We start from the raw sequence: 57,671 nt of genomic DNA, 5'->3' as shown, positions 1-57,671 counted from the left end.
AGGTCGGAACCGCGCACCATGTCGCCACCGGCGAAGATTTTCGGATTGCTGGTCTGGTGCTTGTACTGACCTTGCTCAGGCGCAACAACGCGGCCCTGGCTGTCGGTCTGGATCTCGAACTGTTCGAACCACGGCGCCGGGCTCGGGCGGAAACCGAAGGCGATGACCACGGCATCAGCCGGGATGATCTCTTCGGAACCCGGGATCGGCTCTGGGCTGCGACGGCCACGGGCGTCCGGTTCGCCGAGACGGGTCTCGACCACTTTCACGCCTTCAACCTTGTCTTCGCCGACGATGGCGATCGGCTGGCGGTTGTAGAGGAATTTCACGCCTTCTTCCTTGGCGTTCTTCACCTCTTTGCGCGAGCCGGGCATGTTCGCTTCGTCACGACGATAAGCGCAGGTCACCGACTTGGCGCCCTGACGGATCGACGTGCGGTTGCAGTCCATCGCCGTGTCGCCGCCGCCGAGCACCACAACCTTCTTGCCTTTCATGTCGACGAAATCTTCCGGCGACTTTTCAAAGCCCAGGTTGCGATTGACGTTGGCGATCAGGAAGTCCAGCGCGTCATACACGCCCGGCAGATCCTCACCGGCAAAACCGCCCTTCATGTAGGTGTAGGTGCCCATGCCCATGAACACCGCATCGTATTCGGCGAGCAGTTGTTCCATGGTCACGTCTTTGCCGACTTCGGTATTCAGACGGAACTCGATGCCCATGCCGGTGAAGACTTCGCGACGATTGCTCAGCACGGTCTTTTCCAGCTTGAACTCGGGGATGCCGAAGGTCAGCAGACCGCCGATTTCCGGGTTCTTGTCGAACACCACAGGGGTCACGCCGCCGCGTACCAGCACGTCGGCACAACCCAGACCCGCCGGGCCCGCGCCGATGATGGCGACACGTTTGCCGGTCGGTTTGACCTTGGACATGTCCGGGCGCCAGCCCATGGCGAACGCGGTGTCGGTGATGTACTTCTCGACCGAACCGATGGTCACCGCGCCGAAACCGTCGTTAAGGGTGCAGGCACCCTCGCACAGACGATCCTGCGGGCACACCCGGCCGCAGACTTCCGGCAAGGTGTTGGTCTGGTGCGACAGTTCGGCGGCCTGGAGGATGTTGCCCTCGGCCACCAGCTTCAACCAGTTGGGAATGAAGTTGTGCACCGGGCACTTCCATTCGCAATACGGGTTGCCGCAACCCAGGCAGCGGTGGGCCTGATCGGCCGACTGCTGGGGTTTGAACGGTTCGTAGATCTCGACGAACTCTTTCTTGCGTTGACGCAACAGTTTCTTCTTCGGATCTTTGCGCCCGACATCGATGAACTGGAAGTCGTTGTTCAGACGTTCAGCCATTGTTAAAACCTCATCAAACTCTTCAGGCGCATATCACTGCGGGTTGGCACGAGTGCTGGAAAGCAACGATTTCAGGTTGGCAGCCTTCGGCTTGACCAGCCAGAAACGGCGCAAGTAGTCATCGAGGTTCTCGGCGAGTTCACGACCCCACTCGCTGTCGGTTTCGGCGACGTACTCGTTCAGCACGTTTTGCAGGTGGCTGCGATAAGCCTCCATCGCTTCGCCGCTGATCCGCTGGATTTCCACCAGTTCGTGGTTGACCCGGTCAACGAAGGTGTTGTCCTGGTCGAGCACGTAGGCGAAACCACCGGTCATGCCAGAGCCGAAGTTGTAACCGGTCTTGCCCAGAACGCAGACAAAACCACCGGTCATGTACTCACAGCAGTGATCGCCAGTGCCTTCCACAACCGTGTGGGCACCGGAGTTGCGCACGGCGAAACGCTCGCCTGCGGTGCCGGCGGCGAACAACTTGCCGCCGGTCGCGCCATACAGGCAGGTGTTGCCGATGATGGCGCTTTCCTGAGTTTTGTAAACGCTGCCCTTCGGCGGCACGATGGTCAGCTTGCCACCGGTCATGCCTTTGCCGACGTAGTCGTTGGCGTCACCTTCCAGGTACATGTTCAGACCGCCGGCGTTCCACACACCGAAGCTCTGACCGGCAGTGCCTTTGAAGCGGAAGGTGATCGGCGCTTTCGCCATGCCCTGGTTGCCGTGCTTGCGGGCGATTTCGCCGGAGATCCGCGCGCCGATCGAACGGTCGCAGTTGCAGATATCCAGATCGAACTCGGCGCCGCTCATGTCGTTGATCGCCGACGACGCCATCTCGACCATTTTCTCGGCCAGCAGGCCCTGGTCGAACGGCGGGTTGCGCTCAACGCCGCAGAACTGTGGCTTGTCTGCCGGAATGTGATCGCTGCCCAACAGCGGCGTCAGATCCAGATGGTTTTGCTTGGCGGTCTGGCCTTCGAGGATTTCCAGCAGATCGGTGCGACCGATCAACTCTTCGAGGGAGCGTACGCCGAGCTTGGCCAGCCACTCACGGGTTTCCTCGGCGACGTAGGTGAAGAAATTCACCACCATGTCGACGGTACCGATGTAGTGATCCTTGCGCAGCTTCTCGTTCTGAGTCGCGACGCCGGTGGCGCAGTTGTTCAGGTGGCAGATGCGCAGGTATTTGCAGCCCAGCGCGATCATCGGCGCAGTACCGAAGCCGAAGCTTTCGGCGCCGAGGATCGCTGCCTTGATCACGTCGAGGCCGGTTTTCAGGCCACCGTCGGTCTGCACCCGGACTTTGCCGCGCAGGTCGTTGCCGCGCAGGGTCTGGTGGGTTTCGGCGAGACCGAGTTCCCACGGAGCGCCTGCGTATTTGATCGAGGTCAGCGGCGAAGCACCGGTGCCACCGTCGTAGCCGGAGATGGTGATCAAGTCCGCATAGGCCTTGGCCACACCGGCGGCGATGGTGCCGACGCCTGCTTCGGCTACCAATTTGACCGAAACCAGTGCTTTCGGGTTGACCTGCTTCAGGTCAAAAATCAGCTGCGACAAGTCTTCGATCGAATAGATGTCGTGGTGCGGCGGCGGCGAAATCAGGGTCACGCCCGGCACTGCGTAACGCAGCTTGGCGATCAAACCGTTCACTTTACCGCCCGGCAGTTGCCCGCCCTCGCCCGGCTTGGCGCCTTGCGCGACCTTGATCTGCAGCACTTCAGCGTTGACCAGGTATTCCGGGGTTACCCCGAAACGGCCAGTCGCGACTTGCTTGATTTTCGAGCTCTTGATGGTGCCGTAACGCGCCGGATCTTCACCACCTTCGCCGGAGTTGGAACGCGCACCGAGACGGTTCATGGCTTCGGCCAGGGCTTCGTGAGCTTCCGGCGACAAGGCGCCCAGCGAGATACCAGCGGAGTCGAAGCGCTTGAGCACCGATTCCAGCGGCTCGATTTCACTGATGTCCAGCGGCTTGTCGAGGGTCTTGACCTTGAACAGGTCGCGGATCATCGACACCGGACGGTTGTCCACCAGCGAGGTGTATTCCTTGAACTTGGCGTAGTCGCCCTGCTGCACGGCGGCCTGCAGGGTGTTGACCACGTCCGGGTTGTACGCGTGATATTCGCCACCGTGGACGAACTTCAGCAGACCGCCCTGCTGGATCGGCTTGCGCGGACTCCAGGCTTCGGTGGCCAGCGCTTTCTGCTCGGCTTCGATGTCGACGAAACGCGCACCCTTGATGCGGCTCGGCACGCCACGGAAGCTCAGGTCGCACACTTCTTCGGACAGGCCGATGGCTTCGAACAACTGCGCACCGCGGTACGAAGCGATGGTCGAGATGCCCATTTTCGACAAGATCTTCAGCAGACCTTTGGTGATGCCTTTGCGGTAGTTCTTGAACACCTCGTAGAGGTCGCCCAGCACTTCACCGGTACGGATCAGGTCGCCCAGCACCTCGTAGGCCAGGAACGGATACACCGCCGAGGCGCCGAAGCCGATCAGCACCGCGAAGTGATGCGGGTCACGGGCAGTCGCGGTTTCAACGAGGATGTTGGAATCGCAACGCAGGCCTTTTTCGGTCAGACGATGGTGCACGGCACCGGTCGCCAAGGATGCGTGGATCGGCAGTTTGCCCGGGGCAATATGGCGGTCGCTCAGAACGATCTGGGTCCGCCCGCCGCGCACGGCTTCTTCAGCCTGATCGGCGACATTGCGGATCGCTGCTTCGAGGCCGACGCTTTCGTCGTAGTTGAGGTCGATGATCTGCCGCTCGAAACCCGGGCGGTCGAGGTTCATCAGCGAGCGCCACTTGGCCGGGGAAATGACCGGCGAGCTGAGAATCACGCGCGAGGCGTGTTCCGGCGACTCCTGGAAGATGTTGCGCTCGGCACCGAGGCAGATTTCCAGCGACATCACGATCGCTTCACGCAGCGGGTCGATCGGCGGGTTGGTGACCTGCGCGAACTGCTGGCGGAAGTAGTCGTACGGCGTGCGCACACGCTGCGAGAGCACGGCCATCGGCGTGTCATCGCCCATCGAGCCAACGGCTTCGTAGCCTTGTTCGCCGAGCGGACGCAGGACCTGATCGCGCTCTTCGAACGTGACCTGATACATCTTCATGTATTGCTTGAGCTGATCAACGTCGTAAAACGCCGAACCGTGATCGTTGTCTTCCATGGTCGCCTGAATGCGCAGGGCATTCTTGCGCAGCCATTGCTTGTACGGATGACGGGACTTCAGACGGTTGTCGATCGCATCGGTGTCGAGGATCTGCCCGGTTTCGGTGTCCACGGCAAAGATCTGGCCAGGGCCGACACGGCCCTTGGCAATCACGTCTTCAGGCTTGTAATCCCACACGCCGATTTCCGAGGCGAGGGTGATGAAACCGTTGGTGGTGGTGACCCAGCGTGCCGGACGCAGACCGTTACGGTCGAGCAGGCACACCGCGTAGCGACCGTCGGTCATTACTACACCAGCTGGGCCGTCCCACGGCTCCATGTGCATCGAGTTGTACTCGTAGAACGCACGCAGATCCGGGTCCATGGTTTCGACGTTCTGCCACGCAGGTGGAATGATCATCCGCACACCACGGAACAGGTCGATGCCACCGGTGACCATCAGCTCGAGCATGTTGTCCATGCTCGAGGAGTCGGAACCGACACGGTTGACCAGCGGGCCGAGTTCTTCCAGATCCATCAGATCGTTGGTGAACTTGGTCCGACGGGCCTGCGCCCAGTTACGGTTACCGGTAATGGTGTTGATCTCGCCGTTGTGGGCGAGGAAGCGGAATGGCTGGGCCAGCGGCCATTTCGGCAGGGTGTTGGTGGAGAAGCGCTGGTGGAAAACGCAAATCGCGGTTTGCAGGCGCTCGTCACTCAGGTCCGGATAGAACGCGGCCAGGTCGGCCGGCATCATCAGGCCTTTATAGATGATGGTCTTGTGCGAAAAGCTGCAGATGTAGTGGTCGGAGTCGACCGCGTTGGCCACCGACGAACGACGACGCGCACTGAACAGCTTCACGGCCATGTCCTGATCGCTCAGGCCTTCGCCGCCGATGTACACCTGCTCGATTTGCGGCAGACGCTCAAGGGCCAAGCGGCCGAGGACGCTGGTGTCGATCGGCACTTTGCGCCAGCCGATCAGTTGCAGGCCTTCAGCGAGGATCTCGCGGTTCATGTTCTCGCGAGCGGCTTCGGCCTTGGCCGGATCCTGGTTGAAGAAGACCATGCCCACCGCGTATTGCTTGGGCAGCTCGACGCTGAAGGTTTCCTGGGCAATGGCGCGCAGGAACGCATCAGGTTTTTGAATCAGCAGACCGCAACCGTCACCGGTCTTGCCGTCGGCATTAATCCCACCGCGGTGGGTCATGCAGGTCAGGGCCTCAATGGCCGTTTGCAAAAGGGTATGACTGGGCTCGCCCTGCATATGGGCTATCAGGCCGAAACCGCAGTTATCCTTGAATTCATCTGGTTGGTACAGACCTGCTTTCATAGACACTTTCTCACCAGGCTGCCTCTTTTCGAGGCAAATTTCTTTTCAATTCAACCACTTGCATCCTGCGCCGAACGTACGCCGGCTTCGCGGGGGCAAAAGGGTGGTCATTGTACACAGCGACACAGAGGCTCACAAATTTGACGACGAAATGTCGCAAATTCATGTCGCATTTGTGAAAGGTTTAAAGCGATCTGCTGTGCTAGTCAAAACTTTTTTAATTTTGACCGCAACGACTCAAAGACTACTGTGACGCAGACACCACAAGGCACGCGACCTGGAAGGAAGCGCGCACTCGTAGAAATTTTGAGGTGCTTGGAGAGGCGGCCTGGGTAAGGCCGCCGAATCTTCAGCGAGTTGTTGCCAGTTCCTGTTGGACGCTGGCGACAGTGCGAGGCCAAGGTTTACCAGCCTGAACCTTCGCTGGCAAGGCCTTGATGGCAGAAACGGCTGCATCACGATTGGCGAAGTTGCCGTAGGTGATCACGTAAAGCGGTTTGCCGTTGAGGACCTTCTTGAAATAACGGTACTCGCCGCCCTGCTCTTTGACGAAGTTTTGCGCTGCCGCTTCAGAGCTGGTGCCGAGGATCTGCACCACGTAATTGCCGGTCGGCTGACCGGCATACCAGCTGCCACCGGCGGCTTTGGCGACGGTCACAGGCTTCTCGGCCGGTTTCGTAGCGGCGACGGGCTTGGCCGGCGCTGGAGCCGGTTTCGTCGCTGGCGCTGCCGGAGCAGGCTTGGCGGTGGCGACTTGTGTTGGCGCAGGAGTCGGTTTGGCCGCCGGAACTGGCACCGGTGTCGGCGCAGGACCTGCGGGAACACCTGCCGGTGGCGCCGAAGTGGTCACGGTTGGCGGTGTGGCGCTGGAGCCTTCCAGAGGCACACCGTCGTCGCCTTCGGTAATACCGCCAGCGGCTTCAGCCAGCGGGCCGCGCATGACCGGCTGGGAGTTACCGACCAGCGGCAACGGCATCGGTTGCGTATTGCCGGCGAACTCGACGTTCGGTGCGCCGCCATTGGCACCCTGCCCCAATGGCAACTGTGCCTGTTCATTGGCAGGAGCGCCGGTGGTTGGCGCCTTATTGCGACCCGGCATCAACCAGGCGGCGGCGACCGCGACCACAACGACGGCGGAAATCGCCAATACGTGTTTCTTCGGCATGTTGAACCCCATACTTGGACGCTTGACCGCTGAGCGGCTGGCAATCATGACTTCGATCAGAGCATCGCGAGCGACCTGGTTGATGTTGCCCGGCCAACCCTCGGCACTTTCGTGAATATCAGAGATCTGATCTGCGCTGAAAAGTTCGACACCCCGGCCGGCCCCTTCGAGCCGTTGGTCGAGATATTCGCGCGTTTCTTCTTCGGTGTAAGGCTGCAGTTCGATGACGTGAAAACGCTCTTCCTCAAGGTGCAAAGCCTCGAGCTGAGCGATCAGCGACGATTCACCGAACAGGAACACATGCGGGCGACCTTCCGGTGCGCCGGCACCCAGCGCCATCAGCGCTTCGAGAGCGGACTCGTCGAGCTGCTCAGCGTCGTCCACCAACAGATAGACTTCCTGGCCGGTCAGTGCGAGTTGCACCACTTGATCCAGAATCGCGCCAACTTCGGCCTGAGCGACGTTCAGCGCCTGCGCCACCTGGCGCAACACACCGGCAGCATCACCGGCGCCACGGGCGGAAACCACCACGCTCTGCACCGACTGCTTGTTGGTGCTGGCGACCAGCGCCTGACGCAGCAACGTCTTGCCGCTGCCTTGCGGGCCGGTGACCACCAGCAGCAACTGGCTGTAACGCGCCAGATGATGCAGTTGACCCAGCACCGGTTTGCGCTGAGCCGGGAAGAACTTGAAGCCCGGCACGCGTGGCGCGAACGGGTCGTGACTTAACTGGAAATGGCCGAGGAACGCCTCGTCGGCATGCAAACTAGTCATTGGAATCTTTTCAACCTTTAAGCTGAGCCAGGGCGCGGTAATCCGCTCCCAGCGTGGCCTGTAGAACCTCTTTCGGATAATCGTCGGTCACTACCGCTTCGCCCATCCGGCGCAGCAGCACCAGGCGCAGACGACCGTCGATCACTTTTTTGTCGATTGCCATGTGTTGAAGAAAATCGGCTTCGGTCATTTCAGTCGGCGGCACCACTGGCAAGCCGGCGCGCTGGAACAGACGAATACCGCGATCACGCTCCTCGTCACTGATCCAGCCCAGACGCGCGGACATCTCCAGCGCCATCACGGTGCCAGCCGCGACCGCTTCCCCGTGCAACCAGACACCATAGCCCATGTGGGTTTCGATGGCGTGGCCGAAAGTGTGGCCGAGGTTGAGCGTGGCACGTACGCCGGTTTCTTTCTCATCGGCGCCAACCACCGCAGCCTTGGCCGCGCAAGAGCGCTCGATCGCGTAAGTCAGGGCTTTCTGGTCCAGCGCGCGCAGGGCATCGACGTTTTCTTCGAGCCAGGTCAGGAACGGCTCGTCGCAGATCAGCCCGTACTTGATGACTTCGGCCAGACCGGCAGACAGCTCGCGCTCTGGCAGGGTTTTCAGGGACGCCGTATCGATCAGCACCACGTTCGGCTGGTAGAACGCGCCAACCATGTTCTTGCCTAGTGGATGGTTGATACCGGTCTTGCCGCCCACCGAAGAATCGACCTGGGACAGCAATGTCGTCGGAATTTGGATGAAGTCGACGCCGCGCTGGTAACAGGCAGCGGCAAAACCGGCCATGTCACCGATCACACCGCCGCCAAGAGCGATCACGGTGGTACGGCGGTCATGACGGGCAGTCAGCAGACCGTCGAAGATCAATTGCAGGGTTTCCCAGTTCTTGAAGGCTTCGCCGTCCGGCAACACCACGGAGATCACCGAGAACTGCGCCAGGCTGCGGGTCAGACGTTCAAGATAGAGCGGCGCAACGGTCTCGTTGGAGATGATTGCCACCTGCCGCCCATGGATATGCGGAGCCAGCAGCTCGGGCTGATCCAACAAACCTTCGCCAATATGAATCGGGTAGCTGCGCTCGCCTAGATCGACCTTGAGTGTCTGCATGTGTCCCCACAGTGAAGATGGAAGCAGGCGTCCTGCCCTGAATTATTGGTTATCTGCGGCCTATAGCGGGTATGACGCCGCTTGCACGCCATCCGCCACAACCTCGGCGGACTGTGACAGGACGCCGAGGATAGCGCATTTCGAGCGCTGCTTTAACGGGGAGGAAGCTGCGCCAGACGATCGAGAATGTCGAGCACCACCATACGTGGCGGCCGCTCGTCGGTTTCCACCACCAGATCGGCAATTTCCCGATAAAGCGGATCGCGGATCGCCAGCAGGTCACGCAGGGTTTTTTCCGGATTGGCAGTACGCAGCAACGGCCGGTTGCGATCGCGCGACGTGCGGCCGACCTGCTGCTCCACAGAGGCGTGCAGATACACCACTCGCCCACCCTCATGCAGGGCCTTGCGATTGGCATCGCGCATGACTGCGCCACCGCCGGTCGCCAACACCACGCCATCGAACGCGCACAGCTCGGCGATCATCGCCTGCTCACGGTCACGAAAGCCGGGTTCGCCTTCCTTGTCGAAGATCCACGGGATATTGGCGCCCGTGCGCAATTCAATTTCCTTGTCGGAATCTTTGAACGGCAGGCGCAGCTCTTTGGCCAGTAACCGGCCGATGGTGCTTTTGCCAGCACCCATCGGTCCTACAAGAATCAAATTTCGCACAGAATCAACGACTCACAGCAATCGCCTGGTTATTCATGATACGTGGTGTGAGAAATACCAGCAGCTCGGATTTTTTCTCCGATACCACATCACGCCGGAAAAGGCGGCCAAGATACGGCACATCGCCAAGAAATGGCACCTTATCTACGACCTTGCTTTGAGTATTTGAGAAAACACCGCCAATCACGATGGTTTCGCCGTCATTGACTAGTACCTTGGCGTTGACCTCGTTTTTCTTGATCGGCGGCACATCCTGCACTTTGTTCAGGTAATCCGGTTCGTCCTTGGTGACCTTGACCTCCATGATGATGCGGTTGTCCGGGGTGATCTGCGGGGTGACTTCCAGCGACAGCGAGGCCTCCTTGAACGACACCGACGTCGCGCCGCTGGAGCTGGCTTCCTGATACGGAATCTCGGTGCCTTTGAGGATTTTTGCGGTTTCCTTGTCGGAGGTGACAACCTTCGGCTGCGAGACGATTTCGCCGTTGCCGGTCTTCTCCATGGCAGTCAGCTCAAGATCAAGCAGGACGTTGTCGGTAATGAAGGCAATGCCGATCCCCGATGTATTACCCACAGTGCCCATGTCGACGAACGGCGAATTGGTGCTGGTACTGCCCGGCGTACCAATGGTGGTCGATGAACCGTTGACCCCGGAAGCGTTCCAGTTGCCCTTGTTCTGGATCGAGCCGCCCCAGCGCACGCCCAGACTTTTGTCGTAATCGACGTTGGCCTCGACAATCCGTGCTTCGATCATCACCTGACGCACCGGAATATCCAGTTGCGCCACGATCCGCCGCAGTTCGTCGAGGCGATCCTGAGTCTGGTAGGCAATGATGTTGTTGGTGCGCTCATCAACGGTAATCGAACCGCGCTCATCGATTTTCGCCTCGGCACTGGTCACCGACTGGAACAGCTTGGCGATGTCCGCGGCTTTAGCGTAGTTCACCTGTAGCAGCTCGCGGCGCAACGGCGCCAGTTCGGCGATCTGCTTCTGCGACTCCAGTTCCTGACGCTCGCGGGCAGCGATTTCATCGGCCGGCGCCACCAGCAGCACATTGCCGATCTTGCGCTTATCCAGGCCTTTGGTTTTCAACACCAGATCCAGGGCCTGATCCCACGGCACATTTTGCAGACGCAAGGTGATGCCACCCTGCACCGTGTCGCTGGCAACCAAATTGAGGTTGGTGAAGTCGGCGATCAGTTGCAGCACCGAGCGCACATCAATGTCCTGGAAGTTCAGCGAGAGCTTTTCGCCGACGTACGCCTGACGGTCAGCGTTGCGTTTTTGCAGGTCATCGACGGTCATCGGGCGGATGCTGACGGTCAGTTTGTTGTCAGTCTGGAAGGTGGAGTACTCGTAGGTGCCACTGGGTTCAACCGTAATAACTGTCCGATCAGCGGTTACTCCGGCATTGACGAACTGCACCGGGGTGGCGAAATCCTTGACGTCGAGGCGTACCCGCAACTTGTCCGGCAACTGCGTGCGCGCGAAGCTGAGGATGATCTTGCCGTCATGTTCCTGGATATCCGGGGCGATGGTCGGATCGGACAGGTCGATAACCACATTGCCTTCCCCCGCCGTACCACGCTGGAAGTCCACACCGCGAATCGTCCGGCTTTTCGGCACAAATGCCTTGGCGGGTGCGGCCGCTTTAGCCGTAGTGCGGGGCGCAACGGCTGCAGGGCGCGACGCAGCTGCTGGTGCGCCCTGACCGACCACCACGAACAGGTTATTGCCTTCGACCCGCGTGGTGTAAGGCGCCAATTGCGTCAGGCTGACAATCAGCCGCGTACGCTCCTTGGCCTCAACCACAGTGGCGGTGCGCGCATTGCCACTGCCCAGATCGAGGTTCTTGCTGGCCAACTGACTGGCGACACCGGGCAGGTCCAGGGCAATCCGCGCCGGCGATTCGGTGGTGTAGCCCTTGGGTTGTGGCGGCGGGCCGTCGAACGACAACTTCAGCTCGACGCGATCACCCGGCAACGCCGCCACGTCGAGCGTCTTCAGATTGGCCGCGAGTACCATCGGTGACATCAGCGCTATCCATAGCGAAAAACCGAGGGTGGAGAAAATCCTGTTCATTGTTCGACTTCCACTATGAGTGCTCTTTCAAAGGAATGGTGCGCGGACGCTCCAGCCAGGCGCCTTCGCCGTCGGGCACGATTTCGACGACATCGACCTGGGTAGCGCTGATGGCGACGATGCGACCGTCATTGCGCCCCAGGTAATCGCCGACCTTCAACCGATGCACGCCGCCAGCGCCGCGCAGCAACGCAAAGGAGCCGGAAGCATTGGCAATCGTGCCGACCATCTCGAACTGCTCGATGTTGAAACCTTCGAGGTATTGCTTGACCCGATTGGGATCGGGCTTGACGTTGCGTGAGCCATGTTTCTGCCCGGCCAGATCAACCCGCACCTGGCGCGAGAACGGACTGCGCAGGTTGGCCGCGCTGTAAGTGAATGTTGGGTAAGACCGGAATGTCGGGGTTGGTTCAATCTTGCCTGCCGGGCGCAGGCGTACTTCATTCAAGTAGGCATCAAGATCGCTGAAGTCATTGCTGCCACCACAACCGTTCAACGCGAGCAGCGTCATCGACAAAGCGATGTAACGAGTCGGGCTCATTTCTGCAGCCCCTTATCGTTATACCGGTAGGTCTTGGCAAGGATGCTCATGCGCAGCTTCGGCCCGCCCTCTTTATCGGCAGGAGCGAGTTCGAAATCGTGCAAGGTGACAATGCGTGGCAGCCCGGCCACGCCACTGACGAAGGTCGCAAGGTCGTGATAGGCACCGGTGACGGTGATCTGGATCGGCAGCTCGATGTAAAACTGCTGGGTGACCTCCGGCAGCAGTTTGATCTCTTCGAACTCCAGGCCGCTGCCCAGCCCCGTGCGGGTGATGTCTTCGAGCAGGCCCGGCACTTCGGTGTCACTGGGCAATTGGCGCAACAGCACGCCAAAGGTGTTTTCCATCGCCTTCATTTGTTGGGTGTACAACTCAAGGTTGGCCGAAAGACGTGCCTTGCTGGCGAACTGCTCCTTGAGCGTGGCTTCTTCCTCGCGCTTGGCTTCGAGTTGGTTTTCCAGGTCACTGATGAAAAAGTTATAACCGAGCGCCAGGACCAACACCATCAACAGCGCCCCGGCGATGGCTTTCACTGCTGCCGGCCATGAGCCGATGTTGCTGGTATCGAGGTCGTTGAAATCGATGTCGCGCAGACTTTCCAGCCATTCGGACGGCTTCATTGCTCGTCCTCCACGGTGCGGGGCTGGGTCTGCCGTACGGTCAACTCAAACGTGTTGGCCTGATCCACCTGGCCCGCCGTCGTCGCCTTCACCTCGTTGAGACTGGGCGCGTCGAACCAGTCGGAAGCATCCAGATTGCGCATCAATTCGGAGACCCGGTTGTTCGATTCGGCTGCACCGCTGATCGACAGGGTTTTGCCAACCATCTTCACGTCGGTGAAATACACACCGTCCGGCAGCGTGCGCGCCAGTTGATCGAAGATTCGCCCACTGATCTGCCGGTTGCCCTGCAAGTCCTGGATGATGCGCATGCGCTCGACCAGTTGCTGACGACGCGCCTTGAGATCGCTGATCTGTTTGATCCGTTCGTCGACCACAGCAATCTGCTTGCCGATGTAATCATTGCGCGCCACTTGTCGTGCAATGGCGGTGCTGATGACCTGATCGGCAATCAGCACCGCACCGACCGAGCCAACCACCACGCCGATCAAGGCCAGCAGAAAGCGTTTGCGCCGTTCTTCGCGACGCTCCTCGCGCCAGGGTAGGAGGTTGATCCGCGCCATCAGTCGAAACTCCTGAGCGCGAGCCCGCAGGCGATCATCAGCGCCGGCGCGTCGCTGGCCAAAGCCCCGGCGTTGACCTTGCTGCTCAAGGCCATGTTGGCAAACGGGTTGGCTACTTGAGTCGGCGTGCTCAGGCGCTGCTCGATCAGCCGATCCAGTCCGGGCACTGAAGCCGTGCCGCCGGCCAGCAGAATGTGATCGACCGCGTTGTATTGCCCGGAGGCGAAGAAGAACTGCAGCGAGCGCGACACTTGCTGCACCAGCGCCTCGCGAAACGGTTGCAAGACCTCGCTGATGTAATCATCGGGCAGACCGCCCTGTTTTTTCGCCAGCCCCGCTTGTTCGAGGGTCAGGCCATAGCGGCGCTGGATTTCCTCGGTCAGTTGCCGGCCGCCGAACAATTGCTCGCGGGTATAGATGATCTTGCCATTGTGCAGGACGCTGAGCGTGGTCATGGTCGCGCCGATGTCGACCACAGCGACAGTCAGACGCTCCTGAGAAGCCGCCAGTTGCGTGGCCAGCAAGCCGAACGAGCGCTCCAGTGCATAGGCTTCGACGTCGACTACCCGTGCGGTCAGCCCGGCGAGGGCCAGCGCCGCTTCACGAACTTCGACGTTTTCCTTGCGACAGGCAGCGAGCAACACATTGACCCGCTCAGGGTTGCGCGGTGACACGCCCTGGACTTCGAAATCGATGGCGACTTCGTCCAGCGGGTAGGGAATGTACTGATCGGCCTCGATCTTCAGCTGGTTTTCCAGCTCGTCGTCGGACAGCCCGGCGTCCATCTCGATGATCTTGGTGATCACGGCAGAACCGGCCACTGCGACTGCCACGCTCTTGAGCCCGGTGCGCGCCTTGACCAGTAAACGGCTCAGGGCCTGACCCACGCCTTCAAGTTCGGCGATGTTCTTTTCGACCACGGCGTTGACTGGCAATGGCTCTACCGCATACGCCTCGACCCGGTAGCGATCACCCTGACGGCTCAGTTCCAGCAGCTTCACTGACGTGGAACTGATGTCGATCCCCAGTAACGTATTGGCCTTTTTATTGAAGAGTCCCAGCACTACCAATTCCCTATGACTTTCCGTGAGTTACGGACTCTGTAATACGCATTGCGTTCCTTCACCCCGTCTTGACAGAAGCGCAAATGACGCCCCCAGCAGAAAAGTGCTTATAATGCCCAGCGTTTTTTTTCCGCTTTTTACTGCAAGCGCGGATGGTTCTGTGTGTAGCCGGAGCCCCGTCGCCAAATTCATTCTTTGCACTGGATGTCCAAAAGCCTTGATTCGTCTGCTGAAATTTTTCGGTTGGTCCATCGTCGCCGTTTTCTGCGGACTGCTTTTAGGTCTCAGCGGCGCGTTTCTTTACCTTAGTCCGGGTTTGCCGTCTGTGGAGGCTCTGCGAAGCATTCAGTTGCAGATTCCGCTGCGGGTCTACTCCAGCGACAACAAGTTGATCGCCGAATTTGGCGAAATGCGCCGCACACCGATCCGTTTCGCCGACATTCCCCCCAATTTCATTAATGCGTTACTAAGTGCTGAAGACGACAATTTCGCCAACCACTATGGCGTCGATCCGAGCAGCCTGATGCGCGCCGCGACCCAACTGGTCAAAAGCGGACACATTCAGTCCGGCGGCAGCACCATCACCATGCAGGTAGCGAAGAACTTCTTCCTGACTAGCGAACGCAGCTTCTCGCGCAAAACCACCGAAATTCTTCTGGCCCTGCAGATCGAGCGACAGCTGACCAAGGATGAAATCCTTGAGCTGTACGTGAACAAGATCTATCTGGGCAACCGCGCCTATGGCATCGAAGCAGCGGCGCAGGTGTATTACGGCAAGTCGATCCGTGATGTCAGCCTGGCGCAGATGGCGATGATCGCCGGCCTGCCGAAAGCCCCGTCGCGTTTCAACCCGCTAGCCAACCCGGCGCGCAGCAAAGAACGCCGCGACTGGATCCTCGGGCGCATGTACAAGCTTGGCAAGATCAGCGAAGCGGACTACACCGCTGCGATCAACGAACCGCTGAACGCCAGCTATCACGTGCCGACCCCGGAAGTGAATGCACCGTATATCGCTGAAATGGCTCGTGCCGAGATGGTCGGCCGTTATGGCAGCGACGCTTACACCGAAGGTTTCCGCGTCACCACCACGGTGCCGAGCAACCTGCAGGAAATGGCCAACACCGCGCTGCACGAAGGTTTGATGACCTACGACCAGCGTCACGGCTACCGTGGCCCCGAATCGCGTCTGCCGGGCAAGACCCGTGAGGCCTGGGCAAGTGAACTTACCAAGCAGCGCACCATCAGCAGCCTGGAGCCGGCCATCGTCACCCAGGTCGACAAGAACGGCCTGCAAGTGCTGACCCGTACCGGCGAAGAGCACGTCGCCTGGGACACCATGAAATGGGCACGACCGTTCCTCAACACCAACAGCATGGGCGCCAATCCGCGCCAGCCGTCGGATGTCGCGGCGGTCGGTGATCTGGTTCGCGTGCAGCGTCAGAAAGACAATTCACTGAAGTTCAGCCAGATCCCCCAGGCGCAAGGTGCGCTGGTGTCGCTGGATCCGCAGAACGGCGCGATTCGCTCGCTGGTCGGCGGTTTCGCCTTCGAACAGAGCAACTACAACCGTGCGATGCAGGCCAAGCGTCAGCCCGGCTCGAGCTTCAAGCCGTTCGTCTACAGTGCCGCGCTGGATAGCGGCTACACCGCCGCCACGCTGGTCAACGACGCGCCGATCGTGTTTGTCGACGAATATCTGGACAAGGTCTGGCGCCCGAAGAACGACACCAACACCTTCCTCGGCCCGATCCGCCTGCGTGAGGCGCTGTACAAGTCGCGTAACCTGGTGTCGATCCGCTTGCTGCAGGCGATGGGCGTAGGCAAGACCATCGACTACATCACCCGTTTCGGCTTCAACAAGCAGGATCTGCCGCCCAACCTGTCGCTGGCGCTGGGTACTGCAACGCTGACACCGATGGAGATTGCGACCGGTTGGAGTACGTTCGCCAACGGCGGTTACAAGATCACCCCGTACATCATCGACAAGATCGAAAGCCGTAATGGCGATACGCTGTTTCTCGCCAACCCGCCAACCGTGCCTCAGGGCGGTTCGGCGACGGACGGTATCGCCGCACCGCACACCGATTCGTTTACGGTCAACACCACACCGGTTGCGGGCGAGGCGCCGGGCAGCGCGGCCGTGCCGCAAACACCGGCAGTGGCTGAGCGAATTGTCGATGGCCGCACCACTTACATCCTCAACAGCATGTTGCAGGACGTGATCAAGCTCGGCACCGGCCGTCGCGCGCTGGCCATGGGCCGCAGCGATATCGCCGGCAAAACCGGTACCACCAACGAATCGAAAGATGCCTGGTTCTCCGGTTACAACGCCGACTACGTGACCACGGTCTGGACTGGCTTCGATCAGCCGGAAAGCCTCGGTCGTCGCGAGTTCGGCGGTACTGTGGCGCTGCCGATCTGGATGAACTACATGTCGGCTGCGCTGAAGGACAAGCCGCCGCACGTGCAGCCTGAGCCGGAAGGTTTGCTGAGTCTGCGCGTGGATCCGGTCAGTGGCCGTGCGGCGACGCCGAGTACGCCGGGCGCGTATTTCGAGCTGTTCAAGTCTGAAGACACGCCGCCGTCGGTGAATGAGCTGGGTAATGGCGCCGTACCGGGCAGCCCGCTGCCAGCGGATGAGCAGGCGCCGATCGATCTGTTCTGATCCTGAAGTAGCAAAAAGCCCCGCCTTCGTGAGATGTGCGGGGCTTTTTTATGGCTGAAGATCTAGAGCCCCTCACCCTAGCCCTCTCCCGGAGGGAGAGGGGACTGACCGAGTTGTCTAGCGCTCTACATCGACCTGAGAGAGCTGTGTCGATTATGGATTCAAAACAATACGTTCAGGTCGGCGTAACTCCCGAACATCCCCCAATCAGTCCCCTCTCCCCCTGGGAGAGGGCTAGGGTGAGGGGGTTCTTGATCTTCAGGCAATAAAAAACCCCGACTCTCACGAGCCGGGGCTTTCGTTTGAAGCGCTACAACGGCTTAGCCGTTGAACACGTCATCCACGCTTTTCAGCGGGTAGTTCTTCGGATACGGCAGGGTGGCCACACCGGTCTCGATCGCGGCTTTGGCCACAGCGTCGGAGATCAGGGTGATCAGGCGCTTGTCCATTGGCTTCGGAATGATGTACTCACGGCCGAATTCCAGCGGAGCACCACCGTAGGCATCGCACACGTCCTGAGGAACAGGCAGCTTGGCCAGTTCACGCAGGGCGTTGGCGGCAGCCACTTTCATTTCTTCGTTGATGCGCTTGGCGCGAACGTCCAGAGCACCACGGAAGATGAACGGGAAGCCCAGCACGTTGTTGACCTGGTTCGGGTAGTCCGAACGGCCGGTAGCCATGATCACGTCGCTACGGGTAGCGTGCGCCAGCTCCGGGGAGATTTCCGGATCCGGGTTCGAGCAGGCGAACACGATCGGGTTGGCCGCCATCGACAGCAGGCCTTCAGCGCTCAGCAGGTTCGGACCGGACAGACCGACGAACACATCAGCGCCTGCCAGTGCGTCAGCCAGGCTGCGCTTCTCGGTGGCGTGAGCGAATACCGCTTTGTACTGGTTCAGGTCGTCACGGCCGGAGTGGATCACACCGGTACGGTCAACCATGAAGATGTTTTCGATGCGTGCGCCCATGCTCACCAGCAGTTTCATGCAGGAGATGGCGGCAGCGCCGGCGCCCAGGCAGACGATTTTCGCTTCTGGCAGGGTTTTGCCAGCGATTTCCAGGGCGTTGATCATGCCCGCAGCGGTCACGATCGCGGTGCCGTGCTGGTCATCGTGGAATACCGGAATGTCGCACTGCTCAATCAGAGCACGTTCGATCTCAAAGCACTCGGGTGCCTTGATGTCTTCCAGGTTGATACCACCGAAAGTGATGGAGATACGTTTTACGGTATCGATGAAGGCTTGCGGGCTTTCGGAGTCGACCTCGATGTCGAAAACGTCGATGCCGGCGAAGCGCTTGAACAGTACGCCTTTACCTTCCATTACCGGCTTGGAAGCCAATGGGCCGAGGTTGCCCAGACCGAGAATCGCGGTGCCATCGGAAATGACTGCAACCAGGTTGCCCTTGCCGGTGTATTTGTAGGCCAGTTCAGGATCGCGAGCGATCTCACGCACTGGTTCAGCTACGCCGGGGCTGTAGGCCAGCGACAAGTCGCGAGCGGTAGCAGTGGCCTTGGTGAGCTCGACACTCAGCTTCCCTGGACGAGGATTGGCATGATATTCGAGAGCGGCAGTTTTCAGATCAGACATTTTGGCATTCCGCTTTTTACTGTTGGACAGACTGGTCAGCGAGGATACGCGCCTCGCAAAGTCCCCACAAGACTGAGCGGTCACCCCTGTCAAGCGCCCTGCCCTACTACTTTGGGCCAAGAGCCACGGCGCACAAGGGCTAGACTGTTCACAATCGACAGAAAAAATGTCTACAATTTTTCTTCAGCGCGGCGTTTGCAACATTGAAGGATCCGTCAACGGAAGCAGCCAGCGCGACTGGCCGGATTGCAATCCACCGCGCCTGGAACGATCAACGATCCAGCCGCGAGCCTCGATCTGCTTGCCTTTCAACGCCTGCAATCGGGCATTGTCAAATTGTCTGACCAGATTGGGAGCAACGCGCAATACAAGAGAGTCCTGCAACTCGATCCAGATTCCGCCTCGATTGCGCTGAACCTTGCTCACACGCCCACTGATCACGGCGAAACCCGAGCGCTGGATCTGCTCCGCTTTCAGTACAGGTGATTGCCGCCAGAGGCCCAGCCCGGCCTTTCGCGCACTGCGTTCGGCGGCTTGCTGGCAGGCAACAAGATCGACATTCGGCGCAACCGCGACCTGGAAACCGAGGCCATCGGCGAGCATTTGCGCTTCGAGATTGGCGCCGCTGGTGCTGTAAATATGCGCGAGCGTACGCCCGTAATGGTCTTTGGCTTGCTTGCCGGGGCGCAAACCGACACGTCCGCCGCTGGCATCGACCAGCGCTTGCAGGCGTTTGCGTGCCGCCACGGCGAAGGGTTCGTCGCTGCGGCCCTGTCTGCCCAGCTCAGGCGTGTTGAGGCCGATCATGCGTACGCTGCGACCGTCGCTCAGGCGCAGCGTGTCGCCATCGACCACGCGCTGCACGGTGACGCTGGCCAGTCCCGCAGGCGCCGGACAGAAGGCCTGCGCGCCGGATAGCCAAATCGCAGACACAAAAAAGGCGCCCGCGAGGGACGCCTTTTTCAGCAACGAGGAAAAGCCCACCGGGCCCTTCAACCTTACTCTGCAGCAGCAGGTTTCTTGCCGAAAGCACCGAAACGGTCTGCGAAGCGCTGAACGCGGCCGCCAGTGTCCAGAGTCTTCTGCTTACCGGTGTAGAACGGGTGGCATTCGTTGCAAACGTCGATTGGCAGAGCTTTGCCGAAAGTCGAACGAGTTTCGAACTTGTTGCCACAGCTGCAGGTAACAGCGATGACTGGGTAATTCGGGTGGATATCAGCTTTCATGGTGTCTTCCTCAGCTAGCGTGCCGCCACCCAACACTATTGTTGAATACCGCACGTAATTAGGCCGCGGATTCTACCAGACCTTTTCAAACACGCAAGCTGTCACCGAGACCGACCGTCTGCTAGGCTCCCGGCCCAATACGCGATTCCTTTATAGGAGTGAGCCTGCTCGCGAGAGCGGTATTTCAGACGACATAAATGTTGAATGACAGACCGCTATCGCGAGCAGGCTCACTCCTACAAGGTTATGTGCCGAGCCATACCGCCCGTTTATAGAGATCCCCCCGCGTGCCCGACGCCATTCTGCGCCTCGCCCTGCCTTCACCCTTGCGCCGCCTGTTCGACTATCGAGCCCCGGCCGGTGTGCTGCGTGAGCAATTGCAGCCGGGCATGCGCCTGCGAGTGCCGTTCGGTCGACGCGAGATGATCGGGATTCTGGTCGAGGTCACGGACACCAGCGAAGTGCCGGTGGAGAAACTGAAACCAGCACTGGCCCTGCTCGACGCCACAGCGCCACTGCCACCGGCGCTGTTCAAGCTGTGCCTGTGGACGTCGCAGTATTATCAGCACAGCCTCGGCGACACCCTGAGCTGGGCGCTGCCAGTCCTGCTGCGCCAAGGCGAGCTGGCCGAGGCGCGGCAGGAGCGTTTCTGGTCGATCGTCCCGGGCGCCAGCCTTGATGATCCGCGCATCGCCCGCGCACCGCGCCAGCGCGAAGCACTGGCGACGCTGGCTCAACACCCGCACGGCGTCGCCCATCAGTTGCTGAGCAAACTGATGCTGAGCAAGGACAGCCTTGATCTGCTGCTGGCGAAAAATCTGGTGCAGGTGGAAATCCGCCGCCACGCACCGGGCGCGCGTCACGAACACTGGCTGGCACAACCGGAGTTGCCACTCAACGCCGAGCAACGTGCCGCCTACGAAGCGATCCGTGCCGGGTTCGACAGTTATCACGCGTTCCTCCTGGCCGGGGTCACCGGCAGCGGCAAGACCGAAGTCTATTTGCAACTGATCCGCGAAACCCTCGAAGCCGGCAAACAGGCGCTGGTGCTGATCCCGGAGATCAACCTCGGCCCGCAGACCCTGGCGCGTTTCGAGCAGCGCTTCAACGCGCGCATCGCTCTGCTGCACTCGGCGGTCAATGATCGCGAGCGCCTCGACGCCTGGCTCGCCGCCCGCGATGGCGAGGCCGACATTATTATCGGCACCCGTTCAGCGCTGTTCACGCCGATGAAAAACCCCGGGCTGATCATCATCGATGAAGAGCACGACGGTTCTTATAAACAGCAGGAAGGTTTGCGCTACCACGCCCGCGATCTGGCGCTGGTACGTGCGCGGCAGGAAAACATCCCGATCGTCCTCGGTTCCGCGACGCCATCGCTGGAAAGCCTGCACAACGCCTACACCGGCCGTTACGGCCTCCTACGCCTGAATGAACGTGCTGGCGGTGCCAAGCAGCCACGCTTCCTGCGGCTGGATGTGAAAAGCCGTCCACTGGACAGCGGTATTTCCGGGCCGATGCAGCAAGCCATCGGCCAGACCCTCGCCAACGGCCAGCAAGTGCTGGTGTTCCTCAACCGGCGCGGCTTCGCCCCGACACTGTTGTGTCATGACTGCGGCTGGATGTCCGAGTGTTCGCGCTGCGATGCGCGGATGACTGTGCACCAGCGCTACGGCGAACTGCGTTGCCATCACTGTGGCTACGTCGAGCGCACGCCGCGCCAGTGCCCAAAGTGCAACAAGGTCGATCTGCGCCCGGTCGGCGCGGGTACTGAACGTGCCGAAGAACGGCTGGCGATTCTATTCCCCGACTACCCGGTGCTGCGCGTCGACCGTGACAGCACGTCGCGCAAGGACGCAATGAATCAACTGTTCGCGACGATCCAGAAGGGCCAGCCGTGCATTCTGGTCGGCACGCAGATGTTGGCCAAGGGGCACCATTTTCCAAGGGTGACGCTGGTGTCGATCCTCGATGCTGACGGAGGCCTGTTCTCCGGCGACTTCCGCGCAAGCGAGCGCATGGCGCAGCTGATCGTGCAGGTGGCCGGGCGTGCCGGGCGAGCGGAAGAGCCGGGCAAGGTGATTATCCAGACACACCTCGCTGACCATCCTTTATTGGTGCAACTCACCGAACAGGGCTATTTCGCCTTCGCCGAACAGGCCTTGAGCGAGCGCCGCGCCGCCGGGTTGCCGCCGTTTGCGCATCTGGCACTGCTGCGTGCCGAAGCGCACAAGCCGGGGCAAGCGGAAGGCTTTCTCGATGAAGCGTGCAGCGAGGCTGAGCGTCTGCTGGCTGAGCAGAACCTGAGCGGGATCGAATTGCTCGGGCCAGTGCCGGCGCCGATGGAACGCCGCGCCGGACGTTATCGCGCGCAGCTGTTGTTGCAGGCGACAGCACGGGCGCCGCTGCATCGGTTGCTGGCCAGTTGGTTGCTGGTGCTGGAGCAGATGCCGAGTGGGCGCGCGGTGCGCTGGTCGCTGGATGTCGATCCCGTCGATTTGTATTGAAGATCGAAAGATTGCAGCCTTCGGCAACTCCTACAGGAAAATGCGTATCCCCGTGTAGGAGCCGCCGCAGGCGGCGATCTTTTGATCTGAATGTCACCACATATCCATAAGCTGCCTGCTAAGGTTGGCAAGCCCGTCTTCGCAACGGATAATGCCCAGTTTTTCCACCCGCGCATCGATGCGCCCGCCGCGCTTGCGGTCGAAAGAGAAGACCATGAAAGACACCATTCGCCAGCTGATCCAACAAGCCCTCACCCAACTCGTCAACGAAGGTGTGTTGCCTGAAGGCCTGTCGCCGGCGATCCAGGTGGAGAACGCCCGTGATAAGACCCACGGCGACTTCGCCAGCAACATCGCCATGATGCTGGCCAAGCCTGCGGGCATGAAGCCGCGCGACCTGGCGGAAAAAATCATTGCCGCACTGCCTGCCGACGAGAACGTCACCAAGGCCGAAATCGCCGGCCCGGGCTTCATCAATTTCTTCCAGAACACCCAGGCCTTGGCCAACCGCCTCGATGCCGCACTGGCTGATGCTCACATTGGCGTGCGCAAGGCTGGCCCGGCGCAGCGCACCGTGGTCGACCTGTCGGCACCGAACCTGGCCAAAGAGATGCACGTCGGCCACTTGCGCTCGACCATCATCGGCGACGGCGTGGCGCGCGTACTGGAATTCCTCGGCGACGAAGTGATCCGTCAGAACCACGTCGGCGACTGGGGCACCCAGTTCGGCATGCTGATGGCGTATCTGCAGGAAAACCCGATCACCAGCGATGAGCTGTCGGACCTGGAAAACTTCTACCGCGCCGCCAAGCAGCGTTTCGACGAATCCGCAGAATTCGCCGACCGCGCTCGTGGCCTGGTGGTCAAGCTGCAGGCCGGCGATGCCGAGTGCCTGGCGCTGTGGACCAAGTTCAAGGATATCTCGCTGTCGCACTGCCAGAAGATCTACGAACTGCTCAACGTCAAACTGACCATGGCCGACGTGATGGGCGAAAGCGCCTACAACGACGACCTGATCAACGTGGTCAACGATCTGAAAGCCGCCGGCATGCTGGTCGAAAGCAACGGCGCGCAGTGCGTGTTCCTCGACGAGTTCAAGAACGCCGACGGCGACCCGCTGCCGGTGATCATCGTCAAGGCTGACGGCGGTTACCTGTACGCCACCACCGACCTCGCGGCTGTGCGCTACCGCAGCGGCAAACTGAAAGCCGATCGCGCGCTGTACTTCGTCGACCAGCGTCAGGCCTTGCACTTCCAGCAAGTCTTCGCCGTGGCGCGCAAGGCCGGTTTCGTCACCCATCCGATGGAGATGGAACACATGGGCTTCGGCACCATGAACGGCGCCGATGGCCGTCCGTTCAAGACCCGTGACGGCGGCACCGTGAAGCTGATCGATCTGCTCACCGAAGCGCAGGAACGCGCCTACAACCTGGTGAAAGAGAAGAACCCGGAACTGGCCGAAGACGAGCTGCGCAACATCGCCAAAGTCGTCGGCATCGGCGCGGTGAAATACGCCGACCTGTCGAAGCACCGCACCAGCGACTACAGCTTCAACTTCGACCTGATGCTGAACTTCGAAGGCAACACCGCACCGTACCTGCTCTACGCCTACACCCGCGTCGCCGGCGTGTTCCGCAAACTGGGCAAGGACTTCAGCGAAGTCGATGGCCAGATTGTGCTGGAAGCCGCACATGAGCAAGAGCTGGCGGCGAAACTGGCGCAGTTCGGCGAAGTGCTGAACAACGTGTCCGACAAAGGCACGCCGCACATTCTCTGCACTTATCTGTACGACGTTGCCGGTCTGTTCTCCAGCTTCTACGAGAACTGCCCGATCCTCGCCGCCGAAACCCCGGCCCAGATGCAGAGCCGTCTGCGCCTGGCCGCGTTGACCGGTCGCACCCTCAAGCAAGGCCTGGAGCTGTTGGGTCTGGAAACTCTGGAGCGTATGTAAGTTGGCTGCCAAGAAAAAACCTGCACCCAAGCGTGGCGCCAGCCGTTACCAAGCTCCTGCGAAGCAACCGATTCCGGGTTGGCTGTGGATGGCCATCGGCCTCACGGTCGGCGCGTTCATCGTGTTTCTGATGAAGCTGGAGCCGGGCAAGGGCAGCGACACGGTCAAGCGCGAGAAAGTCGAACAGGCGCAACAGCAGAAAGCGTCGAAGATCGCCGAGGCCAACAAGACCCCGCCGAGCCCGACGCAACCGGTGAAGCCGAAGTACGACTTCTACACCCTGCTGCCGGAATCGGAAGTGATCGTGCCGCCGGACGCCGTCCCGGAGAAGACCTTGCCGACGCCACAAGTGCCGGCCATTCCGACCACGCCGGTGACCCCGGCGGAAGCGGCGAAGATCGACACCGCGCGCGCGCAGGCAGCGTTGGCCGGGATTACCCCGCCACCAGCACCGCCGGTGAGCAAAGCGGCACCGGTAACCAAGTTCTTCTTGCAGGCCGGCTCGTTCCGCAAGGAAACCGATGCTGACAAGGTTCGTGCGCAGATCATTCTGCTCGGTCAGGCGGTAGCGGTTGAGTCCGGCACGGTGAAGGATGAAACCTGGTATCGCGTTTTGGTCGGGCCGTTCAGCAACCGTGAGCAACTGACTACTGCACAGAAACAACTGGCTGGCGCCGGCTTCAGCAACCTGTTGTTACAACAACGCCAGAGCCGCTGATCACCGCCGATCGTTCCCACGCTCTGCGTGGGAACGATCAGGTGCAACACGCCGCTCGTCCCCTCTGCCGCGCTACGGTTGAAATCCTCTCCAGCACCCCCATATGAATGGGCATAAGGCACTTTCGCCCCGCTGTGTGGAGACTCTTCCCTTGACCACCATCGTTTCAGTCCGCCGTCACGGCAAAGTCGTCATGGGCGGCGACGGCCAGGTTTCTCTCGGCAATACCGTGATGAAAGGCAACGCGAAAAAAGTCCGTCGCCTGTACCACGGCCAGGTCATCGCCGGTTTTGCCGGTGCCACCGCCGACGCATTTACCCTCTTCGAACGTTTCGAAGGCCAACTTGAAAAACATCAGGGCCACCTGGTGCGCGCCGCTGTCGAACTCGCCAAAGAATGGCGCACCGACCGCTCCCTGAGCCGCCTCGAAGCCATGCTCGCGGTCGCCAACAAGGACGCCTCGCTGATCATTACCGGCAACGGTGATGTGGTCGAGCCCGAAGACGGCCTGATCGCCATGGGTTCCGGCGGCGGCTACGCGCAAGCCGCGGCCAGCGCCCTGCTGAAAAAGACCGATCTGTCGGCCCGTGAAATCGTCGAAACCGCCCTCGGTATCGCCGGCGACATCTGTGTATTCACCAACCACACTCAGACCATTGAGGAGCAGGATCTCGCTGAATAAGCCTGACGCGGCCCTGTGCCACGGCTTGTTTCTGCTTGAGGACCGTCAATTATTATGTCCATGACTCCCCGCGAAATCGTCCACGAACTCAACCGCCACATCATCGGCCAGGACGATGCCAAGCGCGCCGTCGCGATTGCCCTGCGCAACCGCTGGCGCCGCATGCAGCTGCCTGAAGAGCTGCGTGTTGAAGTGACCCCGAAGAACATCCTGATGATCGGCCCGACCGGTGTCGGTAAAACCGAGATCGCCCGTCGCCTGGCGAAACTGGCCAACGCACCGTTCATCAAGGTCGAAGCGACCAAGTTCACCGAAGTCGGCTACGTCGGTCGTGACGTCGAATCGATCATCCGTGATCTGGCCGACGCCGCGATCAAGATGCTCCGTGAGCAGGAAATGACCCGCGTTCGCCATCGCGCCGAAGACGCTGCCGAGGATCGTATCCTCGACGCACTGCTGCCGCCGGCGCGCATGGGCTTCAGCAATGAAGAAACGCCAAGCAGCGATTCCAACACGCGCCAGCTGTTCCGCAAGCGCCTGCGCGAAGGTCAGCTGGATGACAAGGAAATCGAAATCGAAGTGGCCGAAGTCGCCGGCATCGAAATCGCCACGCCGCCCGGCATGGAAGAAATGACCAACCAGTTGCAGTCCTTGTTCGCCAACATGGGCAAGGGCAAGAAGAAGGCGCGCAAGCTCAAGGTCAAAGAAGCGCTAAAGCTAGTGCGCGACGAAGAAGCCGGGCGTCTGGTCAACGAAGAAGAGCTGAAAGCCAAAGCGCTGGAAGCGGTTGAACAGCACGGCATCGTGTTCATCGACGAGATCGACAAAGTCGCCAAGCGCGGCAACGTCGGCGGCGCCGATGTGTCCCGTGAAGGCGTGCAGCGCGACCTGCTGCCGCTGATCGAAGGCTGCACCGTCAACACCAAACTGGGCATGGTCAAGACCGACCACATCCTGTTTATCGCCTCCGGTGCGTTCCACCTGAGCAAGCCGAGCGATCTGGTGCCTGAGTTGCAAGGTCGCCTGCCGATCCGCGTCGAACTCAAGGCCCTGAGCCCGGAAGACTTCGAGCGCATCCTCAGCGAGCCGCACGCTTCGCTCACCGAACAATATTGCGCACTGCTGAAAACCGAAGGCCTGAACATCCAGTTCCAGCCGGAAGGCATCAAGCGTCTGGCGGAGATCGCCTGGCAGGTCAACGAGAAAACCGAAAACATCGGTGCCCGTCGCTTGCACACGCTGCTTGAGCGTCTGCTCGAAGAGGTTTCGTTCAGTGCCGGCGATCTGGCCAGCACCCACGATGAGAAGCCGATTCTGATCGACGCCGAATACGTCAACAGCCACCTCGGCGAATTGGCGCAGAACGAAGACCTGTCCCGTTATATCCTGTAAGCCATACTTACAGATGTAATGGAACTGTGGGAGCGAGCCTGCTCGCGAAGACGGCGTTACATTCAACCTTTGTGTTGGCTGAACCACCGCTTTCGCGAGCAAGCTCGCTCCCACAAGGTTCCGCACAAGACGGATACCTGCTCATGATCCCCACCGACATCAAACTGCACAAAGCCTCGAAAACCCTGACGCTTACCTATTCGTCCGGCGAGGAATACACCTTGCCCGCCGAATTCCTGCGCGTGCATTCGCCCTCCGCTGAAGTCCAGGGCCACGGCAAACCGATCCTGCAATTCGGCAAGCTCAACGTTGGTCTGAGCAAGCTGGAACCGGCCGGTCACTACGCACTGAAACTGACCTTCGACGACGGTCACGACAGTGGCTTGTTCACCTGGGATTATCTCTACGAGCTGGGGCGACGTTATGACGCACTCTGGGCCGATTATCTGGCCGAGCTCAAAGCCGCCGGAAAAACCCGCGACCCGAGCGAGTCGATCGTCAAGCTGATGCTCTAGTCCGAGCCTTGCGCTCATTAGAGGGCATTTTCTAAATTCATCTGTTTGAATGCTCTGCTGTGTGGCCGAGGATCGGCCTGCTTGCGAAAAAAATTAAACTCGGGTAACCAATGGAGCTGGCAAGTTCCCTGCAGTGCTCTACGACTGTAAAGCAGCTATGCAGAATTAACGGTCACCCGAGCAGTAGTACCTGGCATTGGCTGTGGAACTGCACAGCAGAAAACCGGGTACTCGTCTCAGGACAATGGAGCGTCGTAGATGAGTAACAAGAATAACGATGACCTGAAGTACCAAGCCTCGGAAAACACCCTGGGGCTTAATCCCGTCGTTGGGCTACGCGGAAAGGATCTGCTGGCCTCTGCTCGTATGGTGCTGAAACAGGCCATCAAACAACCGATCCATAGTGCCAGGCACGTCACCCATTTCGGCCTCGAACTGAAGAACGTGCTGTTCGGCAAATCCGAACTGCAACCGGCAGGCGATGACCGTCGCTTCGCTGATCCTGCGTGGAGCCAGAACCCGCTCTACAAACGTTATCTGCAAACTTACCTGGCGTGGCGCAAGGAACTTCATGCCTGGATCGATGACAGCAGCCTGTCACCCAAAGACATCGCGCGCGGCCACTTTGTCATCAACCTGATGACTGAAGCCATGGCCCCGACCAACACGGCGGCCAACCCCGCAGCAGTCAAACGCTTCTTCGAAACCGGCGGCAAAAGCCTGCTCGACGGCCTCTCGCATCTGGCCAAGGATCTGGTGCACAACGGCGGCATGCCGAGCCAGGTCAACATGGGCGCGTTCGAAGTCGGCAAGAGCCTCGGCGTGACCGAAGGCGCGGTGGTGTTTCGCAACGACGTGCTGGAGCTGATCCAGTACAAGCCGATCACCGAGCAAGTCCACGAGCGCCCATTGCTGGTGGTGCCGCCGCAGATCAACAAGTTCTACGTATTCGATTTGAGCCCGGACAAGAGTCTGGCGCGCTTCTGCCTGCGCAATAACGTGCAGACGTTTATCGTCAGCTGGCGCAACCCGACTAAGGCCCAGCGCGAGTGGGGCCTGTCGACGTACATCGATGCCCTGAAAGAAGCGGTCGACGTGGTGACCGCGATCACCGGCAGCAAAGACGTGAACATGCTCGGTGCCTGCTCCGGTGGCATCACCTGCACCGCCCTGCTCGGCCATTACGCGGCGATCGGCGAGAAGAAGGTCAATGCCCTCACGCTGCTGGTCAGCGTGCTCGACACGACGCTGGACAGCGACGTCGCCCTGTTCGTCGACGAGCAGACTCTGGAGACCGCCAAGCGCCACTCCTATCAGGCCGGTGTACTGGAAGGCAAAGACATGGCCAAGGTCTTCGCCTGGATGCGCCCGAACGATCTGATCTGGAACTACTGGGTCAATAACTACCTGCTCGGCAACGAGCCGCCGGTGTTCGACATCCTGTTCTGGAACAACGACACCACCCGCCTGCCCGCCGCGTTCCATGGCGACCTGATCGAGATGTTCAAAAACAACCCACTGATCCGCCCGAATGCACTGGAAGTGTGCGGCACGCCGATCGACCTCAAGCAGGTCACGGCCGACATCTTCTCGCTGGCCGGCACCAACGACCACATCACGCCGTGGAAGTCCTGCTACAAGTCGGCGCAGTTGTTTGGTGGCAAGGTCGAGTTCGTGTTGTCGAGCAGCGGGCATATCCAGAGCATTCTCAACCCGCCGGGCAACCCGAAATCGCGCTACATGACCGGCGAAGAAATGGCGGCCAATGCCGATGAGTGGCAAGAGAACTCGACCAAGCACACCGACTCCTGGTGGCTGTACTGGCAGACGTGGCAGGCCGAGCGCTCGGGCAACCTGAAAAAGGCCCCGCTGAAACTGGGCAACAAAGCGTACCCGGCCGGTGAAGCCTCGCCGGGCACATACGTTCACGAGCGGTAACTGACACCACCACACCCCGTGTAGGAGCAGCCTTCGGCAGCTCCTACACGGGGTGTGGTGAATTTAAATCCACAGGGCCTGACGCATGCCGCAACCGTTCATATTCCGTACCGTCGATCTGGATGGCCAGACCCTCCGCACGGCGGTACGCCCCGGCAAGCCTCACTTGACGCCCTTGCTGATTTTCAACGGCATCGGCGCCAACCTGGAGCTGGTGTTTCCGTTTGTCGCGGCGCTGGACCCGGATCTGGAAGTGATCGCCTTTGACGTGCCCGGTGTCGGCGGTTCCTCGACGCCGAACCGGCCGTATCGCTTTCCAGGGCTGGCCAAACTGACGTCACGGATGCTCGATTACCTCGACTACGGCCAGGTCAACGTCATCGGCGTGTCGTGGGGCGGCGCACTGGCGCAGCAGTTCGCTTACGACTACCCCGAGCGCTGCAAGAAACTGGTGCTCGCGGCGACCGCGGCCGGTGCAGTAATGGTGCCGGGCAAGCCAAAAGTGCTGTGGATGATGGCCAGTCCGCGGCGCTACATTCAGCCGTCCCACGTGATCCGTATCGCCCCGCTGATCTATGGCGGCTCGTTCCGTCGCGACCCGACCCTGGCCGCCAGCCACGCCGCGAAAGTGCGTTCGGCGGGCAAGCTCGGTTATTACTGGCAACTGTTCGCCGGCCTCGGCTGGACCAGCATTCACTGGCTGCACAAGATCCATCAGCCAACGCTGGTGCTGGCCGGCGATGACGATCCGCTGATCCCGCTGATCAACATGCGCATGCTCGCCTGGCGCATTCCCAACGCGCAACTGCACATCATCGACGACGGCCACCTGTTTCTGATTACCCGCGCCGAAGCGGTGGCGCCGATCATCATGAAATTTCTCCAGGAGGAACGTCAGCGCGCGGTGATGCACCCGCATCCGACACCGCTCGGCGGTTAACCCCGGCGGCAGGCTTTATGCAGGCCTTTAAAGAGTGCGCGGCAGGACGCCCCGCAGGCAGCAACCCGCAACAGCGTCTATGGTGTTCTGGTTCGGTGAGTTTGTTTTTGGCCTGAAGACGAAGGAGTGTTGAGTCATGCGCGACAAACCAGCGACGGGCGTAGTGCCCAGCCCCGCCGTGTTCATCAACGCACAAAGTGCGATCACCGGCCTGCGTGGCCGGGACCTGATCTCGACCTTGCGCAGCGTCGCCGCCCATGGCCTGCGCAATCCGATTCACAGTGCGAAGCACGCGTTGAAACTCGGCGGTCAATTGGGCCGCGTGCTGCTCGGCGAAACCCTGCACCCGACCAATCCGAACGACAGCCGTTTCGCTGACCCGGCGTGGAGCCTCAATCCGCTCTACCGGCGCAGCCTGCAGGCCTATCTGGCCTGGCAAAAACAGGTCAAAAGCTGGATCGACGAAAGCAACATGAGCGATGACGATCGCGCCCGCGCGCATTTCGCCTTCACCCTGCTCAACGACGCTGTGGCGCCGTCGAACACCTTGCTCAACCCGCTGGCGGTCAAGGAGCTGTTCAACTCCGGCGGGCACAGTCTGGTACGCGGCATCAGTCATTTGTTCGATGACTTGCTGCACAACGACGGCCTGCCACGTCAGGTGACCAAACAGGCTTTCGAGGTCGGCAAGACCGTGGCCACCACCACCGGCTCGGTGGTGTTTCGCAACGATTTGCTTGAGCTGATCCAGTACCGACCGATGAGCGAAAAGCAGTACGCCAAGCCGCTGCTGGTGGTGCCGCCGCAAATCAACAAGTACTACATTTTCGACCTCAGCCCACACAACAGCTTCGTCCAGTACGCACTGAAAAACGGCCTGCAGACCTTCATGATCAGTTGGCGCAACCCGGATGTACGCCATCGCGAATGGGGCCTGTCGACGTATGTCGAGGCGGTGGAAGAGGCGATGAACATCTGTCGGGCGATCACCGGTGCCCGCGAGGTCAACCTGATGGGCGCCTGCGCTGGCGGCCTGACCATCGCCGCCCTGCAAGGGCATTTGCAGGCCAAGCGGCAACTGCGCCGCGTCTCCAGTGCGACGTACCTGGTCAGCCTGCTCGACAGCCAGATTGAAACCCCGGCCACCCTCTTCGCCGATGAACAAACCCTCGAAGCCGCCAAGCGCCGCTCGTACCAGAAAGGCGTGCTCGACGGTCGCGACATGGCCAAGGTCTTCGCCTGGATGCGCCCCAACGATTTGATCTGGAGCTACTTCGTCAACAATTACCTGCTGGGCAAAGAGCCGCCGGCCTTCGACATCCTCTACTGGAACAACGACAACACCCGTCTGCCAGCGGCATTTCACGGCGACCTGCTGGACTTCTTCAAACACAACCCGCTGACCCATCCGGGTGGGCTGGAAGTGTGCGGCACGCCGATCGACCTGCAGAAAGTCACCGTCGACAGCTTCAGCGTCGCCGGCATGAACGACCACATCACGCCGTGGGATGCGGTGTATCGCTCGACCCTGCTGCTCGGTGGCGAGCGGCGTTTCGTGCTGTCCAACAGCGGCCATGTGCAGAGCATTCTCAACCCGCCGAGCAACCCGAAAGCTGCCTACGTCGAGAACGGCAAGATGAGCAGCGACCCGCGTGCCTGGTACTACGATGGTAAACACGTCGATGGCAGTTGGTGGCCGCAGTGGCTGGAGTGGATTCAACAGCGCTCCGGCGCCCAGCACGAAACCACGTTTACCCTCGGCAACCCGAACTATCCACCGATGGAGGCAGCGCCCGGTACTTACGTGCGTGTGCGCTGACGCTTAACCGAACTTTTCTAAGAAGACTGGATGAAAACCCGCGACCGGATTCTCGAATGTGCTTTGCAACTGTTCAACGAAAAGGGCGAGCCGAACGTCTCCACCATGGAGGTGGCGAACGAAATGGGGATCAGCCCGGGCAATCTCTACTACCACTTCCATGGCAAGGAACCGCTGATTCTCGGCCTGTTCGAACGCTTCCAGAGTGAACTGGCGCCACTGCTTGATCCACCCTCGGATGTGGAACTGGCGCCGGAGGATTACTGGCTGTTTTTGCATTTGATCGTCGAGCGACTGGCGCAGTACCGCTTCCTGTTTCAGGACCTGTCGAACCTCGCCGGGCGCTTGCCAAAACTGGCCAAGGGCATTCGTCATCTGCTCAATGCGCTGAAGCGTACGCTGGCGTCGTTGCTCGCGCGGTTGAAGGCTTCGGGACAGTTGGTCAGTGATACGCAGGCGCTGGGGCAGTTGGTTGAGCAGATCACCATGACGTTGCTGTTTTCGCTGGATTATCAGCGAATTCTGGATCGTGAGGGTGAGGTGAGGCTGGTTGTGTACCAGATCATGATGCTGGTGGCGCCGCATTTGTTGCCGCCGGTGAAGGTCGCCACGGAGCGGATGGCCCTGCAATACCTTGAAGATCACGACTGAATCAAAAGCCCCTCACCCTAGCCCTCCCGAAACGTCGGACCGCCCGGAGGGAGAGGGGACTGATTGGGGGATGCTGATGAGCTACACCGACCTGAAAGGGTTTTGTTGAATCCATAATCGACTCGATCGTTCAGGTCGACGTACGACGCAAGACACCTCGTTCGGCCCCCTCTCCCTCTGGGAGAGGGCTGGGGTGAGGGGCGGCCTTGAAATGCACAAACAAAAACGCCCGACCTTCACAGGCCGGGCGTTTTGTTTTGCCCTGAAAAATCAGGACTGACTGGTTGGCGTCGACGGGGTCGATGCAGCAGTCGGGGTGGCCGCCGGAGTCGGTGCTGCGGCGGAATTCGACGCACTCACCGGAGCTGCCGGAGCGGCAGGTTTGGCTGCAGCAGGTGCGGCCGGTTTCGGCGCAGCGGCTTTCGGCGCGGCCGGTTTTTTCACTGCCGGTTTCTTCGCCGCAGCAGGTTTCGCTGCAGGCTTGGCAGCCGGTTTGGCGGCAGCAGTTTTCGCTGCTGGCTTGGCGGCGGGTTTCGCTGCAGTTTTGACCGCAGGTTTAGCTGCCGGCTTGGCAGCGGCTTTGGCGGCAACCGGTTTGGCTGCGGCTTTGGCTGCAGGCTTGGCGGCTGCGGTTTTCGCTGCTGGCTTGGCCGCGGCTTTAGCAGCAGGTTTAGCTGCCGCTTTGGCCAGTGGCTTGGCAGCAGACTTGGCTGCTGGTTTGGCCGCAGCCGTTTTCGCGGTCGGTTTTGCCGCAGCGGTTTTCGCCGCCGGTTGGGTTTTCAGACCGGTGAGTTTTTCGATCTGCTTGGTCAAGGTTTCCACCTTGCTATGCAGTGCTTTGACCTCATTGCGGCTCGGTACACCCAGGCGCGAAATTGCGCTGTTCAGGCGCTTGTCGAAAGCCCCTTCCAGCTCGTCCCATTTGCCCAGTGCGCGATCTTTCACGCCGCTGATGCGCGACTTGGCCGAAGAAGCGGAATCCTTGGCAGCGTCGACTTTTTTGCCGACTGCGGATTTGGTGAGCTTCTCGGCTTTCTCGCCGTCTTTGACCAATGTATCGAAGAGCTTGCTGCCGTCAGTGTCGATCTTCGAGTACACGCCTAAACCAGCCAGCCAGATTTTGCGGGAGTAGTCTTCGACTTTCCCGATCCACGAGCTGCCTTCTTTATCGGTGTTCTTTTTACCAGCCATCCCGTTCTCCTTAAGATTTACGCGCGACGCGTTCGAGCAATGCCGTCAGCTCATCGAGCTTAGCAGAGAGTGTCTCAACGTCATGTTTAGACGGAATGCCGATACGATTCAAGGCGCTTGCTACACGGGAGTCGAACGCCTTCTCGACCTTGTCGAGCTGAACTTCGACACGACCTTTGAACGAGCTGACTTCGCTCTTGGCTTCATCGATCTCGGCGTTGGCCGCTTCGAGTTTTTCGGTGACGGCTTTTTTGCCTTTCTTTTCAACAGTTTGACCAGCCTTGATCAGCTCTTGAAAGTAGTCGCTGCCCTCTTGGCCGACCTTGGCGTAGGCACCCAGGCCTGCCAGCCAGATCTTGCGGGCATAGGATTTGACGTCGCTCAGAGCAGAAGTCGAAGCGTCGATTTTTTTCTTCAAAATGACTTTGGCCATGGTGCACCTCACGCGCAGAAGGTTTGAGGAACTGCCCGGAAAAGTGTCGGGCTCAGGCACAAAGTAGGCAGAAAAATTAGAAACGGCACCCTAACAACTGACATAAACAGAGGGAGCACCACAAAACAAATGTAGGAGTGAGCCTGCTCGCGATAGCGGTGTATCAGTCAAAAATGGAGTCGACTGACAGACCGCTATCGCGAGCAGGCTCACTCCTACAAGGGATCGTGTTTCAGACCAAAGCCTTGTCGAGGGCTTTTTCGATTTCGGCTTTGATCATGCCGCTCATGGCCGACATCATGATGCCCAACTCCACATCGACCTTGATCGAATCGTCCGCCACATGCACCGCGCCTTTCACGCCCGAACGCTTGAGGTTCAGGGTATCGCCCGACCATTGCGGCTCAAGGCCATATTGATCGGAGAGTTTTTGCGCCAGCTTGTCGGCCTTCTCGCGGGCGGCTTCCTTACCCAGGTTGTGGGCACGCTCAACAGTGATTTTGGCCATTACATGACTCCTGATTTAAAAAGATGTGTCGGTAAATCTTGACCGCCGCTGCGGCAAATCGTCCCGAGGATTGCCCATCTTACCTTTAGCCATTCCAAGACAAAGCATGGCTTGGGGATTAGAATGTCGCGCATTCTCTTTTGGTGACAGCGATATGACTGATCAGCGCAAAGGCAGCGATGCCGAACCCACCACTCACTTCGGCTTCAAAAACGTTCCGGAAAGCCAGAAAGCGGAAAAAGTCGCTGAAGTTTTCCACTCGGTAGCCGCGAAATACGACTTGATGAACGACCTTCTGTCGGGCGGCATGCACCGCCTGTGGAAGCGTTTCGCGATCGAACTGTCGGGCGTACGCAGCGGTAACCGCGTGCTGGACATCGCCGGCGGTACCGGTGACCTGACCAAAAAGTTCTCGCACCTGGTCGGCCCGACCGGTCAGGTGGTATTGGCCGACATCAACGAATCGATGCTCAAGGTCGGCCGTGACCGCCTGCTCGATCTGGGTGTCGCTGGCAACGTCGAATTCGTTCAGGCGGACGCGGAAAAACTGCCGTTCCCGGACAACCACTTCGACTGCGTGACCATCGCTTTCGGCCTGCGCAACGTGACGCACAAAGAAGACGCCTTGCGTTCGATGCTGCGCGTGCTCAAGCCCGGCGGTCGTCTGCTGGTGCTGGAATTCTCCAAACCGACCAACGCGCTGATGTCGAAAGCCTACGACGCTTATTCGTTCGCCTTCATGCCGCTGATGGGCAAGCTGATCACCAACGACTCGGAAAGCTATCGCTACCTGGCCGAATCGATCCGCATGCATCCGAATCAGGAAACCCTGAAGTCGATGATGGTCGACGCCGGTTTCGACCGCGTGACCTATCACAACATGACCGCAGGCATCGTCGCCCTGCACCGCGGCATCAAGCCCTGATGTTGCTCACCGGGCTGCTCGCCAGCGTTGAACTCGGCCTCAACCGGGTGCTGCGTCTCGACAGCACGGCGCTGCCGCGGCTGGCGCATTTGACCGGCAAGGTGATTGCCGTCGACTGCCGCAGCCCGGCGCTGCAACTGTTCATCCTGCCGAGTGATGAAGGTCTGATGCTGGCCTCGCATTGGGAAACCGGTGTCGACTGCACCCTGCGTGCGCCGGCCTCGAGCCTGATCAAACTGGCCGTGAGCAAAGACAAGACCGCAGTGCTGCATGCCCCGGAAGTCGAGCTCGATGGCGACAGCGGCTTGCTGCTGGAGCTGGCCGGTGTGCTGCAAGACCTTGAGCTGGACTGGGAGTACGAACTCTCGCGCTGGCTCGGCCCGGTCGCCACGCAACTGGTCGGTGGCCATCTGCGCAGCCGCGCACGCTGGTATCAACAAGGATTTGCCAGCCTCAACCAGAACCTCGCCGAATACCTCGCCGAAGAATCGCGCACCCTCGTCGGGCAGCGCGAAGCCGAAGCGCGATTCAGCGAACTGGACCGGATCAAACTTGATCTGGAACGTCTCGAGGCGCGTTTCGAGCGCCTTTCCCGATCCCTCGACCCAAGCGATAACGCATGAAGCTGCTTGCCGTCCGCCGTCTATTGCGCATCCAGCGCGTCGTGATCCGCTACCGCCTCGATGACCTGCTGTTCGATCTGCCGCTGCCCTGGTTTCTCTTGGCGCTGCGCTACGTGCTGCCGTGGCGCTGGTTCCCGCGCAAGCCGCTGGACCTGAGCCGGGGCGCGCGTCTGCGTCTGGCGTTGCAGGATCTGGGACCGATCTTCATCAAGTTCGGGCAGATTCTTTCGACCCGCCGCGACCTGCTGCCGGAAGACATCGCCGATGAGCTGATGCTGTTGCAGGACCGCGTGCCGCCGTTCGATTCGCAGCTGTCGATCAAGCTGATCGAAGAACAGTTGGGCAAGAAGATCAGCGACGTGTTCAGCCGTTTCGACGTTGAGCCACTGGCCTCAGCCTCCGTGGCGCAGGTACATGCCGCGCAGCTGAAAACCGGCGAAGAAGTGGTGGTCAAAGTGATCCGGCCGGGTCTGAAGCCGATCATCGCGCAGGATCTGGCGTGGCTGTTTATCCTCGCCCGCACTGCCGAAAAACTCTCCGCCGATGCGCGCCTGCTGCACCCGGTCGACGTGGTCCAGGACTACGAAAAAACCATCTACGACGAACTCGATCTGCTGCGCGAGGCGGCCAACGCCAGCCAGTTGAAGCGTAACTTCGAAGGTTCGCCGCTGCTCTACGTGCCGCAAGTCTATTGGGACTGGTGCCGACCGAAAGTGCTGGTGATGGAGCGTATCTACGGCATCCAGGTCACCGATCTGGCGACCCTTGCCGACCAGCGTACCGACATGAAAATGCTCGCCGAGCGCGGTGTGGAGATTTTCTTCACCCAAGTGTTCCGCGACAGTTTCTTCCACGCCGACATGCACCCGGGCAACATCTTCGTCAGCACCGTCAACCCGTGGAGCCCGCAATACATCGCGATCGACTGCGGCATCGTCGGCAGCCTGACCCCGGAAGACCAGGATTATCTGGCGCGCAACCTGTTCGCGTTCTTCAAGCGTGACTACCGTCGCGTGGCGCAATTGCACATCGATTCGGGCTGGGTGCCGGCGGAAACCAAACTCAACGAATTCGAAGCGGCGATCCGTACGGTGTGCGAACCGATCTTCGAAAAACCGTTAAAAGATATTTCATTTGGCCAGGTGCTGATGCGCCTGTTCCAGACCGCACGGCGCTTCAACATGGAAGTGCAGCCGCAACTGGTGCTGCTGCAAAAGACCCTGTTAAACATTGAAGGCCTCGGTCGTCAGTTGTATCCGGATCTGGATCTGTGGAACACCGCGCAGCCATTCCTCGAGCGCTGGATGCGCGAGCGCGTCAGCCCGAAAGCCTTGCTGGGCAACGTGCAGAGCCAGTTCGAACAGCTTCCGCATCTGGCCAACATGGCCCGCGATCTGCTCGAACGCATGTCCCAGCCGCACGCCTATGACCCGCCGCCACCGTGGCACAAACGCAAGGACGACTGGTTCCTGCGCCTGCTCGGTTGCGCGCATCTGGCGGGCGGGGTGATCCTGGCCATCGGTGGCCCGCTGCACGAATTGGGGCATTGGCCGGCCGGAATCATGGTGGCAGTCGGCTTGTATCTGGTCGTTCGCCGATAGCCAGTTTCGTGAACGGCTGGCACACTGTTTCAATGCCTGAACCCGACTATTGAAGTGTGGGGTTCGCTGTCGGAGTCGAAGATGAAAAACTGGCTGGACGAGATCAAATGGGACGCTGATGGCCTGGTGCCGGCGATTGCCCAGGATCACAAGACCGGACGCGTGCTGATGATGGCCTGGATGAACCGCGAAGCGCTCGAACTGACCGCTGCGGAAAACCGTGCAATCTACTGGTCACGTTCCCGTGGCAAGCTGTGGCGCAAGGGCGAAGAGTCCGGCCATGTGCAGACCTTGCATGAGATGCGTCTGGACTGTGACGCCGACGTGATCATCCTGATGGTTGAACAGATCGGCGACATCGCTTGCCATACCGGCCGTCAAAGCTGCTTTTACCGTGTCTTCGAAAACGGCGACTGGAAGACAGTCGACCCAGTCCTGAAAGACCCGCACGCTATCTATTCCGCAGGACACAAACATGAGTGACACCCTGACCCGCCTCGCTCAGGTACTTGAAGAGCGCAAAGGCGCAGCCGCCGACAGCTCGTATGTGGCTAGTCTGTATCACAAGGGCCTGAACAAGATTCTGGAGAAAGTCGGCGAAGAGTCGGTCGAAACCATTATTGCCGCCAAGGACGCCGCCATCAGCGGCGACTGCAGCGACGTGATCTACGAGACCGCCGACCTGTGGTTCCACAGCATGGTCATGCTCGCCCAACTGGGGCAGCATCCGCAGGCCGTGCTGGATGAACTGGATCGTCGCTTCGGCCTGTCCGGACACGTCGAGAAAGCCTCGCGTCCGTCCGCCTGAACAATTTTTAGAGAGGAACAGCAACATGGGCATTTTTGACTGGAAACACTGGATCGTCATTCTGGTTGTCGTGGTGCTGGTGTTCGGCACCAAGAAACTGAAAAACCTCGGCACCGACGTTGGCGAGTCGATCAAGGGCTTCCGCAAAGCCATGAACGACGATGAAAAACCGGCTGCCGATCCAACCGTGACACCTGCGCAGCCAGTGCCACCGGTGCAGCCGCAAGCCACCGCTCAGGCCAATCCGCCGCACACCATCGACGTGCAGGCGCAGAAAGTCGAAGAGCCGATCCGCAAAGACGTGTGAGCACTGACTAATGTTTGGTATCAGCTTCTCTGAACTGCTGCTCGTCGGCCTCGTCGCCCTGCTGGTGCTGGGCCCCGAGCGTCTGCCGGGCGCTGCACGCACCGCCGGCCTGTGGGTCGGACGGCTGAAGCGCAGCTTCAACGCGATCAAACAGGAAGTTGAACGTGAAATCGGTGCTGACGAAATCCGTCGGCAACTGCACAACGAGCACATTCTGTCGCTGGAGCAGGAGGCGCGGAAGATTTTCAATCCGGTTCAGCAAGAACCGACGCCGGTTGAGCATGTGGGTCAGCAGACGATTCATGCGCCGACCGCGCCTGTTACGCCAGCACCGGCACCCGCTGCCGTTGTAGCACCGACAGAGCCGGCGCCAGCCGCTGTGGAACAATCTGTTGAACACGTTGCGCCAACCGCCGCGCCGATCACACCTGCGCCTCACGACACCACTTTGCCGCCGCGAGCCCCATGAGCGATCTCCCCGAAAACGACCAGCACATGCCGCTGGTTTCGCACCTCACCGAGTTGCGCACCCGCCTGCTGCGTTGTGTGGCGGCGATCTTCATCATCTTCGCCGGGCTGTTTGCGTTCACCCAGCAGATCTATACCTTCGTCTCGACGCCGCTGCGCCAGTACCTGCCGGTCGGCGCGACGATGATCGCCACCGACGTGTCGTCGCCGTTCCTGACGCCGCTGAAGCTGACGATGATGGTTTCGCTGTTCCTCGCGATCCCGGTGATCCTGCATCAGATCTGGGGCTTTATCGCGCCAGGTCTGTACAAACATGAGAAACGCATCGCGGTGCCACTGCTGGTGTCCAGCATCCTGCTGTTCTATACCGGCATGGCGTTCGCCTATTACTTCGTGTTCCCGCTGATCTTCAAGTTCTTCGCTGCCGCCACCCCGGCCGGCGTGGAAATGATGACCGACATCGCCAGTTACCTCGATTTCGTCATGACGCTGTTCTTCGCCTTCGGCGTGGCGTTCGAGATCCCGGTGGCCGTGGTGCTGCTGGTGTGGATTGGCGTGGTCGACGTTGCCTACCTGAAGAAGATCCGCCCGTACGTGATCATCGGCTGCTTCGTGGTCGGCATGATCCTGACGCCGCCGGACATTTTCTCGCAGACCCTGCTAGCCGTGCCGATGTGGATGTTGTTTGAAATCGGCATCCTGTTCGGTGGCTTGATCAGCAAGCGCGAACGTCCGGAAGAAAACCCGGCCGACGACCACAACGACCAGCCGCCAGCGACCCAGGCATGAACCTGCTGTTGCTCGAAGAGGCTGACTTCATTGCGGCCGACCGTGTGGTGCTGCGTGATCGCCGCCTGACCCATATGCAGGAAGTTCACCGTTCGGAAGTTGGTGACAGCCTGCGCGTTGGCCGTATCAACGGGCTGATGGGCACGGCTGAACTGCTGCGACTGGAAACAGGTGAAGCCGAGCTGCGCGTCAGCCTGGATCAGCCGCCACCTGCCAAGCTGCCGCTGACACTGGTACTCGCCCTGCCGCGGCCGAAAATGCTCCGCCGGGTGTTTCAGACCGTGGCGACCATGGGCGTGTCGAAGGTGATTCTGGTCAACAGCTATCGGGTCGAGAAGAGTTTCTGGCAGACGCCGTTTCTTGAGCCTGAGGCGATTCGCGAAAATTTGATCCTCGGCCTCGAACAGGCCCGCGACACCGTGCTGCCGGAAATCATCATCGAGAAGCGCTTCAAGCCGTTTGTTGAGGATCGGCTGCCGGCGATTACCGACGGCACCCTCGGTCTGGTCGGCCATCCCGGTAACTACCCGCCGTGCCCACGCGCCCTCAGCGAACCCGTCACCCTGGCCATCGGTCCCGAAGGTGGCTGGATCCCCTACGAAATAGATTTGCTGGCCAAATCGGGCCTGCAACCGGTGCAACTCGGCGAGCGCATCCTGCGCGTCGAAACCGCCGTCACCGCCCTGCTCGCCCGGCTCTTCTAAGTTCAACTCCGCTCCCGTGTAGGAGCTGCCGAAGGCTCGGGCCGCGATCGGACGATCTTTTAATTTTGCTTCAACAAAACAAGATCAAAAGATCGCAGCCTCGTTTCACTCGACAGCTCCTACAGGATGGCGGCGTCCCGGATAAATGGTGTTACAGATTGCCATTATTCGGCCGATACCCTCTCCATAAGTCCAATTAGTGGTCGGGGAGTCGTCGCATGTACCGTTGGTTAGCCGAGAGTCTTGGAAACGTCAGCGTCAAACGCAAGCTGGGCATCGGTTTCGGCCTGGTGCTGTTGCTGACACTGTTGATCACCTTCACCGGCTGGACCGGCATGAGCGGCATCATCAGCCGTGGTGACAAGCTGGGTTTTATCTCCAGCCTCAATGAGCTGACCAAGGACCTGCGCCTGGCGCGCATGGATTACGACATGCGTCGCGGCGAGCAGGGACCGGGCACGGTCAACGAATTCCTGAGCAAACTCGAAAGCGGCCTGCAATCGGCACGCGGCATGATCGAGCAGCCGTCCGATGTGGCGATGGTCGATCAACAATTGGCTGCCGTGGCCGAATACAAGCGTGCCTTCGGTGAAATGACGCAGGCCACCGTGCAGCGTGAAGACGCACGCAGCAAGCTGGGCGCCAATGCCGACAATGCCGTGTCCAAGGTCGGCGCGGTCGAGAGCGCGCTGCTGCAAGGCGACAGCATCGCGCAATACAACGCGGTGATCGAACTGAGCAAGCTGCTGCAGCAAGCGCGATATCAGGTGCGCGGTTACACCTACAGCGGTAAGGCCGATGCCGAGCAACCAGCCCTGACCGCGATCGACAATGCCCTGAAAAACCTCGAAAGCCTGCCGTCCCGCGTCCCAGATCAGCATATCGCCAACCTGCAGCAAGCCACCGAGTCGCTCAAGGCTTACCGTGCAGCCGTGGCTCAATTCCGTGATTCTCAAGTAAAAAACGCTGCAGCACTGGTCAACATGTCTGCTCAGGGTGACATTTTGATCGCCGTCAGCAAGAAACTGACTGAATCGCAAACCGTCGTACGTGACACCGATGCCGCACGTGCCAAAAACTTGCTGCTGATCGCCACCGCACTGGCCGTAGCGTTCGGTCTGCTGGCCGCCTGGGCAATCACCCGCCAGATCATCATCCCGCTGAACCAGACCCTGAAAGTCGCCGAGCGCGTGGCTGCGGGCGACCTGACGCACAACTTGGTTTCCCTGCGTCGCGACGAACTCGGCCAACTGCAACGTTCGATGCAGAGCATGACCCAAGGCCTGCGTGAACTGGTCGGCGGGATCAGCGATGGCGTCACCCAGATCGCCAGCGCCGCTGAAGAACTGTCGGCGGTGACCGAGCAGACCAGCGCCGGGGTCAACAATCAGAAAATCGAGACCGACCAGGTCGCCACCGCCATGAACGAAATGGCCGCCACCGTGCAGGAAGTCGCGCGTAACGCCGAAGAGGCTTCCGAAGCCGCCGTCGCTGCTGACCAACAGGCCCGCGAAGGGGACAAGGTCGTCGGCGAAGCGATTGCTCAGATCGAACGCCTGGCCGTTGAAGTCGGTCACTCGACCGAAGCCATGGGTGAACTGAAGCGCGAAAGCGACAAGATCGGCAGCGTCCTCGACGTGATCAAATCCGTGGCCCAGCAAACCAACCTGCTGGCCCTCAACGCCGCCATCGAGGCCGCGCGTGCCGGTGAAGCCGGGCGTGGTTTTGCCGTGGTCGCCGACGAAGTGCGCAGCCTTGCGCAACGTACGCAGAAGTCCACCGAAGAAATCGAAGAACTTATCGTCGGCCTGCAAAACGGCACCCAGCAAGTGGCAACGATCATGGACAACAGCCGCACCCTCACCGACAGCAGCGTTGAGCTGACCCGCCGTGCCGGTGGTTCGCTGGAAAGCATTACTCGCACCGTTTCGGCGATTCAGGCGATGAACCAGCAGATTGCGGCAGCGGCCGAGCAGCAGAGTGCGGTGGCTGAAGAGATCAACCGTAGCGTGCTGAATGTGCGGGATGTGTCGGATCAGACGTCGGCGGCGAGTGAAGAGACCGCGGCGTCCAGCGTTGAGCTGGCGCGGTTGGGGACGCATCTGCAGATGTTGGTCGGTCGATTTAAGGTCTAGCCCAACGATCGTTCCCACGCTCTGCGTGGGAACGCATCCTGTGACGCTCCGCGTCGCGCATGCAAAGGGACGCGGAGCGTCCCGGGCGGCATTCCCACGCGGAGCGTGGGAACGATCAGGTACTACAAGACCTGACGCAAGAAGGCCTGCGCACGCGGATCCTTCGGCGCATCAAAGAATTCAGCCGGCGCAGCATCTTCCAGCAGCTTGCCGTGATCGAAAAACAACACCCGATCCGCCACTTCCCGGGCAAAGCCCATTTCGTGGGTCACGCAGACCATGGTCATGCCTTCCACGGCCAGGTTCTTCATCACATCCAGCACCTCGCCGACCATTTCCGGGTCGAGCGCCGAGGTTGGCTCATCGAACAGCATGACCTTCGGCTCCATCGCCAGCGCTCGGGCAATCGCCACGCGCTGTTGCTGACCACCGGACAGGCGTGACGGAAATTCGTTGGCCTTCTGCGCAATCCCGACCTTTTGCAGCAACTCCATCGCCTTGGCTTCGCGCTCTTGCTTGCCGCGCTTGCGCACGACTTTCTGCGCTAGACAGAGGTTTTCCAGCACGGTCATGTGCGGGAACAGGTTGAAATGCTGGAACACCATGCCGACTTCGCGGCGGTAGGCGTTGACGTCGGTTTTCGGGTCGGCCAATTGCAGGCCGTCGATGCTCACCGAGCCGGAATCGAATTGTTCCAGGCCATTGAGGCAACGCAGGAAGGTCGACTTGCCGGAACCCGACGGGCCGATCACCACCAGCACTTCGCCTTTGGCCACCGTGGTGCTGACGTTATCCACCGCGCGCACTACTTGCCCGCGGGTGTCGAAGACTTTTACCAGATCGCGGACTTCAATCACTTTGCGCGAGCCTCCGCTCAAGCCGGCTGGCGATTTTCGACAGCGGCAGGTTGATCAACAGGTACAGACCGGCGACGCAGAACAAAATCTCGAACGGCGAGAACGAGGTGGTGATGACCTCGCGGCCGCTTTTTAACAGTTCGGTGATGGCGATCACCGACACCAGCGAGGTGTCCTTGACCAGACTGATGAATTGCCCGGCCAGCGGCGGCAGCACGCGTTTCAGCGCTTGCGGCAACACCACGTGACGCATCGATTGACCGGCACTCAGACCGAGCGAGCGCGCTGCTTCGTTCTGGCCACGGGCAATCGATTGCACGCCGGAGCGGATGATCTCCGCCACGTAGGCGCCAGTGAACAGCGACAGCGCGGCGATCCCGGCGAACTCGCGGGACAGGTTCATCACCGTGCCGATGAAGAAGTAGAAAATGAAGATCTGCACCAGCAGCGGCGTGCCGCGCACCAGTTCGACATAAATCGTCGAGAGGTCGCGCAGGGTCGGGTTGTTCGACAGCCGACAGAGGCCGGTGACCAGACCGATCAGCAAACCCAGGACACCGGAAACCACTGACAGCCAAAGCGTGGTCCACAGCCCCCACAACAGCGGGCCTGCTGCCCAATGCCGAGTCACGCCCACGACGTCGCCTTCGGCGACATCGTCGCCCTGAGCGAATTGCAGGCTGTTCTCGTCGACAGTCAGGTGCTGCTCGTCACCGGCGTCGTTGCGCAGGGTGACTTGCGCGCTGCTGCCCTTGCGCACCAGTTCGGTGACGGTGGCGATGTCGGTGGCACGCTGGGTTTCCTCGGCCTGATAGGCGAAGTACTGCGGCACACGGTTCCAGCGCCATTCGTAGGACATCAGCGACGTCGCGTAATACAACGCGCCCGCCAGGCCGACCAGCACCAGCACGGTGAGGACGTGCCAGGGCCATTGGGCTTTTTTCTGTTTCATTGCAGGTTCTCGGATGATCGTTCCCACGCTCTGCGTGGGAATGCCGCTCGGGACGCTCTGCGTCCCTGCCTGTTCGTGACGCGGAGCGTCACAGGATGCGTTCCCACGCGGAGCGTGGGAACGATCAGCGGATGCGCGTTATTCCATGTCCTTGAGCCACTCGGTGCTCTTGAACCACTTGTCATGGATGCGATCGTAGGTGCCGTCTTCGTGGATCTGGTGCAGGAAGTTGTTGATGAAGTTGAGGCTGTCGTAGTCACCCTTCTTCAAACCGAACGCCAATGGCTCGTAGGTGAACGGTTTGTCGAGGAACACCAGTTTGCCGGCGCCGACCTTGGTCACCGCAACGACGTTGTACGGGGCGTCATAGATAAAGGCGTCAGCCTTGCCGTTGACCACGTCAAGCACGGCTTCCTGCTCGTTGTCGTAGCCGTGGTACTTGGCTTTGGAGATCAGCTTCTTGGCGACCATTTCGCCGGTGGTGCCGAGCTTGGAGGTGATGCGGTAGTCTGCTGTGTTCAGGTCTTTGTAGGACTTGATGGTGCCTTCCAGTTCCTTGCGGATCAGCAGGGTCTGGCCGACCACGATGAACGGTTCGCTGAAGTTCAGGCGCAGATTGCGTTCCTGAGTCAGGGTCATGCCGCTACCGATCATGTCGAACTTGTCGGTCATCAGCGCCGGGATGATGCCGTCGTAACCGGTGGAAACCAGTTCCAGCTTGACGCCCATGGCCTTGGACATGGCTTTGAGGATATCGACTTCGAAGCCGATGATTTCGCCGCGCTTGTTGGTCATTTCGAACGGCATGTAGGTCGGATCCATACCGACTTTCAACGTGCCGCGCTTGACCGCGTCATCGATCGCACCGGCCTGCGCCGCATTGACTGCAACCAGTGCCGTGACGCCGACCAGCAGCATCGACAGATACTTCTTCATCTTCAAGTCCCCAAAACCATTGCGTTTGCGGCGCGAAAACCAACAGTGACGGGCAAAAAAGCCCGGGTGCGCCAATTCGGGGACGGATGCTAACGCACTCGTTTTTTTGCACAAGGTTTAATGGACGATTTGTTTAACAATCAAGGGCTACCCCCTCACCCCAGCCCTCTCCCCCAAGGGGCGAGGGGGGGGAAGGGAGCCGATCTTCATGCTGTTCAAATCCGAGTTCGACTGGATATTTCAGGTCGGCGTAACTCGAGCATCCAACTCGGTCAGTCCCCTCTCCCTTTGGGAGAGGGGTAGGCGGGCGGCGTTCCGATGAGGGGCTTTTCAGCAGGCCAAAAAAAACCCCGCTGGCTAGCGGGGTTTCTTTATCAGGCCGGCTGAGCCTGCAAGCTCACCGGTCGCAGCGGCAGCAACGGCGCATGCGGATCGGCTTTCACCGACGCGCGCCATGCATCCAGCCACTCGGCGTGACCTTCAGCCCAAACCTGCTCGTGCAGACGCGCCAGCGCTACAGGGTCGCTGAGCAGTTGCAGACGATCATGGTTGTTCAGCCCGGCCGGGCCAACCTTGATCGCGTGGCGCACACGTTCCTGACGCAACCACTCGATCGGCTCGGCCTGACCGTGACGGGAGGTCGCCAGCGAGCACGCCAAAGCGTTCTGCTGTGGATCGACCACCGCGCGGACAAAGCCGTCGTTGAGGGCGTGGTAACGATTTTCGTGGGTGTACTGATCAGTGGCCAGCAGCGCCTGCGGTGGATTGTATTCCTCAGGGATGAGGAACAGGCTCTCGTCACGGGACTTCAGGCCCAGACCGACACGGCTGGAGATCACCGACACCGGGATCGACAGCATCAGCGAACCGACGATCGGCACCAGCCACCAGAGGAAGCTCGGGTTCAACCAGATCACCAGCAGCGCCCAGCAGAAGCCCAACAGGGTCTGCGGGCCGTGGCGTTTGACCGCTTCGCTCCAAGGCGTCGAGTCGTCATCACGCTGCGGCGAGTTCCAGGTCGCGGCCCAGCCAAGGAACGCGGCGAGGACGAAACGGGTGTGGAAAATCATCCGCACCGGCGCCAGCAGCATGGAGAACAACATCTCCAGCAGCATCGACAGGGTCACTTTGAACTTGCCGCCGAACTCTTTCGCGCCCTTGGCCCAGATCAGAATGATGCTCAACAGTTTCGGCAGGAACAGCAGCACGATGGTCGTCGAGAACAGCGCGATCGCCTTGTCCGGGTGCCATTGTGGCCACAACGGATAGAGCTGACGCGGTTCGAGGAAGTACTGCGGCTCCATCAGCGTGTTCACCGCCAGCAGCGCGGTCGACAACACCAGGAAGAAGAACCACAACGGCGCCGACAGGTACGACATTACGCCCGTCAGGAACACCGCACGGTGCACCGGGTGCATGCCTTTAACCAGGAACAGGCGGAAATTCATCAGGTTGCCGTGGCACCAGCGACGGTCACGCTTAAGTTCGTCGAGCAGGTTCGGCGGCAGTTCTTCGTAGCTGCCCGGCAGGTCGTAGGCAATCCACACGCCCCAACCGGCACGGCGCATCAGCGCGGCTTCAACGAAGTCGTGAGACAGAATCGCACCGGAGAACGCACCTTTACCCGGCAACGGCGCCAGGGCGCAGTGGTCGATAAACGGCTTCATGCGGATGATCGCGTTGTGACCCCAGTAATGGGATTCACCCAACTGCCAGAAGTGCAGACCGGCGGTGAACAGCGGGCCGTAAACGCGGGTGGCGAACTGCTGCATACGCGCATACAGGGTGTCCATGCCCGACGCACGCGGCGCGGTCTGGATGATCCCTGCGTCCGGCGTGGCTTCCATCAAGCGCACCAGACTGGTCAGGCACTCGCCGCTCATTACCGAGTCGGCGTCGAGCACGACCATGTACTTATAGTCACCGCCCCAACGACGGCAGAAGTCGTCAAGGTTGCCGCTCTTGCGTTTCACACGACGGCGACGACGGCGATAGAAGATCTTGCCGAAGCCTTTGGCCTCGCGGCAGACGTCCAGCCAAGCCTGTTGCTCGGCCACGCAAATGTCGGTGTCGTTACTGTCACTGAGGACGAAGAAGTCGAAACGATCCAGATCACCGGTGGCAGCGACCGACTCGAACGTTGCGCGCAGACCGGCGAATACGCGCGGTACGTCTTCGTTGCAGATCGGCATCACCAGCGCGGTACGCGCGTCTTTGGCAATCGGCTCGTTGCCGGCGCTTTTGCCGGAGATACGGTATTTATCGTGACCGGTGAGCAACTCGAGGAAGCCCATCAACGCCGTCCAGAAACCCGCCGATACCCAGCAGAACAGAATCCCGAACAGAATCAGGATGCTGGTTTGCAGCGCATACGGCAGCACTTGCGTGGCGGTTTGCAGCAGCGGTTGATGCAGGACTTCTTCGAGATCAACGAACGACCAGCCCTGGTACGGCATGATGCCTTTCATGTACCAGCCGGCGACGATGGTCTGGCCGAGCATCAGCAGCAACAGAATGTAGCGACGAATCGAACCAACGGTGCGCCAGCGCGCGGCCGGCAGGACGTTTTCGTCTTTCGGCGGCTGCGGCGGGTTGGTGCGACCGGTCATGCGGCGCCAGCCACGCACCAGAATATTGGTACGCCATGGCTCCGGCACGACTTTGGTCCGACGGATCGGCGGCGTTGCCTTCAGGCTGACGCGACCGCTGGCGTCGAGCACCAGCATCTCCGCGTCTTCAAGTTCTTCGGCGGTGCTCAGGGTCAGGCGCTTGCGCACCGAAGCCTGGGCGGCTTCGGCAGGGGCGTCGAACGTCGCGGACGACAGGCGTTCATGCAGCTCGCTGAACGACTGGCAGCCCGCGAGTTCCGCGCGCTGCTCGTCGGTCATCGGCAGATGCGCCAGATACTCGGACAGAGTCTCTGGCTGTACTTGAGAGTTACTCATCGGCAGGCAACTGATAGCTCCAGGTCTCGGTCAGGACTTCTTCAGTCGGTGCCGATTCCGGTGTGGCTGGGGCCGCGTCGGCAGCAACAGGCTGCTTGGCGTCTTTGTTGGCCTTGTCCTTGGCATCTGCAGCTGGCTTGGCGTCGGCCTGTTTGGCCTCGGCGGCTTTGGCTTCCTTGTCGATTTTCTCTTGTTGCTTGGCGGCAACCTTGTCGGCCTTGGCAACGGACGAGTTGGACGCCGGCACCGAAGACTTGGCCAGATCGGCCGTGACGATTGGCTGCACCAGAGCGGCACGCATCTCGGTCGACTTGCTCGCGTCCTTGATCTTCATGCGCAGCGTCAAGCGCCAGCCTTTGGTTTCCGGGTTGTAGCGCACGCTGTTTTCAACCAGTTCGGCGTTGTCGCCGACACTGACCTGACTACGCACGTCGGCATCCGGTGCCAAGGCCGCCAGCGATGGACCTTCGAAGTCGACCAAGTAGGCAACGCTGCCATCCGGCTGACGGATCAGGTTCGACTGTTTGACGTCACCGGTCGAACGCAGAGTCTGCGATACCCAGGCGCTGTCCGGCGCGTGAATCGCCGCTTCGTCCATAGTCCAGTGCATCCGGTAGGCGAAGTCCAGTGGCTGGCCCGGCTCGGGCATTTTTTCCGGGCTCCAGAACGCAACGATGTTGTCGTTGGTTTCGTCGGCGGTCGGAATTTCTACCAGATCAACGGTGCCTTTGCCCCACTCGCCCTTCGGCTCGATCCAGGCGCTTGGGCGCTTGTCGTAGCGGTCATCGAGGTCTTCGTAGTGGCTGAAGTCGCGACCACGCTGCAGCAGACCGAAGCCACGCAGGTTCTCGACGCTGAAGTTGCTTACGGCCAGGTGTTTCGGGTTGTTCAGTGGACGCCAGATCCACTCGCCGTTACCGGCATGGATCGACAGACCGCTGGAGTCGTGCAGTTCACGACGGTAGTTGAGGACTTTCGACGGCTGGTTGGCACCGAACAGGAACATGCTGGTCAGCGGTGCGATACCCAGTTTACCGACCTTGTCACGCAGGAACATCTGCGCCTTGACGTCGACAATGGTGTCGCTGCCCGGACGCAGGATCAGACGGTAGGCACCGGTAGCGCGCGGCGAATCCAGCAGGGCGAAGATCACCAGGTGCTTGTCACCCGGCTTCGGCTGTTGAATCCAGAACTCGCGAAAACGTGGGAACTCTTCACCCGACGGCAGCGCGGTATCAATCGCCAGGCCACGGGCCGAGAGGCCGTAGGTGTGGCCCTTGCCGACAACGCGGAAGTAACTCGCGCCGAGCATGGTCATGATTTCGTCTTGCTTGTCGGCCTTGTTGATCGGGTACAGCACACGGAAACCGGCATAACCCAGTTGTTCGGTGGCTTTCGGATCGAATTTGAGGTCGCCGAAATCGAAGCGGGTCGGATCGTATTTGATCTCTTCGACGGTGTTCGCTGTGATTTCGTTGATTTTCACCGGTGTATCGAAGTGCATACCCTGGTGATAAAAGGACAGTTTGAACGGGGTCTTCTGATCAGCCCACTCAGCCTTTTCGGTGAGGAAGCGGATTTTCTGATAGTCCGCGAACTTCATGTCGCGGAATTCGTTCGGCAGGTTGCTGCGCGGGGCTTCGAACTTCTGCCCGGCCAGCTCTTTGGCCTTGGCCGATACATCGTCAAGATTGAACGCCCAAAGCTGACCGGCGCTGAGCAGGCACAGGAGCGCCGAACCCGCTACCAGGGCACTTCGCATGCGTTTGGCAGACATTTTTGCTGCATTACAGGGACTAACAATCACGAGCAACCCTCGCCGAAAACAGATCAAAAAACCAACGGCCAGATGAAGTGCCTGTGAGGCTTTCGGCAGTGAAAAGCCGACCTTCCAGAGCACCCTTGCCAAGTTGGCGAGCATTGTTCCGACTCCGCTGGGGCAAAATGATTCCCCAATCGGATCCAGACAAGTCTCTACCTAAGTCAAAAATGAATCAGCGAACGCTGATCCCAGTGCGCGCGATTATCTAGTAGCCCGCATGACAACGCATCAGGGGTAACAAAGTATTTATCGCGAAAACACCCTAAAAACAGTCGAAATTTCCTAAAAAGGTGTTTCAAGCGCTTTCAGGTCTGTAACAAAAAGGTAACCGGGCCATCGTTGACCAAATGCACCTGCATATCGGCGCCGAATCTACCTGATGCCACAGTGCCATGCACCTGTTTCGCACTGCTTAATAGATAGTCGAACAATTCCTCGCCCAAGGCCGGAGGCGCGGCCGTCGAAAAGCTCGGGCGCAACCCGCTTTTGGTGTCGGCCGCGAGGGTGAACTGCGAGACCAGCAGCAACCCGCCACCGACATCGGCGAGGGACAAGTTCATCTTGCCCTCCGCATCACTGAATACCCGATAGTTAAGCAGTTTATGCAGAAGTTTGTCGGCGCTGGTACGCGTGTCGTCGGGTTCGACCGCCACCAGCACCAGCAAACCGTGATCCACCGCGCCAACCACTTCGCCGGCGACTTCAACCCGCGCACCGCGTACGCGCTGTAACAGCCCCTTCATGCTTCTTCAGGCGGCAGGTCGAGCAGGCGCCGGGCCATGTTCCCCGCGGCGCGTACCAGTGCATCGGTGATGCCCGGTTCAGAGGCCGCGTGGCCGGCATCACGGATCACCTGCAGTTCGCTGTTCGGCCAGGCCTGATGCAATTCCCAGGCGTTGTCGAGCGGGCAAATCACGTCGTAACGACCGTGAATGATCACACCCGGCAAATGGGCGATCTTGCCCATGTCGCGGATCAGCTGGTTCGGCTCAAGGAAGGCATTGTTGGTGAAGTAATGGCACTCGATCCGCGCAATCGACAGTGCGCGCTGCGGTTCGGAGAAGCGATCGACCACCAACGGGTTCGGCCGCAGGGTTGCAGTACGACCTTCCCAGGTCGACCAGGCTTTGGCCGCGTGCATCTGGGCGATCTGGTCGTTGCCGGTCAGGCGCTTGTGGAATGCGCTGAGCAGGTCATCGCGCTCGTCCAGCGGAATTGGCGCGATGTAGTCCTGCCAGTAATCAGGGAACAGACGGCTGGCACCGGCCTGATAGAACCATTCGATTTCCTGCGGACGGCAGAGAAAGATCCCGCGCAGGATCAGACCGTGCACACGCTCCGGGTGGGTTTGTGCGTAAGCCAGCGCCAGGGTCGACCCCCACGAACCGCCAAACAGCACCCATTTATCGATGCCCAGGTGTTTGCGGATGCGCTCAAGGTCGGCGACCAGATCCCAGGTGGTGTTGTTTTCCAGGCTGGCGTGCGGCGTGGAGCGTCCGCAACCGCGCTGGTCGAAGGTGACAATGCGATACAGGTTCGGATCGAAATAGCGACGGCTCTGCGCGTCGCAACCGGCGCCGGGGCCGCCGTGGATGAACACAACCGGCAAACCCTCCGGTGAACCGCTTTCGTCGACGTACAGCGTATGGGTGTCATCGACAGCCAGATCGTGCCGGGCGTGAGGTTTGATCTGCGGAAACAAAGTCTGCATTGCGCGCTCCGTAAGGGGTCGAGGTCATCCCTGGGGGGACTTCTATTATTCTGCCGTTGGGCATCATAAACCCGATTTACGTCAATGAGCATGTCCTCGGCGCTTCGAAATACGATGAAAATCAATGGACACAATAATGTCCGCACAGGACGACCTGGTCTGCCAGCAATGCTTTCAAACTATAAGCTCTCTTAAACCAATCTTTTGCGTATAAAAACAACAGCGCCTATCACATTACCATCTCCGCAACAACTGTCAGGCTTATCAGTAGACACTTCATACTCAGCCAACTTTAATCATGTCGTTCAACAACTGTTTTAACTGACAGGATAAAAATGGATGCCCTATGAATACGCCAAACGACCAAGCCCTTGCCAAAGAGTTTTTTACCGCCACGCTAATTTATCCAAAGGAAGAGAAAGCATTCAAAGCCAGCAATGTAAGTATTACTGATGATACTACGGAGTCAGGTGTGAAGTGCTGGACAATCACGGCATCTGAGTACACCAAAGATGAAAAGGACGGCACCGTTGAAATCCACACTCTCTTACTCTATATAAAAAAGGCCAGCGCCGATCACTCGTTCAACGGCAAGACCGCTCTGGGTCCGGCATTGGCCTTCCCGGACTTCAAGGAAGACAGCGCAGGCTACTACATACTCAAAGACAGCCCGGACGATCAGGATGATGACTTTGATTCCATCCTCGACTCACCTGGAACTGAAGGTGAACTTACCTATTCCCAAACCCCCGATAGCAAGTTCTACATGGGGTCCTTTAGTTTTATTGTAAAAAACCCGGATAACACACAGCACACTATAAAAGGTGAATTCAATATCAGGAACGCCGCCGCACATGTTATTTAAAATACAAGGTCGGTATTTGCTGTAGTCCCGCCCCCTCATTCGGCAGTGGAATAATGATCGCGCTTTTGCGCGCGATCATTACACATTGGATCAACAGGTGCCTTTCCCCCAATTTAGCAGGCCTTGCAAAAGCTCCTTGAGCACCACCCGCGTCGGCTCGGCCAGATCGGCGCGATAGCGGAACGGCTCGAACTCTTCCATGTAGGTGCTCTGGCACAACTCCAGTTGCACGGCGTGGATGTTCTCGGCCGGGTTGCCGTAGTGACGGGTGATGTGGCCGCCCTTGAAGCGTCCGTTGAGCACGTGGCTGTATTGGTCGTGACGCGCGCAGATCGCTTCAAGTTGCGTGGCCAATTGCGGATCACAACTGGCGCCATTGAAGGTGCCGAGGTTGAAGTCCGGTAGTTTGCCGTCGAACAGGTGCGGGATGATCGAGCGGATCGAGTGCGCGTCGAACAGCAGCGCGTAGCCGAATTCGGCTTTCAATCGCGCCAGTTCTTCCTGAAGCGTGCGGTGGTAAGGCGTCCAGATCTGCTCCAGGTAGATTGCGCGTTCCTCTTTCGACGGCTCATGGCCTTCACGGAACAACGGGATGCCATCGAACAGCGTCGCAGGGTACAGACCGGTGGTGGCACCGGCGTACAGCGGTTTGTCGTCGGACGGACGATTCAGGTCAATCACAAAACGCGAATACTCGGCGGCCAAGGTGCTGGCGCCCAGTTCTTCAGCAAAGTCGTAAAGCTGGGGGATATGCCAGTCAGTGTCCGGCAGGCTTTTCGCGTCCGGGATGAGTCCGGCCTCCACCGCCGGGGTCAGGCGCACACCGGCATGCGGCATGCTGATCAGCAGCGGCACGCGACCTTGTTTGAAGTTCAGAACCTTATCCACAACCGCCCTCCTACAGATTTGATTCGACGCCGTGACGCACGACGCGTTTATCCAGATCACCACCGAGCCAATAGGCCAGATCCGCCGGGCGATCGATTTGCCAGGCAACAAAGTCCGCGACCTTGCCGACTTCCAGCGAACCGTGGGTGTCGGCCATGCCCAGCGCTTGTGCGGCGTGAATGGTCGCGCCGGCCAGGGCTTCTTCCGGGGTCATGCGGAAGCAAGTGCAGGCCATGTTCAGCATCAGGCGCAGCGACAGCGCCGGCGAGGTGCCGGGGTTGAGATCGCTGGCGATGGCGATTTTCACCTTGTGCTTGCGCAAGGCGTCCATCGGCGGCAGCTGGGTTTCACGCAGGAAGTAGAACGCGCCCGGCAACAGCACCGCGACGGTGTTGGATTTGGCCATGGCAATGGCGTCAGCCTCGTCCATGAACTCCAGGTGATCGGCAGACAACGCCTTGTATCGCGCGGCGAGGCTTGAGCCGTGCAGCGATGATAGCTGTTCGGCATGCAGCTTCACTGGCAGGCCGAGTTTTTGCGCGGCGATGAACACACGCTCGACCTGTTCAGGGGAGAACGCCAGGTATTCGCAGAAGGCATCTACGGCATCGACCAGACCTTCGGCGGCCAACGCTGGCAGCATCTGAGTGCAGATCAGATCGATGTAATCGTCGGCGCGATCCTTGTACTCCGGTGGCAACGCGTGGGCGGCGAGGCAGGTGCTGCGCACGCTGATCGGCAACTCTTTGGCCAAGCGCCGGATGACCCGGAGGATCTTGCGTTCATTGGCCAGATCGAGGCCGTAGCCCGATTTCATTTCGACCGTGGTCACGCCGTCGCGCATCAGGCTTTTCAGGCGTTTGGCGGCGCTGGCGAACAACTCGTCTTCCGTCGCTTCACGCGTCGCGCGCACGGTGCTGGCGATGCCGCCGCCCGCCGCCGCGATTTCCGCGTAGCTGACGCCTTGCAGTCGCTTTTCAAATTCGCCACTGCGGTTACCACCGAACACCGTGTGGGTGTGGCAGTCGATCAGACCGGGGGTGACCCATGCGCCTTGCAAGTCGTTGACCGCCGGGTATTCGCCGGACGGCAATTGATTGCGCGGGCCGATCCACTCGATGTGCGCACCGGACGTCACGATGGCCGCATCCTCGATGATCGAGTAGACGCCTTGCGCCATGGTTGCGACGTGGCAGTGTTGCCAGAGGGTTTTCACTGTTGGCCTCCGTTGGGGTTGGTGATCGTTCCCACGCTCTGCGTGGGAATGCAGCCGTGACGCTCCGCGTCACTGGACGCGGAGCGTCCCTTGAGGCATTCCCACGCAGAGCGTGGGAACGATCAGTGTGTAGGGTTAAAGGCTAGGCAAAAGCTTTGCCGAAACCAGCTCAGTCAAACACCTCGAAGCCAACAGTTCAGTCGCCGCATTGATGTCCGGAGCAAAAAACCGGTCCTTCTCATAGAACGGCACTTCCTTACGCAAAATCGCCCGCGCCTGCTCCAGCTTCGCCGAGGTCTTCAGACCGTTACGCAGATCCAGACCCTGCACCGCCGCTAGCCATTCCACCGCGAGAATCCCGCGAGTGTTTTCAGCCATTTCCCACAGACGCTTGCCGGCCGCCGGGGCCATCGACACATGGTCTTCCTGGTTGGCCGAGGTCGGCAGGCTGTCGACCGAGTGCGGATGGGACAGCGCCTTGTTCTCGCTGGCCAATGCTGCCGCAGTCACCTGGGCAATCATGAAGCCGGAGTTCACCCCACCATTGGCGACGAGGAACGGCGGCAGTTGCGACATGTGCTTGTCCATCATCAGCGAGATGCGCCGTTCGCTCAGCGAGCCGATTTCGGCGATGGCCAGGGCCATGTTGTCAGCAGCCATGGCCACCGGTTCGGCGTGGAAGTTGCCGCCGGAAATCACATCGCCTTCAGCGGCGAAGACCAGCGGGTTATCCGATACGGCGTTGGCTTCGACGGCCAGCACTTCAGCAGCCTGACGAAACTGCGTCAGGCAAGCGCCCATGACTTGCGGCTGGCAACGCAGCGAATACGGATCCTGAACCTTTTCGCAGTTCTGGTGCGAGTCGGAGACTTCGCTGCGCTCACCGAGCAGATCGCGGTAAGCCGCGGCGGCGTCAATCTGACCTTTCTGGCCACGCGCCGCATGAATGCGTGCGTCGAACGGCGAACGCGAACCCAATACCGCTTCAACCGTCAGACCGCCCAGCGCCAGTGCGCCAGCGAACAGGTCTTCACCTTCAAACAGACCGCGCAGGGCAAACGCGGTGGAGACCTGAGTGCCGTTGAGCAGCGCCAGGCCTTCTTTCGCCGCCAGCGTAAGCGGGGTCAGACCGGCCACTTTCAGCGCTTCGGTGGCTTCCATCCACTCGCCTTTGTAACGGGCCTTGCCCTCACCGAGCAGCACCAGCGACATATGTGCCAACGGCGCCAGATCGCCCGATGCACCCACCGAACCTTTCAACGGAATGTGCGGATAAACCTCGGCGTTGATCAGCGCGATCAGCGCATCGATCACCACTCGGCGAATACCGGAGAAACCACGGCTGAGGCTGTTGACCTTGAGCACCATGATCAGCCGTACCAGTTCGTCGCTGATCGGCTGACCGACACCCGCAGCGTGGGACAACACCAACGAGCGCTGGAGGTTTTCCAGGTCTTCGCTGGCAATGCGGGTCGAGGCCAGCAGGCCGAAACCGGTGTTGATGCCGTAAGCGGTGCGGTTCTCGGCGAGGATCTGCTCGACGCAAGCGACGCTGGCTTCGATCTGCGCCGAGGCGCTGTTGTCGAGGCTCAGCTTGACCGGGTTCTGATAGACGTCACGCAGTTGGGCCAGGCTCAGTTGGCCGGGAATCAGGTTCAGCGCAGTCATTTTGTGCTCCTTTTGAGAGTTTGTTATTAACTCGCCAGACGCTCCGGAGATGTCCGTTGTCCGTCGCGTCTCGCCTTTTGGGGAGTCGCGCCTTGGCACGCTGGCGTGGGTATTGTCAGTGCAGATTCGGTAATACGTTGTGCAGCGTATTCGGGTTTTTCAGAACGCTCGCAGCGGCAGCGATATCCGGCGCCAGCCAGCGATCCTGGTCGTAGGCCGGAACCGTTTCGCGCAGCAGTCGCCACGCGCGGTCAGTGCCCACGCCAAAGCGCTGTTCCTTGAGGAATTCAAACGCCTGCGCCG

Annotated in this window: 50 protein-coding genes and 1 pseudogene (2 of these 51 cut by a window edge); 23 read left to right on the top strand and 28 right to left on the bottom strand. The window is 60.0% G+C overall.

The window, feature by feature from the left end:
- The 10 genes from CKW14_RS11145 to CKW14_RS11095 form a co-directional block, all read right to left on the bottom strand.
- Positions 1-1,352, bottom strand: partial view of an FAD-dependent oxidoreductase gene (locus CKW14_RS11145; RefSeq protein ID WP_007909438.1) — the 5' portion only. 67 nt of this gene lie to the left of the window's left edge; the window shows 1,352 of its 1,419 coding nt (coding positions 1-1,352); its start codon is at positions 1,350-1,352; its stop codon lies beyond the left edge, outside the window.
- Positions 1,353-1,385: 33 nt separating this feature from the next.
- Positions 1,386-5,831 (bottom strand): glutamate synthase large subunit, encoded by a 4,446-nt coding sequence (gltB, locus tag CKW14_RS11140; protein WP_095125308.1) that lies wholly within the window; start codon positions 5,829-5,831, stop codon positions 1,386-1,388.
- Positions 5,832-6,180: 349 nt separating this feature from the next.
- Complete coding sequence (locus CKW14_RS11130) at positions 6,181-7,770, bottom strand: AAA family ATPase (RefSeq protein ID WP_095047209.1); 1,590 nt, start codon at positions 7,768-7,770, stop codon at positions 6,181-6,183.
- Positions 7,771-7,780: 10 nt separating this feature from the next.
- Positions 7,781-8,881 (bottom strand): 3-dehydroquinate synthase, encoded by a 1,101-nt coding sequence (gene aroB / locus CKW14_RS11125; RefSeq protein WP_093430081.1) that lies wholly within the window; start codon positions 8,879-8,881, stop codon positions 7,781-7,783.
- 152 nt (positions 8,882-9,033) lie between these two features.
- On the bottom strand, positions 9,034-9,552 hold the full coding sequence (gene aroK / locus CKW14_RS11120; protein ID WP_011332081.1) for a shikimate kinase AroK: 519 nt from the start codon (positions 9,550-9,552) through the stop codon (positions 9,034-9,036).
- Between the two features lie 4 nt (positions 9,553-9,556).
- Positions 9,557-11,635, bottom strand: coding sequence for a type IV pilus secretin PilQ family protein (gene pilQ, locus CKW14_RS11115; RefSeq protein WP_095125307.1), 2,079 nt, complete (start codon positions 11,633-11,635; stop codon positions 9,557-9,559).
- Positions 11,636-11,648: 13 nt separating this feature from the next.
- On the bottom strand, positions 11,649-12,176 hold the full coding sequence (locus CKW14_RS11110; RefSeq protein ID WP_095047207.1) for a pilus assembly protein PilP: 528 nt from the start codon (positions 12,174-12,176) through the stop codon (positions 11,649-11,651).
- Positions 12,173-12,796 carry a type 4a pilus biogenesis protein PilO gene (pilO, locus tag CKW14_RS11105; RefSeq protein ID WP_095047206.1) on the bottom strand — a complete coding sequence of 208 codons (624 nt, stop codon included), beginning with the start codon at positions 12,794-12,796 and terminating at the stop codon, positions 12,173-12,175. Before pilO ends, CKW14_RS11110 begins: the two co-directional genes overlap by 4 nt.
- A complete protein-coding gene (locus tag CKW14_RS11100) occupies positions 12,793-13,359 on the bottom strand; it encodes a PilN domain-containing protein (RefSeq protein WP_095047205.1) in 567 nt (188 codons plus the stop codon). Before CKW14_RS11100 ends, pilO begins: the two co-directional genes overlap by 4 nt.
- Positions 13,359-14,423: a pilus assembly protein PilM gene (locus CKW14_RS11095; RefSeq protein ID WP_093430076.1), complete on the bottom strand. Its 1,065-nt coding sequence runs from the start codon at positions 14,421-14,423 to the stop codon at positions 13,359-13,361. The genes CKW14_RS11100 and CKW14_RS11095 overlap by 1 nt, the downstream gene beginning before the upstream one ends.
- Before the next feature lie 217 nt (positions 14,424-14,640).
- Between CKW14_RS11095 and CKW14_RS11090 the strand changes: the two genes are divergently transcribed.
- The gene (locus tag CKW14_RS11090; protein WP_095047204.1) at positions 14,641-17,088 is read left to right on the top strand and encodes a penicillin-binding protein 1A; all 2,448 of its coding nucleotides are present in this window, start codon (positions 14,641-14,643) and stop codon (positions 17,086-17,088) included.
- A gap of 320 nt (positions 17,089-17,408) precedes the next feature.
- Here the strand turns inward: CKW14_RS11090 and CKW14_RS11085 are convergent, their stop codons facing one another.
- From CKW14_RS11085 to rpmE, 3 genes are all read right to left on the bottom strand, one after another.
- A complete protein-coding gene (locus CKW14_RS11085) occupies positions 17,409-18,677 on the bottom strand; it encodes a malic enzyme-like NAD(P)-binding protein (protein WP_090280412.1) in 1,269 nt (422 codons plus the stop codon).
- 183 nt (positions 18,678-18,860) lie between these two features.
- Positions 18,861-19,661, bottom strand: coding sequence for a thermonuclease family protein (locus tag CKW14_RS11080; RefSeq protein ID WP_095047411.1), 801 nt, complete (start codon positions 19,659-19,661; stop codon positions 18,861-18,863).
- 14 nt (positions 19,662-19,675) lie between these two features.
- Positions 19,676-19,903: a 50S ribosomal protein L31 gene (gene rpmE / locus CKW14_RS11075; protein ID WP_016984589.1), complete on the bottom strand. Its 228-nt coding sequence runs from the start codon at positions 19,901-19,903 to the stop codon at positions 19,676-19,678.
- Positions 19,904-20,190: 287 nt separating this feature from the next.
- Between rpmE and CKW14_RS11070 the strand changes: the two genes are divergently transcribed.
- Positions 20,191-22,410, top strand: coding sequence for a primosomal protein N' (locus tag CKW14_RS11070; RefSeq protein WP_095047203.1), 2,220 nt, complete (start codon positions 20,191-20,193; stop codon positions 22,408-22,410).
- Positions 22,411-22,503: 93 nt separating this feature from the next.
- Here CKW14_RS11070 and CKW14_RS30165 read toward each other — a convergent pair whose 3' ends face one another.
- Positions 22,504-22,626, bottom strand: a complete 123-nt coding sequence (locus CKW14_RS30165) for a hypothetical protein (protein WP_256579857.1) — start codon at positions 22,624-22,626, stop codon at positions 22,504-22,506.
- Between CKW14_RS30165 and argS the strand changes: the two genes are divergently transcribed.
- The 9 genes from argS (at position 22,625) to CKW14_RS11025 (ending at position 33,016) form a co-directional block, all read left to right on the top strand.
- A complete protein-coding gene (argS, locus tag CKW14_RS11065) occupies positions 22,625-24,361 on the top strand; it encodes an arginine--tRNA ligase (RefSeq protein WP_095047202.1) in 1,737 nt (578 codons plus the stop codon). The genes CKW14_RS30165 and argS overlap by 2 nt on opposite strands.
- Before the next feature lies 1 nt (position 24,362).
- Positions 24,363-25,079 (top strand): SPOR domain-containing protein, encoded by a 717-nt coding sequence (locus CKW14_RS11060; protein WP_007909385.1) that lies wholly within the window; start codon positions 24,363-24,365, stop codon positions 25,077-25,079.
- Positions 25,080-25,230: 151 nt separating this feature from the next.
- Complete coding sequence (gene hslV / locus CKW14_RS11055) at positions 25,231-25,761, top strand: ATP-dependent protease subunit HslV (protein ID WP_016984593.1); 531 nt, start codon at positions 25,231-25,233, stop codon at positions 25,759-25,761.
- 54 nt (positions 25,762-25,815) lie between these two features.
- Entirely contained in the window at positions 25,816-27,153 is a 1,338-nt protein-coding gene (gene hslU / locus CKW14_RS11050; protein ID WP_095047201.1) for an ATP-dependent protease ATPase subunit HslU, read from the top strand.
- Positions 27,154-27,296: 143 nt separating this feature from the next.
- Complete coding sequence (locus tag CKW14_RS11045; RefSeq protein ID WP_176471277.1) at positions 27,297-27,668, top strand: gamma-butyrobetaine hydroxylase-like domain-containing protein; 372 nt, start codon at positions 27,297-27,299, stop codon at positions 27,666-27,668.
- Between the two features lie 258 nt (positions 27,669-27,926).
- Positions 27,927-29,606, top strand: a complete 1,680-nt coding sequence (gene phaC / locus CKW14_RS11040) for a class II poly(R)-hydroxyalkanoic acid synthase (RefSeq protein WP_095047200.1) — start codon at positions 27,927-27,929, stop codon at positions 29,604-29,606.
- 85 nt (positions 29,607-29,691) lie between these two features.
- Positions 29,692-30,546, top strand: coding sequence for a poly(3-hydroxyalkanoate) depolymerase (phaZ, locus tag CKW14_RS11035; RefSeq protein WP_034152967.1), 855 nt, complete (start codon positions 29,692-29,694; stop codon positions 30,544-30,546).
- 136 nt (positions 30,547-30,682) lie between these two features.
- The gene (gene phaC / locus CKW14_RS11030) at positions 30,683-32,365 is read left to right on the top strand and encodes a class II poly(R)-hydroxyalkanoic acid synthase (protein WP_095125306.1); all 1,683 of its coding nucleotides are present in this window, start codon (positions 30,683-30,685) and stop codon (positions 32,363-32,365) included.
- Between the two features lie 30 nt (positions 32,366-32,395).
- Positions 32,396-33,016 carry a TetR/AcrR family transcriptional regulator gene (locus CKW14_RS11025; protein WP_093430069.1) on the top strand — a complete coding sequence of 207 codons (621 nt, stop codon included), beginning with the start codon at positions 32,396-32,398 and terminating at the stop codon, positions 33,014-33,016.
- Positions 33,017-33,286: 270 nt separating this feature from the next.
- Here the strand turns inward: CKW14_RS11025 and CKW14_RS11020 are convergent, their stop codons facing one another.
- The 3 genes from CKW14_RS11020 to CKW14_RS11010 all read right to left on the bottom strand — a co-directional run bounded on the left by CKW14_RS11020 (position 33,287) and on the right by CKW14_RS11010 (position 35,148).
- The gene (locus CKW14_RS11020) at positions 33,287-34,207 is read right to left on the bottom strand and encodes a phasin family protein (protein WP_095047198.1); all 921 of its coding nucleotides are present in this window, start codon (positions 34,205-34,207) and stop codon (positions 33,287-33,289) included.
- A 10-nt stretch (positions 34,208-34,217) separates the two neighbouring features.
- The gene (locus CKW14_RS11015; protein WP_034152971.1) at positions 34,218-34,640 is read right to left on the bottom strand and encodes a phasin family protein; all 423 of its coding nucleotides are present in this window, start codon (positions 34,638-34,640) and stop codon (positions 34,218-34,220) included.
- 232 nt (positions 34,641-34,872) lie between these two features.
- On the bottom strand, positions 34,873-35,148 hold the full coding sequence (locus tag CKW14_RS11010) for a polyhydroxyalkanoic acid system family protein (protein ID WP_093430067.1): 276 nt from the start codon (positions 35,146-35,148) through the stop codon (positions 34,873-34,875).
- Between the two features lie 154 nt (positions 35,149-35,302).
- On the opposite strand from CKW14_RS11010, the gene ubiE reads away from it, so the two are divergent.
- The 11 genes and pseudogenes from ubiE to CKW14_RS30430 all read left to right on the top strand — a co-directional run bounded on the left by ubiE (position 35,303) and on the right by CKW14_RS30430 (position 43,508).
- Positions 35,303-36,073 (top strand): bifunctional demethylmenaquinone methyltransferase/2-methoxy-6-polyprenyl-1,4-benzoquinol methylase UbiE, encoded by a 771-nt coding sequence (gene ubiE / locus CKW14_RS11005; protein ID WP_008080626.1) that lies wholly within the window; start codon positions 35,303-35,305, stop codon positions 36,071-36,073.
- Positions 36,073-36,696, top strand: a complete 624-nt coding sequence (locus CKW14_RS11000; protein ID WP_095047197.1) for an SCP2 domain-containing protein — start codon at positions 36,073-36,075, stop codon at positions 36,694-36,696. Before ubiE ends, CKW14_RS11000 begins: the two co-directional genes overlap by 1 nt.
- Positions 36,693-38,297, top strand: coding sequence for a ubiquinone biosynthesis regulatory protein kinase UbiB (ubiB, locus tag CKW14_RS10995; RefSeq protein WP_095125305.1), 1,605 nt, complete (start codon positions 36,693-36,695; stop codon positions 38,295-38,297). Before CKW14_RS11000 ends, ubiB begins: the two co-directional genes overlap by 4 nt.
- Positions 38,298-38,378: 81 nt before the next feature.
- Positions 38,379-38,780 carry a phosphoribosyl-AMP cyclohydrolase gene (gene hisI / locus CKW14_RS10990; protein ID WP_007909357.1) on the top strand — a complete coding sequence of 134 codons (402 nt, stop codon included), beginning with the start codon at positions 38,379-38,381 and terminating at the stop codon, positions 38,778-38,780.
- On the top strand, positions 38,773-39,105 hold the full coding sequence (locus CKW14_RS10985) for a phosphoribosyl-ATP diphosphatase (protein ID WP_003220849.1): 333 nt from the start codon (positions 38,773-38,775) through the stop codon (positions 39,103-39,105). Before hisI ends, CKW14_RS10985 begins: the two co-directional genes overlap by 8 nt.
- A gap of 25 nt (positions 39,106-39,130) precedes the next feature.
- Positions 39,131-39,412: a twin-arginine translocase TatA/TatE family subunit gene (locus CKW14_RS10980; protein ID WP_003220847.1), complete on the top strand. Its 282-nt coding sequence runs from the start codon at positions 39,131-39,133 to the stop codon at positions 39,410-39,412.
- A 10-nt stretch (positions 39,413-39,422) separates the two neighbouring features.
- Positions 39,423-39,881, top strand: coding sequence for a Sec-independent protein translocase protein TatB (tatB, locus tag CKW14_RS10975; protein WP_064388885.1), 459 nt, complete (start codon positions 39,423-39,425; stop codon positions 39,879-39,881).
- Complete coding sequence (tatC, locus tag CKW14_RS10970) at positions 39,878-40,669, top strand: twin-arginine translocase subunit TatC (RefSeq protein ID WP_095047195.1); 792 nt, start codon at positions 39,878-39,880, stop codon at positions 40,667-40,669. Before tatB ends, tatC begins: the two co-directional genes overlap by 4 nt.
- Entirely contained in the window at positions 40,666-41,373 is a 708-nt protein-coding gene (locus tag CKW14_RS10965; protein WP_095047194.1) for a 16S rRNA (uracil(1498)-N(3))-methyltransferase, read from the top strand. Before tatC ends, CKW14_RS10965 begins: the two co-directional genes overlap by 4 nt.
- 218 nt (positions 41,374-41,591) lie before the next feature.
- Positions 41,592-42,653, top strand: a pseudogene (locus CKW14_RS30435) (methyl-accepting chemotaxis protein); the annotation flags it as partial.
- Positions 42,636-43,508, top strand: a complete 873-nt coding sequence (locus CKW14_RS30430; RefSeq protein ID WP_371857741.1) for a methyl-accepting chemotaxis protein — start codon at positions 42,636-42,638, stop codon at positions 43,506-43,508. The pseudogene CKW14_RS30435 and the gene CKW14_RS30430, both read left to right, overlap by 18 nt.
- 122 nt (positions 43,509-43,630) lie before the next feature.
- Here the strand turns inward: CKW14_RS30430 and CKW14_RS10955 are convergent, their stop codons facing one another.
- The 7 genes from CKW14_RS10955 to pip all read right to left on the bottom strand — a co-directional run bounded on the left by CKW14_RS10955 (position 43,631) and on the right by pip (position 52,731).
- Positions 43,631-44,365: an amino acid ABC transporter ATP-binding protein gene (locus tag CKW14_RS10955; protein WP_095047192.1), complete on the bottom strand. Its 735-nt coding sequence runs from the start codon at positions 44,363-44,365 to the stop codon at positions 43,631-43,633.
- Complete coding sequence (locus tag CKW14_RS10950) at positions 44,358-45,317, bottom strand: amino acid ABC transporter permease (RefSeq protein ID WP_095047191.1); 960 nt, start codon at positions 45,315-45,317, stop codon at positions 44,358-44,360. Before CKW14_RS10950 ends, CKW14_RS10955 begins: the two co-directional genes overlap by 8 nt.
- A gap of 138 nt (positions 45,318-45,455) precedes the next feature.
- Entirely contained in the window at positions 45,456-46,253 is a 798-nt protein-coding gene (locus CKW14_RS10945) for a transporter substrate-binding domain-containing protein (protein ID WP_034152980.1), read from the bottom strand.
- A 374-nt stretch (positions 46,254-46,627) separates the two neighbouring features.
- Positions 46,628-49,198: a glucans biosynthesis glucosyltransferase MdoH gene (gene mdoH, locus CKW14_RS10940; RefSeq protein ID WP_095047190.1), complete on the bottom strand. Its 2,571-nt coding sequence runs from the start codon at positions 49,196-49,198 to the stop codon at positions 46,628-46,630.
- Positions 49,191-50,975 (bottom strand): glucan biosynthesis protein G, encoded by a 1,785-nt coding sequence (locus CKW14_RS10935; protein WP_176471276.1) that lies wholly within the window; start codon positions 50,973-50,975, stop codon positions 49,191-49,193. Before CKW14_RS10935 ends, mdoH begins: the two co-directional genes overlap by 8 nt.
- Positions 50,976-51,325: 350 nt before the next feature.
- Positions 51,326-51,763: a D-aminoacyl-tRNA deacylase gene (gene dtd, locus CKW14_RS10930; RefSeq protein ID WP_007909321.1), complete on the bottom strand. Its 438-nt coding sequence runs from the start codon at positions 51,761-51,763 to the stop codon at positions 51,326-51,328.
- Positions 51,760-52,731: a prolyl aminopeptidase gene (pip, locus tag CKW14_RS10925; RefSeq protein WP_008080611.1), complete on the bottom strand. Its 972-nt coding sequence runs from the start codon at positions 52,729-52,731 to the stop codon at positions 51,760-51,762. Before pip ends, dtd begins: the two co-directional genes overlap by 4 nt.
- A gap of 346 nt (positions 52,732-53,077) precedes the next feature.
- Between pip and CKW14_RS10920 the strand changes: the two genes are divergently transcribed.
- A complete protein-coding gene (locus CKW14_RS10920; RefSeq protein ID WP_095047189.1) occupies positions 53,078-53,596 on the top strand; it encodes a hypothetical protein in 519 nt (172 codons plus the stop codon).
- 90 nt (positions 53,597-53,686) lie between these two features.
- Here CKW14_RS10920 and hutG read toward each other — a convergent pair whose 3' ends face one another.
- The 4 genes from hutG to hutH (CKW14_RS10900) all read right to left on the bottom strand — a co-directional run.
- Positions 53,687-54,484, bottom strand: coding sequence for an N-formylglutamate deformylase (gene hutG / locus CKW14_RS10915; RefSeq protein ID WP_095047188.1), 798 nt, complete (start codon positions 54,482-54,484; stop codon positions 53,687-53,689).
- Positions 54,485-54,494: 10 nt separating this feature from the next.
- Positions 54,495-55,700: an imidazolonepropionase gene (gene hutI, locus CKW14_RS10910; protein ID WP_095047187.1), complete on the bottom strand. Its 1,206-nt coding sequence runs from the start codon at positions 55,698-55,700 to the stop codon at positions 54,495-54,497.
- Between the two features lie 135 nt (positions 55,701-55,835).
- Positions 55,836-57,368 (bottom strand): histidine ammonia-lyase, encoded by a 1,533-nt coding sequence (gene hutH, locus CKW14_RS10905; protein WP_095047186.1) that lies wholly within the window; start codon positions 57,366-57,368, stop codon positions 55,836-55,838.
- A gap of 115 nt (positions 57,369-57,483) precedes the next feature.
- Positions 57,484-57,671, bottom strand: the 3' end of a protein-coding gene (hutH, locus tag CKW14_RS10900; RefSeq protein WP_095047185.1) for a histidine ammonia-lyase. It continues 1,336 nt past the right edge of the window; only the last 188 of its 1,524 coding nucleotides appear in the window; the start codon falls outside the window, past its right edge; its stop codon occupies positions 57,484-57,486.

The sequence above is a fragment of the Pseudomonas sp. Irchel s3a12 genome, from assembly GCF_900187485.1.
Taxonomy (GTDB): domain Bacteria; phylum Pseudomonadota; class Gammaproteobacteria; order Pseudomonadales; family Pseudomonadaceae; genus Aquipseudomonas; species Aquipseudomonas neuropathica.
Note: the sequence above shows the minus strand (reverse complement) of the source record. Positions and strands in the feature narration are given on the sequence as shown.

Excerpts from the sequence above, each read along its gene's own strand:
- CKW14_RS30165 (WP_256579857.1), bottom strand. The coding sequence starts at position 22,626 with ATGGTCTTCTCTTTCGACCGCAAGCGCGGCGGGCGCATCGATGCGCGG.
- CKW14_RS11085 (WP_090280412.1), bottom strand. The coding sequence starts at position 18,677 with ATGTCTGATCTGAAAACTGCCGCTCTCGAATATCATGCCAATCCTCGT.
- CKW14_RS10980 (WP_003220847.1), top strand. The coding sequence starts at position 39,131 with ATGGGCATTTTTGACTGGAAACACTGGATCGTCATTCTGGTTGTCGTG.
- CKW14_RS11100 (WP_095047205.1), bottom strand. The coding sequence starts at position 13,359 with ATGGCGCGGATCAACCTCCTACCCTGGCGCGAGGAGCGTCGCGAAGAA.
- CKW14_RS10920 (WP_095047189.1), top strand. The coding sequence starts at position 53,078 with ATGAATACGCCAAACGACCAAGCCCTTGCCAAAGAGTTTTTTACCGCC.
- aroB (WP_093430081.1), bottom strand. The coding sequence starts at position 8,881 with ATGCAGACACTCAAGGTCGATCTAGGCGAGCGCAGCTACCCGATTCAT.
- CKW14_RS11045 (WP_176471277.1), top strand. The coding sequence starts at position 27,297 with ATGATCCCCACCGACATCAAACTGCACAAAGCCTCGAAAACCCTGACG.
- CKW14_RS11025 (WP_093430069.1), top strand. The coding sequence starts at position 32,396 with ATGAAAACCCGCGACCGGATTCTCGAATGTGCTTTGCAACTGTTCAAC.
- dtd (WP_007909321.1), bottom strand. The coding sequence starts at position 51,763 with ATGAAGGGGCTGTTACAGCGCGTACGCGGTGCGCGGGTTGAAGTCGCC.
- phaZ (WP_034152967.1), top strand. The coding sequence starts at position 29,692 with ATGCCGCAACCGTTCATATTCCGTACCGTCGATCTGGATGGCCAGACC.
- hisI (WP_007909357.1), top strand. The coding sequence starts at position 38,379 with ATGAAAAACTGGCTGGACGAGATCAAATGGGACGCTGATGGCCTGGTG.
- CKW14_RS11110 (WP_095047207.1), bottom strand. The coding sequence starts at position 12,176 with ATGAGCCCGACTCGTTACATCGCTTTGTCGATGACGCTGCTCGCGTTG.
- CKW14_RS11020 (WP_095047198.1), bottom strand. The coding sequence starts at position 34,207 with ATGGCTGGTAAAAAGAACACCGATAAAGAAGGCAGCTCGTGGATCGGG.
- tatB (WP_064388885.1), top strand. The coding sequence starts at position 39,423 with ATGTTTGGTATCAGCTTCTCTGAACTGCTGCTCGTCGGCCTCGTCGCC.
- CKW14_RS10935 (WP_176471276.1), bottom strand. The coding sequence starts at position 50,975 with ATGTCTGCCAAACGCATGCGAAGTGCCCTGGTAGCGGGTTCGGCGCTC.
- pip (WP_008080611.1), bottom strand. The coding sequence starts at position 52,731 with ATGCAGACTTTGTTTCCGCAGATCAAACCTCACGCCCGGCACGATCTG.
- hslU (WP_095047201.1), top strand. The coding sequence starts at position 25,816 with ATGTCCATGACTCCCCGCGAAATCGTCCACGAACTCAACCGCCACATC.
- CKW14_RS10965 (WP_095047194.1), top strand. The coding sequence starts at position 40,666 with ATGAACCTGCTGTTGCTCGAAGAGGCTGACTTCATTGCGGCCGACCGT.
- CKW14_RS10945 (WP_034152980.1), bottom strand. The coding sequence starts at position 46,253 with ATGAAGAAGTATCTGTCGATGCTGCTGGTCGGCGTCACGGCACTGGTT.
- CKW14_RS10950 (WP_095047191.1), bottom strand. The coding sequence starts at position 45,317 with ATGAAACAGAAAAAAGCCCAATGGCCCTGGCACGTCCTCACCGTGCTG.
- mdoH (WP_095047190.1), bottom strand. The coding sequence starts at position 49,198 with ATGAGTAACTCTCAAGTACAGCCAGAGACTCTGTCCGAGTATCTGGCG.
- rpmE (WP_016984589.1), bottom strand. The coding sequence starts at position 19,903 with ATGAAAGCTGATATCCACCCGAATTACCCAGTCATCGCTGTTACCTGC.
- ubiB (WP_095125305.1), top strand. The coding sequence starts at position 36,693 with ATGAAGCTGCTTGCCGTCCGCCGTCTATTGCGCATCCAGCGCGTCGTG.
- CKW14_RS10985 (WP_003220849.1), top strand. The coding sequence starts at position 38,773 with ATGAGTGACACCCTGACCCGCCTCGCTCAGGTACTTGAAGAGCGCAAA.
- ubiE (WP_008080626.1), top strand. The coding sequence starts at position 35,303 with ATGACTGATCAGCGCAAAGGCAGCGATGCCGAACCCACCACTCACTTC.
- CKW14_RS30430 (WP_371857741.1), top strand. The coding sequence starts at position 42,636 with ATGCAGAGCATGACCCAAGGCCTGCGTGAACTGGTCGGCGGGATCAGC.
- gltB (WP_095125308.1), bottom strand. The coding sequence starts at position 5,831 with ATGAAAGCAGGTCTGTACCAACCAGATGAATTCAAGGATAACTGCGGT.
- tatC (WP_095047195.1), top strand. The coding sequence starts at position 39,878 with ATGAGCGATCTCCCCGAAAACGACCAGCACATGCCGCTGGTTTCGCAC.
- CKW14_RS11000 (WP_095047197.1), top strand. The coding sequence starts at position 36,073 with ATGTTGCTCACCGGGCTGCTCGCCAGCGTTGAACTCGGCCTCAACCGG.
- CKW14_RS11010 (WP_093430067.1), bottom strand. The coding sequence starts at position 35,148 with ATGGCCAAAATCACTGTTGAGCGTGCCCACAACCTGGGTAAGGAAGCC.
- phaC (WP_095125306.1), top strand. The coding sequence starts at position 30,683 with ATGCGCGACAAACCAGCGACGGGCGTAGTGCCCAGCCCCGCCGTGTTC.
- phaC (WP_095047200.1), top strand. The coding sequence starts at position 27,927 with ATGAGTAACAAGAATAACGATGACCTGAAGTACCAAGCCTCGGAAAAC.
- pilO (WP_095047206.1), bottom strand. The coding sequence starts at position 12,796 with ATGAAGCCGTCCGAATGGCTGGAAAGTCTGCGCGACATCGATTTCAAC.
- CKW14_RS11130 (WP_095047209.1), bottom strand. The coding sequence starts at position 7,770 with ATGACTAGTTTGCATGCCGACGAGGCGTTCCTCGGCCATTTCCAGTTA.
- hutH (WP_095047186.1), bottom strand. The coding sequence starts at position 57,368 with ATGACTGCGCTGAACCTGATTCCCGGCCAACTGAGCCTGGCCCAACTG.
- pilQ (WP_095125307.1), bottom strand. The coding sequence starts at position 11,635 with ATGAACAGGATTTTCTCCACCCTCGGTTTTTCGCTATGGATAGCGCTG.
- CKW14_RS11015 (WP_034152971.1), bottom strand. The coding sequence starts at position 34,640 with ATGGCCAAAGTCATTTTGAAGAAAAAAATCGACGCTTCGACTTCTGCT.
- argS (WP_095047202.1), top strand. The coding sequence starts at position 22,625 with ATGAAAGACACCATTCGCCAGCTGATCCAACAAGCCCTCACCCAACTC.